The sequence below is a fragment of the Corynebacterium sp. genome, assembly GCF_030538285.1.
Classification (GTDB): domain Bacteria; phylum Actinomycetota; class Actinomycetes; order Mycobacteriales; family Mycobacteriaceae; genus Corynebacterium.
Map to the genome: position 1 here is coordinate 114,358 of NZ_JAUNUG010000001.1, position 55,412 is coordinate 169,769.

The window sequence follows — 55,412 nt, forward strand, 5'->3', positions numbered from 1 at the left end:
TCAGTTGCAGAACTTCAACACTGATCTGCAGCAGCAGGCTGGTATCCATGACCCGGCTACCGCCAACTTCATGAACCAGGTCAATGCCGAGCTCCAGAAGCACGGCGGTGTCGTTGGTAAGGCTGTTGGTGCTGCCGCGCTCATCGCCATCGGCGGTCTGGTGGGCAAGTACCTCTACGACAACTGTGTTCCGCGCCGCTAGAAGGTAGCAGTTCCTGAACCCCAACCCCGGTCATCCAGGGTTGGGGTTTAGTTGTCGGGGCGGGCGGCGTCGATAAGATCTTTGCGGGCGCGGGCGACGCGGGAACGGATTGTGCCGACGCGGACGCCGGCGATCTTCGCGGCCTCTTCGTAGGTGTAGCCGAGGACCTGGGTGAGGATGAGGGCTTCGCGGCGTTCGGTGGGGAGGGCGTCGATAAGCGTGCGCGCGTCGATCCACTCGGACCAGGAGGAGGCGTTGGCGCCGTCAACGGGGGTCGTGGCGGCGGCGTCTTCGTATTCGGTGACGGATTTGCGGGGGCGGGCCATGTCATGGCGGATGTTGTCGACCCATACGCGGCGCGCGAGGGAGAGTAGCCACGTGCGTGCGGAGGAGCGGGCGGCGAAGCGGGGGAGTGCGCTCATGACACGGAGGTAGGTCTCCTGGGTGAGATCATCGGCGATGTCGCGGCCGCCGAGGTGAGCGAGGAGGCGCCACACGTCGTCCTGGGTGGCGCGGATGAACTCCGTCAGCGCTTCGCGGTCGCCACGACCGGCGCGGAGGGCCAGGTCGGTGACGCGGGCGTCGTCTGATGCGGAGTGCTTGCTCACGCTCATCGACGTTACCAGGGCAAACGGCAGTCAAATATTCGGATAGGTAGCGTGGGGGTTGCACGGCTCACAATATGGGCCTAGGCTATTAACTAACGCCCACCGATAGGTGGAACACATTATGAATCCAGAAAGAGGAGCTATGAGCGACCAGAACTCCAAGGCAAACGAGATCGTCGAGCGCGGTCTGCGCCCCAACGTCACCGGCAACACCACCCGCCACAACGGTGCGCCGGTCCCGTCCGAGAACATCTCCGTCACCGCTGGCCCGCAGGGCCCGAACATCCTCAATGACATCCACCTCATTGAGAAGCTCGCCCACTTCAACCGCGAGAACGTTCCCGAGCGCATCCCCCACGCCAAGGGCCACGGCGCCTTCGGTGAGCTCCACATCACCGAGGATGTCTCCCAGTACACCAAGGCCAAGTTGTTCCAGCCCGGGACCGTCACCCCGATGGGTGTCCGCTTCTCCACCGTCGCCGGTGAGAAGGGTTCCCCCGACACCTGGCGCGACGTGCACGGTTTCGCCCTGCGCTTTTACACCGAGGACGGTAACTACGACATTGTCGGTAATAACACCCCGACCTTCTTCGTCCGCGATGGTGTGAAGTTCCCCGACTTCATCCACTCCCAGAAGCGCCTCGGCCGCAACGGCCTGCGCGACGCTGATATGCAGTGGGATTTCTGGACCCGCACCCCCGAGTCCTCCCACCAGGTCACTTACCTCATGGGTGACCGCGGTACCCCGAAGACCACCCGCCACATGAACGGCTACGGCTCCCATACCTTCCAGTGGGTCAACGAAAAGGGCGAGGCCTTCTGGGTGAAGTACCACTTCATCTCCCGCCAGGGTGTGGAGAACTTCACCGACGCCGAGGCCACCGAGATGGCCGGCATCAACGCCGACCACCACCGCCAGGACCTCTACGAGGCTATCGACCGCGGCGACTACCCCATCTGGGACGTCAAGGTGCAGATCATGCCGGTGGCAGAGGCCGAGAACTACCGCTGGAACCCCTTCGACCTCACGAAGGTCTGGTCCAAGAAGGACTACCCGCGCATCGATGTCGGCTACTTTGTGCTCAACCGCAACCCGCGCAACCACTTCGCCCAGATCGAGCAGATCGCCCTCGACCCGGGCAACCTGGTCCCCGGCATCGGCCTGTCCCCGGACCGCATGCTCCAGGCCCGTGCCTTTGCGTACGCCGATCAGCAGCGTTACCGCATCGGACCCAACTACCGCGACCTGCCGGTGAACCGTCCCCTCAACGACGTCAACACCTACAGCAACCGCGGCCCGATGGCGTACTTCTTTGACGATGAGGATCAGCCGACCTACTCCCCGAACCGCTTCGACAAGGGGGCTGGCTACCTGGATAACGGCGAGGATTCCTCCTCCAACCACACCTCCTACGGCCAGGCCGATGACATCTACGTCAACCCGGACCCGCACGGTACTGACCTGGTGCGCGCCGCCTACGTCAAGCACCCGGAGGACGATGACTTCGTGCAGGCTGGCATCCTCTACAACGAGGTCCTCGATGACGCCGCCAAGCAGCGTCTCGCCGAGAGCATCGCCGGCGCGATGGTCGGCGTGACCCCCTCGGTGGAGGAGCGTTGCTACTGGTACTGGACCAGCGTCGACCCGAAGCTCGGCGAGGCTGTCAAGACCGAGTTCGCCAAGAAGAAGTAACTACTGCTTCTCGACGCCCGCGCTCAGCCCGCCCCGCAGTTTTTGCGGTGGCGGGCTTGGCGTCTGCGGGGTGCACGGCCTGCTATTTCCCCTGCAAACGAGTATTTCGGCCATGCATATGCACAGTGAAAATACCCCGTTTGCAGGGGGGCACTGGGGGAAATCGCACTGAGACCCCCGCTGCGCGCCACCCTGCTCAATGACCACGGGTTCACGCCCGAGGAGGTTGAGTGGGCTAAGCCCCCGGCTGGTAGGCGCGGTCCTCGGCGTGTTTCTCATCCACCACGGTCACGCCGTAGATGGAGCGGCCCATGTAGTAGGAACCGACTGAGGCGACGATCCACACACCCGCGATGGCCAGCAGCGCTCGGATAAAGTTATTGAGATCGAAGCCGGTGGTTGACCAGTCGAGGATGAGCTTGGACATCAGCAACAGCGGGAAACCCACACCGATGACGGGGCCGAGCAGGTTGACGCGTGTCAGGGCATCGGGCGCGCGCCACATCGCGACGGAGGTGGTCACCACCATGAGGGTGGCGGTGATGGCAAGGATCGAGACGATGATCTCGGCGACAGACATTAGCGACGCCCCCTCGAGATGATGCGGGCCATAGACAAGGTGGGCAGGACGCCACCGGCGATGGCGGCCAGCAGAGCCACCTCGTAGCCGATCGATGTCGGGTTGGTCAGCGTCCAGGTGAGGAAGATACAGATCATCGTGTAGAAGATGAGGTCCGCCAGCACCGCGCGGGTGAGCACGTCAGAGGTGCGCAAGACGAGCACCAGACCGGACAGCAATGTGGCCGCCATGATGGCGATGCACGCGGCGAGGATCCACTCGAAGGGGCTCACTGGTTCTTCTCCTTCCGGTCGGTCGGGTACTCGTAGAACTTCGGGTCCAGCGTGGTGGTCGGACCCTGGCCCGGGACACCGTGATCGATGGACTTCACGTGCGGGGCCATGCGTGCCTCCATGTCGGCGAGAGACTCGAAGACCTCTACCGGGTTGGAACCGAAGGCGGCCTGCACCAGCAGGATGTGGGGATCTCCCTCGTGCTCCGGGGCGCGCAGACCCAGCGACAGAGTCGAGGGGGTGGTGGTGATGGATGTGGTGAACCAGAAGATCTGCCACTCGCTGGTCACGCGCAGCGGGTAACGCACGACAACCGGGTCATAACCGGCATCGGGGCGGAACCCGGCCCAGGCGACCTGGAAGCCGGCGACGAAAATCTCCTTGATCCACCAGGGGATGTAGAGCAACACGTGCATGTCAGCGGCCTCCCTGGAGGTCGGTCATGTCGGGAACACCGATCGGATCCTCGCCCAAGACGGCGGCCGCGTAGCCGTCGACGTCGAGGAGGCCTTCGGTGGCGGTGAGGGTGGCGTCGATAAGCGGGCCCGCGAAGATGAACATCGCCAGCGATCCTGCCATGAGCACCGCGGAGGGGGCGATGAGCCGGGCGGAGATGCGCAGCTCCTTGGGGTAGCGTTGCATCGGCTTACCCCAGAACACCTCGCGCCAGACGCGCAGCATGGACAGCAGCGCACCGATGGAGGCGACCACGATGACGGCGATGACCAGCCATGCCCACCAGTCGACAGCGCGGGCAATCTCGAAGACCAGCAGGATCTTGCCCCACATGCCCGAGAACGGCGGGAAACCGACGATGGAGAACGCGCCCGCGGCGAACAGCGCTGCCACGATGGGATCGCGCCGGGCCAGACCCGAGAGCTTGGACAACAGCCCGGTGGCGTAGGTCTCCTCGATCGCGCCCGAGGTGAGCAGCAGTGCGCCGACGGTGACCATGTGGTGCAGCGTGTACAGCAGGCCGGCGGCCAACGCGCGTTGCGGATCATCTGAGGTGAACGCCAGCATGACCAGGATGAACGGCATGCCGTTGATCATCTGGTAACCCAGCACGCGGCGGATCGAGTTCTCCGCCAGACCCGCGAAAGCGCCGATGAGCATCGAGACCACCATGATGGCGATGATGAGCCAGTTCCAGCGGTCCTCTAGATCGAAGATGTTCACGTAGATGCGGTAGAGCATGTACACCGCGACCTTCGTGTGCAGGCCGGAGAACAGGCCCATCACGGCTGCGGAGGTTTCCGGGTAGGTGCGCGGCAACCAGGTGTGGACCGGGAAGACACCGGCCTTGGCACCCACGGCGATGACCACCAGGCCCATGGCGACCACCGCCGGGCCGTTACCCGCGGCAACCCCCTGGAGCGCGGCGATGTTCACCGTGCCGGTGACGCCGTAGAGCACGCCGACACCGATGAGCAGCAGCGTCGAGGCCGCCAGGTTGACCAGTACAAACGCACGCCCACCGGCCAGGCGTGCCCAGGTGCCGGACATGGCGATCAGACCGTAGGAGGGCAGCAGCATGACCTCGATGAACACGAAGAAGTTGAACAGATCGGCGGTCAGCAGCGCGCCGTTGACACCCGTGATGAGGATGAGCGTCAACGAGGCGTAGTAGCGGTTGACCGTCTCACCGGAGATGGTGGCGAACCAGTTGGCGGTGGCCGCGACGATCATCGTGGTGATGATCATGATTGCGGCGAAAGTATCCGCCGCAAACGGGATGGCCACACCACCGACATACAGGCCGACGTTGTGGGCGATGGGACCGTTGTCCGCAGTGTGCAGGAACAACCAGATACCGGCGGCGACGCCGAGCAGCGGGATACCGATGTGGAGCACATCGCGGGCCCAGCGCCACGGCAGCAGCACCGCGATAGCCGCGGTGAACAGCGGGATGGCGGCGAAAAGGGGGAGAGTCCAGTCCATTACTTACCTCCGGTGCCGGCCGCACGGCCGAGGGTGGCGACAGGATCGGCGGCGATGTTGTCGTCGGCCGGCTCGGGGACGTCGGTGTCATCGTCCCGGCCCAGGGCGGCGAGGGTGAGCAGGATGGTCGTGGTGGCCATGGCGATGACGATGGCTGTCAGCACAAAGGCCTGCGGCAGCGGGTCCGCCGCCACATCCAGCGGGGTGCGGTCCGGGAAGGGCTCCCCGCGCCACGCGCCGACACCGGCGGCCAGCAGGGTGAGGTTTCCGGAGTGCCCCAGCAGGGACATGCCGAACACGATGCGCACCATGCCGCGCTGCTGGATGAGATACACCGACCCTGTCACCAGGATCGCGATGGTCAGGGCGAGGATCATCGCTCGGCCTCCTTCTCGGTATCGGTCTGGGCATCGGTCTCAGTATCGGTCTCAGCGACGAGTACCGAGCGCGGCGCATCGGCTGGGTTGATCGGCTCGGGGAAGGACTCGGCGTGCCCCTCGCCTTTCTCGATGGTCGGGGTGGCGGGCAGGGGCCCGTCTTCGTCGATACGCGCGTAGTTGAGGTCGTTGACGTCCACGCCCGGGCGCAGGTAGCCGCCGAGAGCGTTGATCGCCATGGTGAGCATGCCGAGCACCGCCAGGTAGATACCCAGGTCGAAGATGAGCGAGGTGGTCATGTGCTCGCCGAGGATGTAGCCGTGGATGGCGTAGAGGAAGGAGCCCTCCAACAGGCCGATGAAGCCCGCGCCGACGGCGGTCATGATGCCGATGCCGGTGAGCCACACCGGGGTGGACTCGCGGAAGACGATGCCGTCCTGGCCCTTCGACAGATACGCCAGGCCGATGGCGGCACCCATGATCAGGGCTGCGACGAAGCCGCCGCCCGGATCTTGGTGGCCGCGCATGAACACGAGCACGCTGAGGATCGCCAGCACCGGGATGACCAGCAGGATGACCTTGCGCATCGGGATCGAGTTGAGCTGCGACTGGCCGAACGGTGCCGGGCGGGTGCCCTCCTTGAAGGGGTGGCGCGGCATGGAGTGGGCGACCGCGGCGATGACGATCGCCGCCATGCCCAGCACGGAGAGCTCGCCGAGGGTATCCAGGGCGCGGAACTCGACAAGGATGACCGCCACGATGTTCTGGCCGCCGGTGATCTCCGGGGCCTGGTCGAGGTACCACATGGCCAGCTCGGAACGCTCGCGGCGACCCAGCAGCGCGAAGACGCCACCGAAGGTGACCACGCCGGCCGCCAGGGCGATGATGAAGGAGCCGATCTGGCGTCGGGAGGAGGTGACCTTGGGGAACAGGTTCGGCTGGTAGCGCAGGACCATCATGATGACGATGACGGTAAGAGCCTCGACCGTCAGCTGCGTGAGTGCCACGTCAGGTGCGCCAAGCAGCATCATCTGCAGGCTCATGCCCACGCCGACGGTGCCGATGAGCACCGCGGCCGACAGGCGCGAGTTGGTGATCGCCAGGCCCACGACCGACACGCCGATGATGATGAGCGGGATGAGGTCCCACGGGTTGTCCAGGCCTTCGGTGCGCGGGGCCGGGGTGATGCCGTCGACGCCCGGCGACAGGTAGGTTGCTCCGCCGAGGACGATGACGCACAGCACCAGCGGCAGCAGGTGGCGCGAGGGGTTGTGGGTGTTGGCCATGGCGCCGACGGCACGGCCGAAGCGCCCGGAGATGCGCACGCCGTGCTCGAGCAGTTCGTTGCCGGAGGAGGGGAACATCTTGCGCCCCTCCAGTACCGGCCAGATCTGCTTGCGGAAGACCACGCCGATGATGCCGACGATGAGCACACCCACCGAGATCAGCAGCGGGGTGTTGATGCCGTGCCACAGCGCCAGATGCGACTCGTGCTCGGCGCCGATGGAGGCGGTGATGGCGTCGAGGGGGGCGTCGAAAAGCCCCGCTAAGAAGGCGAAGGGCAAAGACATCAGGCCCGGCAGGGCGGCCGGCAGCCACAGGGAGACCGGGGCCTCGTGGACCTTGGACATGTCGCGCGGGCCGTCGATGAACGCGCCGAAGACGATCTTCGCGGAGTACGTGAAGGTGAGCACCGCGCCGATCGCGGCGACGAACAGCAGCAGGCCGGAGTAGGGGGCGTCCTGGAAGGCGGTGAGCATGCCCTCCTTGGACAAAAAGCCCAGCAGCGGCGGGACCGCGGCCATCGACGCCGCGCCGATGACCACCGAGGCGAACGTGAACGGCATCTTGTCCCACAGGCGGCCCAGGCGGCGGATGTCGCGGGAACCGGCCTCATGGTCGATGACACCGATGAGCATGAACAGGGAGGACTTGAACAGCGCGTGCGCGGCGGTGTGCACCACGGCCGCGGCGAGGGCGAAGGGGGTGCCCACACCGATCGTCGCGACGATCCAGCCCAGGTGGGAGACCGTCGAGTAGGCGGTGAGCTGCTTGAGGTCAGTCTTCTGCACGGCAAAGGCCGCGGACATGATCGCGGTGGCCATACCGGCGATGATGAGCAGCCCGTTCCACACGGCCACGTCGTGGAACACGGTGGAGAAACGCAGCAGCAGGTAGATACCGGCCTTGACCACGGCGGCGGCGTGCAGGAAGGCGGAGACTGGCGTGGCGGCGGCCATGGCCTCCGGCAGCCAGAAGTGGAAGGGCAGCTGTGCGGACTTGGTGAAAGCGGAGACTGCGACCAGCACCGCCAGGCCAGCGGTGACACCGGGGCTCTCCGCCCAGAAATCGGCCGCCAGGATGTCCGAGAGGCGGGTGGTGCCCGCGGTGGTCGCAGCGACGGCCACGGCCACCAGCAGCGTCAGGCCACCGATGAAGGTGAGGATGAGGGTGCGGATGGACCCGGCCTCGCCGGAGGAGCCCGAGCGCGCAATCAGCATGAACGACGCCAGCGACACCAGCTCCCAGGCGAGGAAGAGGAGCACCACGTCGTCGGCAAGCACGAGCAGGAGGATCGACAACGTAAACGCCGTCATGATCGTGTAGAAACTGGTGTTGCCCTGGCGTTTCGGCAGATACGCCGCAGAATAGATGAACACCACCGCGCCGATGATCAGCGCCAGCATGGCAAAGAACACACCCAGCGCATCACCCCGCAACGCCAGCGAGACATCCATTCCCGGGGCCACGACATCCGTGACCCACACGTAGTCGAAGGTGAGGGGTCGGCCGTCGATAACCGCGGGAAGTTCCCTGCCGAGCGCCACCGCCCCCGCCACGAAGAGGGCGGCCAGCGGCCACCCTGCCTTTCTGTCGAGCACACGCACCGCAGGTGGGGCCGCAACCACCGCCACAGCCGCGAGCGTTATGACAAGGATCAGTGTCACTGGGGAACCACGCTCAATATGTTCGGAAACAGTTAGGAATCTCATCTGACGTTACCAGGAGTGACCTACCGCGCGCCTACCACATCATCCACCCCATCTACCAGTACTTTCGGAGGGTATGAGCGCCTCCATTCGTCATTGGATCACGGCACTGCTGCTGGTCGTCCCCCTGGTTGTGGGGGCGGCGGTCGCCGCTGCCACCCATCTCGATCCCGCCGCCACGTGGAGCAGCGGGGACGAACCGGCGGCCGCCCCCGCGCCCATCGCTTCCCAAGAGCTTATCGACGCCCGCCGCGCCGCCGGTGAAGCCGGTTCCCAGGCGGGTTTCCTCACCACGGGCACCGGAGAGCTGGCCGAGGGTGTCGCCGAGATGCGGACCGGCGCCGAGGGCCTGCCGGAGGAGTTCAACGAGGCAGTTCTCGGCGCGCAGCAGCTGCACCAGGGGCTGGTGGAACTGCAGGCAGGCGTGGGCCAGCTGGGGACCGGCGCCGGCGAGGTCGCCGACGGGGTGGGCGGCGCCGTCGACCAGGTCATCGGTCTCGGCGCCCTGCGTGGCCAGCTGTTAGCGGCCATCGACGACACCACCAGTGGCATGGAAGGCGTGAGCGACCCGGATGTCGTCGAGGCGCGTGAGCAGCTCCTCGGCCTGCGCGGCCAGGTCGAGCTCATCGAGCTGGACGGAGAGGTGGCTCAGCAATTGCAGGCGCTCAAAGACGGTTCGCGTGAGATCGCCAACCAGCTCGGCGTCCCCGGCTACGCCTTCCACGACGGCATCTACTCCGCCACCCAGGGGGCGCAGGAGCTCTCCTACGGTCTCACCGAGGCGCAGGGCGGCATCGGCGAGGCCATCTCCGGTGTCGAGGCCCTCGACGAGGGAGCCCAGCGTATCGACGACATGGCCTCCCGCACCCAGGACCGCATCACCGCAGTCCAGCGCGCCCTGCCCGCCGTGCAGGCCGCCGACGCGGAGTCCGAGCAGGTCAGCCCGGCATTATCCCCGCTATTCGCACTGCTCATCGCAGCACTTGTCATGGTCGGTGGCGCCTTCGCCGGTGCTCCTCGACGCCCCGTTATCGCCCTCGCCGCCATCCTCGGGTTGACGGTGGCCGGCGTTGTGCTGCTGTGGCTGGTCGGAGCGGGACTCGGGGCCGGTGCGCTGGGACTCGGGGCGGTGGTGCTGGCCTCCGGCGCTGCAGCCGCCGCGGTGAGTACCCATGTGCTGATGCGGCTATTCGGTGGCATCGGCGGTTCCATCGCGGCCGGGGTGCTCGGCCTGGTGCAGCTCGGCATCGTCGGCTGGGTGTGGAAAACCCTGACCACCACCGAAGTCTCCGCCGCCTGGCAGGTCGCTGCGAACCTCTTCCCCCTGGGCTGGGGCACCGCGGGGCTGACCGCCGCCGGCAACGACGGCACCCTCGGCGTGCTCTGGCTCTCACTCGGAGTGCTCGGAGCGATGGCCGTGCTGGGCGTAGGTGCGGTGTTGGTAGAGCGGCGTGAGGCTGCACGGCGATCTAGCTGAGACGAGAAAAATCCCCCTCACCGCGCTGGTGAGGGGGATCAACTTCAGTGGTCGGGATAACAGGATTTGAACCTGCGACCTCTTCGTCCCGAACGAAGCGCGCTACCAAGCTGCGCCATATCCCGGTGTCCTGCGGATTACTCCGTGGTACCTGGAATACCTTAGCCCACATCCGGGCGAAGCGGCAAAACGCCAGGTCTTAGGAAGTTTCGGTGATGCGCAGCAGGGTGGCGGAGGGGCGGCAGAACAGGCGGACGGGCACGAACTTGGAGGTGCCCAGCCCGTTGGAGACGTGCATTTTCATCCGGCCGAAATTGTGCAGCCCCTGGACGCGCGCGCGGTCAATGCCACAGTTGGTCACGATCGCCCTCGACCCCGGCAGGCACAGCTGCCCACCGTGGGTGTGCCCCGACAGGGACAGCTGGTAGCCGTCACGCTCGAACTCGGCCAAAACCCGCGGCTCCGGGGAGTGCAGTAACGCGAGGGAGAGGTCGGCGTCGGGGTTGGGGGCGCCGTCGATAAGCGAATAGTCGTCGAGATCATGATGCGGATCATCGACACCGGCGGCGGCGATCCGCACGGAACCGACCTGGAACTCCAGGCGCTGGTGGGTGGCGTCCTGCCAGCCGCGTTCAATGAACGCGGCGCGCATATCGCGCCACGGCAGATCGATGTAGGAGGGGATGCGGCGCGTGCCGAAGAGGTAGCCGAAGGGGTTGGGCAGCTGCGGCGCCCAGTAATCGTTCGTGCCGAACACGAACATGCCCGGGCGGTTGAGCAGCGGGCCGAGGGCGCGGAGGACACCGGGGACGGCGCGCTCGTCGGAAAGGTTGTCGCCGGTGTTGACCACCAGATCCGGGTTGAGGGAGTCCAGCGCGGACACCCATGCCTCCTTCGTCGACTGCCCCGGGATCATGTGTAGGTCGGAGACGTGGAGCAGGCGGAACTCCTCACGCCCGCGCAGCGTGCCCGGCGGCAGGAGGGGGACGGTGATGTCCTTGAGCTCGAAGCGGCGCAGTTCGGAATTGCCCCAGGCGAGCAGTCCGGCGCCAGCGAGGGCGGCCGCGCCGAGGGCACCGACGAGGGGGTAGATGAGCTTGTTCACCCGCACCACCCTACCTGCGGAGTACCGTGGTCCCCATGAGTGAGCTGAAGGACAAGATCCGCGCCGACCTGAAGACCGCGATGCTGGCCAAGGACAAGGGCCGCACCGGCACCATCCGCATGCTGCTGGCCGCTATCCAGGGAGAGGAGACCACCGGCACCAAGCATGAGGCGAGCGACGAGGACATCCTCAAGGTCATCGCCCGGGAGATCAAGAAGCGCCGCGAGTCGGCGCAGATCTACACCGATAACAACCGCCCCGAGCTCGCCGAGACGGAGCTCGCGGAGGTCGCGGTGCTGGAGGAGTACCAGCCGGCGCAGTTGGATGACGCGGGCGTCGAGAAGCTTGTCGACGACGCGGTCGCCACCGTAGCCGCCGAGCAGGGCATCGCACCGGCAGAGGTGTCGATGAAGCAGATGGGGCAGGTCATGAAGTCCGCCACCGCGGCTGGTGCCGGGCAGGTGGACGGCAAGCGCCTGTCGACCGCCGTGCGTGCCAAGCTGGGCTAGAGGCCGAGGGCGTCACGCAGCTGATTCGTGACGTCATCGATGTCCTGCTGCGTGATCTGCGGGGGTGCCGGACGCGTCGTAGGACGCTCCTGGGTAGGCGGTGGGGGCGTGTAACCGCGGGAGATTTCCAAGGTCACGGTGCCGCCCTCCTGCAGGAGGCCATCCGGCACCGCCCGCTCCACATGGCCGCGGGGGCGGGACCCGTCGACCGTGCGCACCTGCACCCGGTAGCCGTCCCCTTCGAGGACGCGCCGGGCATCCGGCTCGCGCATGCCCTCCACCTCGGCGAGCACCGCGTGAGTGGTACCCAGGTCATAGGTTGAGTCGTGGCTGGGCAGGGCGCCGTTCACCGCGACGGGAACCTGGTTCGCGGCCTGGAACCACGAGTTCGCGGCCTCATTGCCGCCGAAGAGGTTGCCGTAGCCACACTGGCGGACCGGGGAACTACACAGCGGGGAGCTGGCGGTACCGTCGTTGTAGATGTACGGCGCGGCGGCGAACCCGGTGTTGAAGCCGAGGAACGCGGAAGAGTAATGCGACTCGGTGGTGCCGGTCTTGGCGGCGGCCTGTCCACCCCACCCGTGGGCGGAGGCAGCCCGGGCGCCGGTGCCGGAGATGAGGTCCTCCGCCATGCCACCGGCCAGGGCATTCGCCACACCTTCGTCGAGGGCCTGCTCGCAGGCGGGGCGTTCGAGGAAGATCTCCTGGCCCTCCCGGTCGGTGACCTTCGCGATGGGGTTCGGCTCGCACCAGCGGCCCCCGGAGGCGAGGGTGGCGCCGACGTTGGACAGCTCCAGGGGATTCACGGCGGTGGGGCCGAGGGTGTAGGAGCCGAGGTTGGCGCCCTTCATGTACTCGGCGATGGACGCCTCACCGTCGAAGGTGCCGGGGACCTCATAAGAACGCAGTCCCAGCTTGACGGAGATGTCGACGACCGCGGGCACCCCCACCTGCTCGATGAGCTGGATGAACGTGGTGTTCGGGGAATGCGCGAGAGCCTCCCGCAGGGTCATCTTGTCCTTGTAGGTGCCGGAGTTCTCCACGCAGTAGGTGTTCGGCGGGCAGTTGGCGGCGCCGCCGGAACCCAAGCCCTGGGCTTCGTAACGGCGCGGCACATCCAGCACCGTCTCCAGGCCCATGCCCTGGTCGATGGCGGCGGCGGCGGTGAAGATCTTGAATACCGAACCCGCGCCGTTGCCCACCAGGGAGCTGGTCTGCGGGAGAACCGTCTCTCCGGCCTCGAGGTTGAGTCCGTAGTTGCGGGAGGAAGCCATGGCGAGGATGTTGCGGGAATCCCGGCCCGGCTCGACGACGTTCATTACCTCGGCCACCCCCTGGGCCATGGGGTCGACGTTGTTGCTCACCGCCGCGCGGGTGGCGTCCTGGACCTGCGGGTCGAGGGTGGTGGTGATGGTGTAGCCGCCCTCCATGAGGCGGTCCCGCTCCACGCCCTTGGCCTCGAGGTAGGTCAGCGCGTAATCGCAGAAGAAACCACGGTCACCGGCGGCGATGCAGCCGTTAGGCAAGGTGGCGGGGGCTTCCAGCACCCCCAGAGGTTCCGCGATGTATGCCTCCGCCTCCTCCGGGGAGAGGTAGCCGTGGGTGGCCATGGCGCGCAGCACGGTGTCGCGGCGCTGCTGGGCACCTTCCGGGTTGGTGTACGGGTTGAGGTACTCGGAGGACTGGACCATGCCGGCCAACAGTGCGGCCTGCGGGACGCTGAGCTCGGCGGCGTTGCTGTCGAAATAGGTGCGGGCGGCGGCTTCCACACCGAAGGAGCGGTTTCCGAAGGGCACGAGATTGAGGTAGCGGGTGAGAATGTCGTCCTTGGACAGATTGCGGTCCAGGTCGGAGGCCATCCGCATCTCGCGGAGCTTGCGGGGGATGGACTGCTCGATGGCGGCGGCTTGCTCGGTCTCGTCCTCGGCGTCGATAAACAGCAGGTAGTTCTTCACGTACTGCTGGTTGATGGTGGACGCACCTTGTTCGACGCCACCGGCCAGCACGTTGGTGGCCATGGCGCGCATGGTGCCCTGGATGTCCACGCCCTCGTGCTCGTAGAAGCGGTGATCCTCGATGGCGACGATCGCGTTCTTCATGTTCTGCGAGATCTCGTCATTGCCCACGGGGTAGCGGCGTTGGTCGTACAGCCAGGCGATAGGCTGGCCGGTCACGTCCGTGATGGTGGTAACCCCGGGGGTGGTGCCATCGGTGAGGTCCGCCAGGTTCGACTGCATCGTTTCGTTGGTACGCGCGACACCCACGCCGGAGATACCGGCGACCGGCGCGAGGGCGAGCGCACCCGCCACACCTGCGACAACGGCGGCGGCGGTGATTTTTCCCAGGGATTTCCACACAGACACGTCCCTTACCCTACGCAGTGGAGGGGGGTAGTGGGAACTATTGATTGCCCCTGGAAGTGTGACGTATTCGACTTAGTGTTAAGACTGTGAATACACTTACATGCAGGAAACCAACGCCACACGGCCTGTCAGATTGGAGAGCATGATGGCAACCCCCCTCGCCGGAGAGTCCTTCCGTACGCCGTTCGATGAGCAGCAACCCACCTGCTACGAGCGTGGGGAGTGGATCACTCAGGCGAAGTGCCGCGCCGGGGACCCGGATGCCCTGTTCGTCCGTGGCGCCGAGCAGCGTAAGGCCGCCGTCATTTGCCGTCACTGCCCCGTGGTCACCGAGTGCCGCGCCGACGCCCTGGATAACAAGGTGGAGTTCGGTGTGTGGGGTGGTCTCACCGAGCGGCAGCGCCGCGCTCTGCTGCGCAAGAACCCGCACATCACCAATTGGGCGGAGTATCTGTCGTCAGGTGGGGAGCTCAACGGCATCTAAGCGGCTAGTGTGGTGCCATGACTAATTGGGAATACGCCACCGTTCCGCTGCTCAGCCACGCCACCAAGCAGATCCTGGATACCTGGGGTGAGGATGGCTGGGAGCTTGTCACCGTCATTCCGGGGCCGAACCCCGAGAATGTGGTCGCCTACATGAAGCGGGAGAAGAACTGATGAGCACTGTCTCCGAGCGCCTCGCTGAATTGCGCATCGAACTGCCTGAGGTCGCTGCCCCGGTCGCTGCTTATGTGCCCGCCATCCGCACCGGCAATCAGGTGTGGACGTCCGGCCAGCTCCCGTTTGTCGATGGGCAGCTCGCTGCCACCGGCAAGGTCGGCGAGGATGTCACCGAGGAGGAGGCCGCACGGCTGGCCCGCACCGCGGCGCTCAACGGCTTGGCGGCCATTGATGCCCTGGTGGGCATCGACAAGGTCACCCGCATCCTCAAGCTCGTGGGCTTTGTCGCTTCGGCGCCGGGTTTCACGTCCCAGCCGGCGGTGGTCAACGGTGCGTCGAACCTCATGGGTGAGGTATTCGGCGACGCGGGAGAGCACGCTCGTTCCGCGGTCGGTGTCGCCGAGCTGCCGCTGGGTGCCCCGGTGGAGATCGAGCTCATCGTCGAGGTAGCTGACTAGACCCAATTTATGGGTATCTGTTCGGCTGGCCGCGCAAAGGGGGCTAAGCTGGTGCCCATGGAGCATCCTGCCTACAGCCAGCTGCGACCGGTCACTGAGTCCGCGTCAGTCGTCCTGTGCCCGAATCCGGGTTATGCCTCTTTGGAGGGCACGAATTCGTGGGTCATCCGTGCGGAGGGGGACACCCACAGCATTGTCATTGACCCCGGCCCGGAGGATGAGGGCCACCTCAATGTTCTCGGCGCGAAGGCCGAGAAGGTGGGTCTGATCCTGCTCACTCACCACCATCCCGATCATGCTGATGGGGCGCATCGTTTCCGTCAGCTGACGGGCGCCCCGATCCGGGCGTTTGATCCCACCGCGTGCGCCGGTGACGGCACCCCGCTTATCGACGGCGACGTGGTCTCCGTCGACGGCGTCACACCGCAGGTTGAGGTTGTGCACACCCCGGGGCACACCGCGGATTCCGCGTGCTTTTTCATCTGGTCGGGCAAGCCGGGGGAGTCGACCCTGGAGGGCATCATCACCGGCGACACCATTGCCGGCCGTCACACGACGATGATCTCGGAGACGGACGGGGATCTGGGCCAGTACCTGGACACCCTGCGTCTTCTGGAGGAGCGTGGCCAGGGTGTCACGCTGCTGCCGGGCCATGGTCCGGAGGGGGAGGATGTCTCCGCCTTTGCCCGTAAGTACATCGACCGGCGTGAGCATCGCCTCAACCAGATCCGGGAGGTGCATTCCCGCCTTGGTGAGGATGTTGACCTCAAAACCCTCATCGACGAGATGTACGACGATGTTGACCCGGTTCTGCGGCACGCCGCGGAGCAGTCGACCCGCGTGGCCCTGCGGTACCTGTCCAAGCAGTAGAACGTGAAGAAACCGCCGCCCCCCAGCGAGGGGGCGGCGGTTTTTCTCTGCTGGTTTAGCGGGCGCGCTTGGCCAGCGACTCGGTATCGACGATGAGGACGCTCTTGCCCTCCAGGCGGATCCAGCCGCGGTGGGCGAAGGTGGCCAGGGCCTTGTTGACGGTCTCGCGGGAGGCGCCGACGAGCTGGGCGATCTCTTCCTGGGTGAGATCGTGGTTGACGCGCAGGGCGCCCCCCTCCTGGGAGCCGAAGCGGTTGGCTAGCTGCAGGAGGGTCTTGGCCACGCGGCCGGGGACGTCGGTGAAGATGAGGTCCGCGAGGGAGGCGTTGGTGCGGCGCAGGCGGCGGGCGAGGACGCGCAGCAGCTGCTGGGCGATCTCCGGGTGGTCGGAGACCCACTGCTTGAGCATCTCGGAGTTCATCGTCGCGGCCTGGACCTCGGTGACGCAGACAGCCGAGGAGGTGCGCGGGCCCGGGTCGAAGATGGACAGCTCGCCGAACATGTCGGAGGGGCCCATGACGGTGAGGAGGTTTTCGCGGCCGTCAGAGGCGTGGCGGGCGAGCTTCACCTTGCCGGTGGTGATGATGTAGAGACGGTCGCCCGGTTCGCCTTCCTCGAAGATGGTTGTTCCTCGGGGGAATCGGACGGTTTCCATGTCTTTGATCAGGTTGTTGACGGCAACCGGATCAACCCCCTGGAAGATTCCGGCGCGGGACAGGATTTCCTGTACACCTTCCACGTGACGCTCCTCGGTCTACATTGATGGTGCGCCGGAGGGACCTCTATGTGGGGTCGCTTGTGACTCACGGCGCAGTGTGTTCCTCACCACCCTACCGTGGAATTGGTCACGTGCGAGCCAGGTAAGGGAAATTTGTCACATTTATTCGGGCGCGGAGGGCAGGATCCAGGACTCCAGCTTCTCCATCTGCATCGCGAACAACGCGAGAACGACCGGGGCGACGACGACGAGGACGGCACTCATGTAGCTAGATCGTAGTGGCTAAGCTGTCCCGTATGGCAACTAGTGATCTGGGGCTGACGCGGCGGGCGCGGCGTATCAACCGCCAGCTGGCGGTTGAGTACCCTGACGCTCACTGCGAGCTGGACTTCGACAATGCTTTTCAACTCACCGTGGCCACCGTGTTGTCGGCACAGACCACGGATGTGCGGGTCAATCAGGTCACTCCGGAGCTGTTCCGCCGCTTTCCGACGCCCGCGTCACTCGCCGCCGCCTCTCCCACAGAACTGGAGGAGATCCTCCGGCCCCTCGGCTTCTTCCGAGCGAAGGCTAAGAGCCTGCTGGGCCTGGGGGAGGCGCTGATGGCGCGTTTCGATGGGCAGGTGCCCCGCGACCTCGATGACCTTGTCTCCCTGCCGGGTGTGGGGCGCAAGACGGCGCTGGTGGTGCGGGGTAATGCCTTCGGGCTGCCAGGGATAGCCGTCGATACGCACGTCACCCGCCTGGCGCACCGCCTGGGGCTGTCGGAGGCGAGCACGCCGCTACAGATCGAAAAGGACCTCACGGCCCGCATCGAGAAGAAGGAATGGACCATGTTCTCCCACCGGCTCATCTTCCACGGGCGGCGGGTGTGCCACGCGCGCCGCCCCGAGTGCGTCGTGTGTGTCATCGCCAAGGACTGCCCCTCACGGGAGGTGTCGGCATGATCCGTCAGCTGCTGGCCATGGTGGTCATTGGCGTGGTGCTGACCATCGCGGTCATCGCCGGGGCCGTGATCATGTTGCAGACCGTCAACTCACCGGATGATGGCGGGGAGACGCTGGCGGTGCCGGAGGGGGCGTCGATAAGCGAGGTCGGGCAGCGACCCGACTGCCCCGCCACCGGAGCCGGGGGCGTCGCTCTGGACTGCCTCGGCGGCGATAACGCTGCGGTGGGCCCGGAGGGGATCACCGTGGTCAACGTGTGGGCCTGGTGGTGCGGACCGTGTCGCGATGAGCTGCCGTACTTCGATGAGTTCGCCGCCGCGAACCCGCAGTACACCACCGTGGGTGTCCACGCCGATAAAAATCCCGCCAACGGGGCCGCGATGCTCGATGAACTCGGCATCCGCCTGCCCAGCTACCAGGACCTGGACAATTCGTTTGCCGGCACGTTGGGGCTGCCCGGTGTTATCCCGCTGACGGTCGTCTTCGACGGGGAGCAGCAGATCGCCCTGTTCCCCCGCACCTTCGCCTCGGCGGACGAGATCCAGCAGGCCGTCGACGAGGCGGTGGCTACCCGGTGAGGCAGGAATTCGGGCCCGATGCCCCCGGAGAGAACACCCGGCTGGCCCCCGAGAAGGCACCCCGCTGGATGCGTGGCCTGGTGCATCGGATGGATAACGCCCGGGCGCACCGGGATGTGCGCAGCGTCGATGCGCGGGGAAGAAGCACGCGCCGGGGCGACCGCTCAGCCGCTGTCCTCATGCTGTTCTCCGGCGCTGACCACCTGCAGGCCGACCCACCATCAGATGCCGCGGTGCTGCTCACGCACCGCTCCCCGTCGATGCGCTCGCACTCCGGGCAGATCGCCTTCCCCGGCGGGCGCATCGATCCCACCGACCTCAACCCCGTCGATGCTGCCCTGCGCGAAGCCTGGGAGGAAACCGGCCTGGACCGGGGCAGCGTGACCCCCATCGCCGAGATGGACCCCGTGCACATCCGGGCCTCCGGCTACCCTGTGCATCCCGTGCTCGGGCACTGGCACACGCCGGGTGAGGTGGGTGTCGCCAGCCCCGTCGAGGCCGATGATGTTTTCCCCGCCTATCTGCATGATCTGGTTGACCCCCGGAACCGGCTCATGGTCGGCTGGTCCGGATGGACAGGGCCCGCGTTCACCATCAACGACTACCTCGTGTGGGGTTTCACCGCCGGATTGTTGTCCGCGCTGCTCCACCACGGTGGGTGGGAACAGGAGTGGGACCGGGAGACCACCCTCGACCTGCAGGCGACGCTGGCTAAATCGCGCAACAACGAGCCTGCCTATTCCGAGCCGGGCAACCGGGTAAGATTCCTGCGATAACCCCGGATTACACCGATAGGAACCACCACCTGTGACACCCGCGCTCATTGTTGACGGCCTCATTTTCCTGGGGCTTGTCATCGCGATCGTTGTGGGATGGCGGCAAGGGGCCTTCGCGTCGGTGCTCTCGACGATCGGGGTGGTTGCCGGCCTCATCATCGGTGCGGCGTTGGCCCCGCCGGTGATGCAGCTGACCGATTCCGTGGCCCTGCGTTTCCTCCTCGGGCTGGGCACGATCATCCTGCTCGTCGGCTTAGGCAACCTCATCGGCGGGGTGCTGGGTTCCTCGCTGCGTGAGCGGATGCGGATGCGTTCCTCCCAGACCATCGACTCCGCCATCGGCGCCGCCTTCACCGGAGCCGCCACCCTCATCGTCATGTGGTTGATCTCGATCCCGCTGGCCACGGGCCTGGCGGGTTCCTTTAGCCAGGGGATCCGCAACTCGAGCATCCTCAGCTTCGTCGACTCCAATACCCCGCGCGGACTCAATCAGCTGCCTGCCCGGATCACGGCGCTTCTCGACGAATCCGGACTGCCCCCCATCTTCGCCCCCTTCGAAGAACCACCCGCCCGCGAGGTGGAGGCCCCGGCCATCCAGGTGGAGAACACCGAACTCGTGGAGGCGCTGCGCCCCGGCGTGGTGCACATCCAGGGTGACTCCGATGTCTGCTCCCGCCGCCTCATGGGCTCCGGTTTCGTGGCGGAGGAAGATTACGTGATTACCAACGCCCACGTCGTGGCCGGTACCCAGGAGGTCCGCCTGGATACCGTGCTCGGCGTCAAGGAAGCGCAGGTGGTCTACTACAACCCCGGCGTGGACGTCGCCGTGTTGTACTCCCCGGGGCTGAACCTCCCGGTGCTGCCGTGGGCGCCGGTGCCGGCGAAATCGGGCGATGACGCCATTGTCATGGGCTTCCCCGAATCCGGCCCCTTCGAGGCCGCCCCCGCCCGCATCCGCGAACAACTGCTCATCGCCGGCCCCGACATCTACGCCACCGGCCGCGTCGAACGCGACGCCTACACCGTCCGCGGCACCATTCGCCAGGGCAACTCCGGCGGCCCCATGACCAACTCGCAGGGTGAAGTCCTCGGCGTGGTCTTCGGCGCCAGCGTCGACCAGACCGATACCGGCTACGTGCTCACCGCGGAGGAAGTCCAATCTCAGATCGGCGACATCACCGCATGGACCACACCGGTCAACACCCAGGAGTGCGTCAGCCGCTAAAGGAACTCGGCCAACGTCTTAACAAACCCCTGCGGGTTCTCCAGATGCGGCAGGTCCCGGCTGCGCGCGATGTGCCGCACCGTGACATCCCCGGCCACCCGCTTCACCGAGCGCCTCGTGAGGTGCCGCCACCGCGGCAACGGCGGCTGCAACAACAGCGTGGGCGCCTGCACTTGGGGATGCAGCCAGCGCGCCGACACCGCCGCCGTCAGCAGCCGATTCGTCCGAGCGATCGCCGGACGGGCATTGCTTATCGACGCCGCCTTCCGACGCAACCCCAATTCCTCGCCAAAACCCGGGGAATCCCGGAACTCGGGGGTGGTGGAGGCGGCGAGGTGGCGTCGATAAGCAGCAAGCCCGAACCACGGCAACCCGGGCCGGGCCATCGTGCGCACGTGGTGCCACGGGCGCGCCGCAATAGCGCGGCGGATATCCACCGGATGGGCGGCACTCACTGACACCAACGCCGACACCATATCCGGGTAATGCGCAGCCAACGCCCATGCAACCGTCCCGCCCGTATCCGCACCGACCACCACCGCGCTGTCATATCCGGAAGCCCGGATGAAACCCGCGATATCGCCAGCTGCGGTACGCAACCCATCACCCGGCGTCGCCGGCGGACGATCACTCATCCCGAAACCACGCGCATCCACTGCCGCCACCCGAAAGCCCCGTGCCGCCAACGGGGCGATCACCTCACGGAACTCAAACCACCCCGAAAAAGACCCGTGCAGCAACACCACCAACGGATCCCCCGCATCCCCCGCCACCGCCGCATGCAAACGAATCCCCCGCGTATGCACCCACACATGCTCAAAAGGCCCCGCCAACTCCACCACCGACGGCGACAACACCACGCGACGAGAGAACACTCAGGGCCTCCAAAAAAGAACAATCCGCCCGCGCGATAAACAAACGCGGGCGGCAGGTAGGGGATGGGTTAGCTGTACAGACCGCGGTTGCGGCCCTCAAGCTTCTTGGTAGCCTGCCCCGGCACCAGATTCTTCAGCTCCGACACCGACTCGATGGTCTTCTTCGGTGCACCCACCTTCTTGACCTTCTTCCAACCGAACAGAGCCAGCAACGCAGCCAGCAGCAGCATAAAGAGGAAGACGATGAGGAACGACGCCCAACGGTGCAGCCAGGTGCTCAGCAACTCCGCGGCGAAGAAGAAAAAGAAGAACGAGGAGTACAGGGCGATAACACCGGCGACGCCGAACAGGCCACCACCGATGGCACCCTTCTTCGCCTCACCAGCCAGCTCAGTCTTGGCCAGTTCCAACTCCGCACGGAACAGAGAAGACATCTGCGAGGTGGCGTTGGACACCAGGTCACCGATGGAACCCTCGCCCGCGCGCGTCGTGTCAACGTCAGTCAGCGGAATTGAGTTGACGCGCGGGGTGAAATCCTTCGGTCCGTCTGTATAAAGTCCGTTGTTGCTCACGATGTGCCTTCCTGCAGCTTCTGTCATGCGTTGTTAACCATTCCTGACCATGGTGCCACGGATTCGCGATGAATGCGCAACCCTTGCGCCGCTATCGTAGTGGATATGTCCGCGGCTGACCCTCTGCAACCCCTCCTGGCTCTCGGCGACGTCGCCTCCCTGGCGGACTCGGCGCGCCGGGCCGTCGCCGCCGTCCACCGGCGACCCGTCTCACTACGTCGCGCGGAGGTCACCGGCTCCGAATCCGTGCTGCGCGGTGCCCGCACATCCGCGCTTATCGACGATCCCACCATCCGCCTCACCGACCCCGCCGAAGGGGCACTCGGGGCGTCTATTTCAGTCTCCAGCATGCTGGCCCCCGACTCACTGCAGTCTTCCGCGCGGGTCTTCGGGCGCGCACCGCTGCAGATACTGGCCCGCATGTCCGTCTCCGCCGGGGGTGGCGGCCGACCCGAAGGCTCACCCGAACGGCTACAGCGACTGGCTGCCCTCGTGTCCGGAGGTGTCGCCCACGATGTCCTGTTGCCACAGGTCGTCCACGCCGAGATCCTCGGCCACCGGCTGTTCGGGGAACGCTCCGGACTCATCTCGCGTGCGGCGGGGCGGCTGGCGGCTGTCAGCTCAGGCTTTGATCCGCGCGGACTCGCCGTTCCCGAGCCCTACCTCCTGCGCCACCGTGCGGCGTACGTCGCGGCTGCGGAAGCCTGGGCGGAGGGCAGTGCCGTGGAGTTCCTGGAGCTGTCGCTGCGGTCCTGGATCGCGGGCGCAGAGGAAGCCGAGGCCATCGCCCGCGCGCTGTAGCGGGTGCGGGGTGTTCGGGCGGGCTGCGGGGCGGTTCTGCGGGGCGTTTCTACGTAACGTCAGACGGGCAGGTGGTCTTAGGTGTGGTGGGTTGGGCGTAGTGGGGTGGGGGTGTCTGACGTTTGGTAGACCCGTCGGTGCCCTAAGTGGAGTGCCTTAAGCGGAGCCGCGACGTCCGCGCTGTGCCCACCAGATGCCGCCGGCCGCTGCGGCGGAGATGACGGCGACGATGGAGGCGCCGATGCTGATCTCGCGTGGGGAGGGCATCTGGAAGAGGGGGACGGGGTCGCGGAAGGTGCGGATGTCCCACCCGTTCTCCAACGCGGCCTTCTTCATTGCGCGGTCGGGGTTGACGGCGACCGGGTTGCCGACTGCCTGCAGCATGGGGATGTCGGTGGCGGAGTCGGAGTAGGCGTAGCTGTGGGCGAGGTCGTAGTCGTTGTCGTGCGCGAGGTCGGTGATGGCCTGTGCCTTGGCCTCGCCCTTGCAGAAGAAGAGAACTTCGCCGGTGAAGCGGCCGTCGCGAACCTCGAGTTCGGTGGCGACGACCTGGGTGATGCCGAGTTCCTCGGCGATGAGGTCGACGAGGTGGGAGGCGGAGGCGGAGATGATGATGACATCGTGGCCCGCGTTGCGGTGGAAGGCGATGAGTTCGCGGGCTTCTGCGTAGATGGCCGGGGTGACCACGTTGTGCATGGTCTCGGATGCGATCTGGCGGACTTTATCTACGGACCAGCCTGCCACGAGGGAGGCGAGTTGGTCGCGGGTGGTGTCCATCTGGTCGCTGGACTGTCCGGCGATCATGTAGCTGGCTTTGGCGAGCGACATTTGCAGGGCCTCGGAGGTGGTGATGAGGCCGTTGTGCATGAATTCACGTCCGAAGGCGAAGGCGGAGGACGTGGCGATGATGGTCTTATCCAGGTCGAAGAAGGCCGCCACGCGCGGGGAATCCGCCGTGGTGGCCGACTGCTGCGCAGGGGACCCAGAGTTCATGAGGTCTCAGTGTAGCCCTCCATCCTGAGAAAAGTAAGATGCCAGTGTTTCTGGTGGGGCAACTGTGACTAGTGTGACAGTCGGAAGCTGGCATTTTGGGCGCCTAGCAAGCACTTTCGAGAAATCTGCTTCTCGGTGTTGTCATGCGCGTGTTGATGTGCCATAATTTCTTGTGCAAGGCCCCGATATACAGTGTGGCCTGCCCCGGCAATCCCCCCCGATGCCGGGTTACAGACGGCCCGCGCACACCCCCCCCGAGGCGCGGGCCGTCCCTTATTTTCCGGATACTTCTCCACAGGCTAGGCGCTGATATGTCAACAATGTCGGGGGTTATCCACAGGCTGGCGGGCTGGCCCTTGTCGTCGGTCTTGGACGCGGTCATCCTGAGGTCATGACCAGCACGTTCATCCTCGTCGCCGTCGGAGACCCCGTCATCCATCCGGAAGCCATGCACGTTGCCGCAGCCACCGGCCACGGCATCGTCGACACCATGGATCCCCGCGAGATCACTCGCCTTCTTCCCCGCGCTCATTCGGTGCTTATCGACGCCGACACCGCCGGCCATGTCGCCACCCTCGACCGGCGGCCCGGCATTCATTTCCTCGCCCCCGACCCTGGTCCCGTCGATTGGCAATCTGCCCTGCGCGGACACGCAGAGAACGCTTATGTGCTTCCCGCCCAGGCCCCCGAACTGTTAGCCACTCTCGGGCATGCGAGCGCTGCCGGTGAGGATCGACAAGCGGTGGACATGGGGCCCGGCACCGTGATCGCTGTGTGCGGATCCTCGGGAGGGGCCGGGGCCTCAACCCTGGCGGTAGCCGTCGCGCGGGTTGCCGCCCGTTCGCACCCGGTGACCATTGTTGATGCTGACGCACTCTCGGGTGGTCTCGATCTGCTTCTGGGGTTGGAGGATGATTCCGGGGTGCGCTGGCCGGAACTGCAGCTGGGGGAGGGGGCGGTGGCGGGGTCGGATATCCGCGCGGTGCTGCCGACCACGGGTGACGGGATCGCGTGCCTGTCGGCGGCGCGGAGCACCATCGCCGACCCTTATCGGCTCACCCCGCAGTTACTGGCTCCGGTGCTGCAGGCGCTGTCCCGGGAATCGGGTGTGACCATCGTCGACTTCCATCCCGCCGGTCCGCTTGCCGATGTCGTCGTCGAGGCCAGCGACCGAGTGGTCATCCTCATCCCCTGCGAGGTTCGTCCCGCAGCCGCGGCAACCCGACTGTGTGCCGACTTCATCTCCCGGCGCGCGGCTGTCACCACGATCGCCCGCCAGCGTTACTGGGCGGGTTTGTCTGCCAGCGATGTTACCCGGATCACCGGCCGCGAAGTCATCACCTCGCTCAGCACACTGCAGGGGATCCCCAAGCTTTCGGAGCTCGGTGGCCTGCCGGAACGGCTGCCCGGCCCTCTGGTCACCACCGCCCGCCTCGTGCTGGAAGACGCGGGGGTGACACGATGAATGACCTGTTGGAGAAGGTGCAACGCCGTCTCGTCGAATCATCCCGCACCGCGTGCGACGCCACGGAGCTAGTCCGCCTCATCCGGGAGGAGGCCGGGGTTATCTCCGACGTCGATGTTCTGGATGTGCTGCGCCGCTTACGCCATGACTCCACCGGCATCGGGGCCCTGGAGGAACTGCTTGCGGTCGAGGGGTTGACGGATATCGTCGTCAACGCTCCTGATCAGGTCTGGTTCGATCGGGGGCAGGGCATGGAACGCTCCCGGCTGGCCTTCCGCGATGACGCGGAGGTCCGGCAGCTCGCCACCCGGCTGGCCACTGCCTGCGGCCGTCGATTAGATGATGCCCGACCTTTCGCCGACGGGCGCCTGACCCGCGAGGACGGCACCATCATCCGGCTGCACGCCCTGTTATCCCCGCCCGCCGCCGAACACCCCTGTCTCAGTCTGCGGATCCTCCGTCCCGCGACGACGACGCTGGAGGAACTGACCGACCGGGGGACCGTCGATAAGCATATTGCACATCTGCTGCGCGGAATAGTGCGCCACCGGCGTTCCCTGCTGGTCGTCGGCGGAACCGGGACCGGTAAGACGACGCTGCTGGCGGCGTTGCTCGCCGAGGTCGCACCCCACGAGCGGATCGTGTGCATCGAGGACACCGCCGAACTGGCGCCACCCCACCCTCATGTGGTCACGCTCGTCTCCCGCGGCGCGAACATCGAGGGCACCGGGGATATCACCATGTCCGACCTGCTGCGCCAGGCGCTGCGGATGCGGCCCGACCGGATCGTCGTCGGAGAGATCCGCGGGGCGGAGGTCGTTGACCTGCTCGCCGCGCTCAACACCGGCCACGATGGTGGGGCCGGCACTATCCACGCCAACACCCTCGCCGAAGTACCCGCCCGCCTCGAAGCTCTCGCCGCCCTCGGTGGGCTCGACCGCGCAGCGCTGCACCCGCAGTTCGCGGCGGCAGTCGACGTCATCATCGTCATGCGGCGCCTGCCGGACGGTCGGCGCATAGTCGAGCAGATCGGTCGCGTCGACAACACCGCCCAACCGGAGCTGATATGGGATGCCACCCGCGGAGAACTGCCCGGCTTCGCTGAGCTCGCGCGGGAGGTGGGGGTGACATCGTGACTGCTCTGCTTCTCATCGCCACCCACCTGGTACTGCCGACACCCGCCCCCGCGACACGTATTCAGCCAGGTAGCCGACCCCGCCTCACCGCGCTCCCACTGCTCGGGATCGGCCTGCTCTTGCTCGTGCTGGGCAACCTCACCGCCACCGTGGCCGGTCTCCTCGCCGCGGCGGCTGCCACCTGGGTCATCCGGGATGCCCGCAGCCGCGCTCTCACCCGCCGCCGTGAAAAGTGCACTGCTGCGTTCCTCGGTCACCTCGTCGGCGAACTGCGCACCGGACACTCCATGACCGTCGCCGTCGACCACGCCGCCGAGCACCTGCCCGCCGAGACACCTCGTGACCTGGCAGACACTCTCCTCGTGGTGCGTTCCCACGTCCACCGCGGCATCTCCGGCGCGGCCGCCCTCGACGATGCCCCACCAGAACTGGCTCCCCTCGCCGCGCTCTGGCGCCTCGCCGACCGGCACGGACTACCCCTTACGGCCCTGGTCGCCCAAGCTCAGACGCGTCTCGACGCCCGCCTCCGACACCGCGACACCACCACCGCCACACTCCAGGGGCCCCAAGCCACCGCCGTCATTCTCACCCTGCTCCCGTTGGCCGGCATCGCGATGGGCACCGCGATGGGAGCCGACCCGGTCGGATTCCTCACCGGGGGAGGCCTCGGCGGTGTGCTGCTCGTCCTCGGCACCGCTCTGGCGGCCGGTGGTTTCGTGTGGGCCCGCCACATTATCGGGAAGGCGGCGGCATGAGCCTTATCTTCCTCGCACTCATCCTGCTCATCCCGCCCCCACAGCCCTTGTCCCGCCTGCCAGCCCGCGGTCCGAAGACGCCCCGGGATGGGCCCGCCCCCCGGTGGCGTCGACAAGCACCACCCGACCACCTCGCCATCGCCGCCGACCTCGACCTCTACGCCGCGTGCCTGCACGCCGGGCTCAGCCCGGCCGCGGCCAGCGCCGCACTCGTCGACGTCGGCACCGAACCCACCACCCACCACGCGTGGCGCACCGTCGCCGCCTTGCTGGCCATCGGGGTTCCCGCCCAGCGGGCCTGGGCGGAGGTGGCCGAGGTGCCTGGGTTACAGGACCTGGCCGCCCTGGCGACCATGTCCGAACGCTCCGGTGCAGCCATGTCGCAGGCGTGCGAACGCATCGCGACCGGGCTGCGCGACTCCGCCACCGCCCAGGCCACAGCCCGGGCAGAACGCGCCGGAGTCCTCATCGCCCTACCTCTCACCCTCTGTTTCCTGCCCGCCTTCCTCGTCCTGGGCCTGGCCCCCGTGGTCATCAGCCTGGGCACCCAACTACTCGTCACTCACTAGGAGAAACACATGACCATCTACCGCCACCTTCGCACCACCCTCGCCGACGACACGGGCATGAGCACCGTGGAATACGCCATGGGGTCCATCGCGGCCGCCGCGCTCGCCGCCGTCCTCTACGCCGTGATCAACGCCAACGCCGTGGTCTCCGCCATCGAGGACATCATCACCACCGCCCTGAACTCCACGCCATGACCACCATCGAGGCGGCGCTCGGCATCGGCAGCCTCATCACCGTGTGCGGGCTCATCATCGCCGGCCTCGCCACCATGACCGCGCACCTCTCGGCGGTCGACATCGCCGGGGCGGCGGCCCGGTCCCACGCCATCGGCGTTGACTACCGGCCCACCCGGGGCGCGGTACATGTCACCGAACATGCCGGTCTGGCAACCGCCACCGCCAGTGTGCCCTCCCCATTAGGAACACGCCGCCATGAGGCTGTTTTCCCCGTGGAGGTGCCCTGATGCCCACGCTGGTCTCCGCCGGGGCGGCGGCCGCGCTCCTCAGCCTGGCCGTCGTCATCGTGAACCTATCCGGGCAGGTCAGCGCCCATCATCAGGCGCAGGTCGCTGCCGACCTCGCGGCGATAGCTGCCGCCACCGCGGTGTATCACGGAAAGGATGCCTGCCCCGCGGCGGAGGAGACGGCGGGGAGGAACGGGGCGTCGATAAGCGGATGCCGGATAGTGGGCGCCGACGCCACCATCACCGCCACCATCAGGGGACAGGAGGTGACGTCGACGGCGGGCCCGGTGTAGCACCCGTCATGGTCACCAGCGTGCCCAGCAACTTGAGGGCCCCGGCCTTGTCCAGCGGATTGTTGCCGTTGCCGCACTTCGGCGACTGCACGCACGACGGGCAGCCGGACTCGCAGGCACAAGAACGCACGGCGTTAAACGTCGCTTCGATCCACTCCGGGAAGCGGGCGAAACCCTCATCGGCGAAACCCGCGCCCCCGGGGTGACCGTCGTAGACGAACACCGTCGGCAGCATTGTGTCCTGGTGCAACGCGGTGGATACCCCGCCGATATCCCAACGATCGCACGTGGCGATCAACGGCAGCAGGCCGATCGCCGCGTGCTCCGCAGCATGCAACGTGCCCGGGATATCTCCCGCGCTGACCCCCATCGCCTCCAACGCCAGGGGATCAATGGTGTACGCCACCGCCCGGGTGAGCAACGTCTGCTCTGGCATGTCCAGCGGAACATGATCGGCGGTGGTGCCGTCGGCCAGCTTAACTATGTATCCGGTCACCCGATCCGTCACCTCCACCTCGACGCTGGCCACCCACAGGCCGGGGGAGTAGTTGAGCAGCTCAACTGGGTCCCCGAGGATGCGGATCGACGTCTCGGAACGGGCGATCGTCGAATACTCCGGTACCTCGGGACGCGCGAGAGCGATGTGCTCATCGAAGTCGAGCTCCTCAATGACGAAACTCTCCCCCTGATGCAGATACACCGCGCCGGGATGGACCTGCGCGGCCGCCCGGGCCGCATCGATCGTGCCCAGAAGGCGCCCGTCGGAGACATCGACAATGAGCATCTCTTCGCCGCTACCACCCCGCAATTGGACATGGGCGTGGGCGGTTTCGGGGGTGAGGGGGGCGTCGAGAAGCGGGGTGGGAAACCACCCACGCGGACGTTTGCGCAGGTAGCCGGACTCGGTGAGTTCGGCGACGACGCTGTGCGCACCGAGAGCGTCGACATCCGCCACGGACAGGGGTTTCTCCACGGCCGCGCAGTACACATGCCCCCGCAGCACATAAGGGTTATGCGGGTTGAACACCGTGCGCTCCACCGGGCGGCCCAGCAATGCATCGGGGTGATGGACGAGGTAGGTGTCCATCGGTTCATCGCGGGCCACGAGCACCACAATCGACCCCTGCCCGCGACGGCCCGCCCGGCCCGCCTGCTGCCAGAAACTGGCGACCGTGCCGGGGAACCCAGCGGTGACCACGGCGTCGAGGCCACCGACATCAATCCCCAGCTCCAGGGCATTGGTGGTGGCCACCCCGAGGAGTGTGCCGTCGTCGAGCTGGCGCTCCAGGAGCCGCCGGTCCTCCGCCAGATAACCCGCCCGGTAGGCGGCGATGCGGCGGGCGAAATCCGGTCTGCCCAGCGAGGACAGCTCCTCCATCGTGCGCAAGGCCACCTGCTCCGCCGAACGCCGAGAACGCACGAACGTCAGCGTGCGGGCCCCCTCCGCCACGAACGTGGCCATGATGCCGGCGGCCTCCGTGGTGGCGGCACGGCGCACCGGGGCACCGTTTTCACCCTCGATCCCCTCCAGGAACCCCGGCTCCCACAACACCACCGTCCGCGCGCCGGTGGGGGCACCGTCCTCCGTGACGGCTGTGACGGGGCGGCCGATGAGGGTGGAGGCATGCGCGGCCGGGTCATTGGCGGTGGCGGAGGCCAGAATCACCGTCGGCCGCGCACCGTAGTGCTCCGCCAGGCGCAGCAGCCGACGCAACACCAGGCCGACGTGCGCGCCGAAGACGCCGCGGTAGGTGTGGCACTCGTCGATGACGATGAAGCGCAGGTGCCGCAGCAGGCGCGCCCAGCGCTGATGGTGTGCCAGGACGGAAACATGCAGCATGTCGGGGTTGGTAAAGACAAAACGGGAGGCGTCACGGATGCCGCTGCGGGCCTCGGTGGGGGTGTCTCCGTCATAGGGGGCGGGGTGGATCGTGCGCAGGCCATCGATCGCCCGCGTCAGCGCCGACACCGCCTGCAACTGATCCGAACCGAGGGCCTTCGTCGGCGTCAGGTACAGGGCGCAGGCGTTGGGGGTAGCGGCCAGAGCGGAGAGGATCGGCACGAGATACCCCAGCGACTTGCCGGAGGAGGTGCCGGTGGCCACCACCACGTCTTCGCCCCGCCAGGCATGCTCCGCGGTGGCGGACTGGTGGCGAAACAGGCGGGAGATACCTTCTTCAGAAAGATGCTCGCGCAGGCCGGGGTGCACCCACGTCGGCCACGGGCCGTACTGGGCGGTGCGCGGTTCCTGCACGGTGGAATATGTGCAGGTGGAGGTGGGGAAGCGGTGGGTAATGGCGGCGGCGAGTTCGGCGCCGAGGAGGTTTCCGGAGGGCCCAGGCATCGTCAATGTGATCACCCCTGTATGTGGGAGAAGTCAGGGTGATTTCCCGCCCTGAAACGTCGTTAGACTATCGCGGCGGACTAATTCGTGACACACTGGGTGCCGGTCGCTGTTTCTGTGCGTTACGTTTACGTGCTCGCAAGGGATTTATACGCGAGCACCCGAATCACCGCTCCACACCTGGGGATGGTGGTCCATCGGGGGTTCGATACGACCCGGCTGTCGGCATATGTCGGCGCCGTACCACCTCCACATCAAGAAATAGGTTTTTAACATGGCACAGGGAACTGTGAAGTGGTTCAACGCTGAGAAGGGCTTCGGCTTCATCGCTCCGGCCGATGGCTCCGCTGACGTCTTCGTCCACTACTCCGAGATCCAGGGCTCCGGCTTCCGTACCCTCGAGGAGAACCAGCAGGTCGAGTTCGAGATCGGTGAGGGCGCCAAGGGCCCGCAGGCGCAGGCTGTTCGCCCGCTCTAAGCCTCACACCGAGCACTTCAAGGAAGCTTCTTGGCCCTCGGGCCAAGTGACAAGTTTTCTCGCAGGACCGTCCACCCGTGTCACGGGAGGGCGGTCATTGTTGTTTTTGTGGTGCTTATCGACGCCCCGTCCACCGCCGCTGTCCCCATTGGATGAGGGTGCCCACCAGCCCGCCGAAGCTGATGCCCACCACCACGCCGAGCAGTGGGTATTCGGAGAAGTACCACCCGCCGGCGTAGCCGATGAGGGTGGCCAGCAGGGCCCACAGCACCACGCCGATGGTGTCGTAGAGGAAGAACCACCGCCAGGGGTAACGGACGGAGCCGAGCATGATGGTCATGAACCAGCGCGCCCAGGGAATGAAGCGGGCGATGATGATGGTGGTGGCGGCGTTGCGGCGGATGTTCTCCCGCACCCAGGTAATAGCCCGGCCGCGGGAGGTGTCGGCGGGAGTACGCTCCACGATCCCGATGAGGCGGGTGCCCAGCAGGTAGCAGATGTTATCGCCGATGATGGCTGCTGTGATGGCCACCCCGATGATGCCGCCCAAGGCGGGGACACCGCGTGCGCCGGACCAGGTGCCGGCCAGGGTGAGGACGGCTTCGCTGGGGATGAGGGGGACCAGGGAATCTGTCACCACCAGTGCGGCGAGCACCGGGTAGAACGCCGGCAGGGTGAGTAGTGTTTCCACCCAGGTGATGAGCAGCTCGGTCATTCCCGCCACGTTAATGGCATATCCGGTCATGGAATACGGGGTCCGGCTGTGAGAAAGCTGCGAATGGGGTGGGCACAGGAGGGCCATTAAATACTGTGTAACGTGTTGTCCAGACCCCGGGTTCGGCTAAAGTCTCCCGGAAGGACGGTTTTGTCCGGAAAAAGTGGCACCAGCTAGATGAGAGGGAAGATCCCCCAGTGGCAGAAGCTAAGGGATCAGGGAAAAAGACCCTGGTCATTGTGGAGTCGTCGACCAAGGCGAAGAAAATCCAGCCGTACTTGGGAGGCGACTACATCGTCGAGGCCTCGGTCGGACACATCCGCGACCTGCCCCGCGGTGCCGCGGACGTGCCTGCCAAGTATAAGAAGGAACCCTGGGCACGCCTGGGCGTGGACACGGAGAACGGTTTCGCACCGCTGTACGTCGTCAGCCCGGACAAGAAGAAGAAGGTCGCTGACCTCAAGTCGAAGCTGAAGCAGTGCGATGAGTTGCTGCTGGCCACAGACCCCGACCGTGAGGGTGAGGCCATCGCCTGGCACCTGCTCGAGGTGCTGAAGCCCTCCGTGCCGGTGCGGCGCATGGTGTTCAACGAGATCACCAAGCCCGCCATCCTCGCCGCCGCGGAGAACACCCGTGAGCTGGACGCGGATCTCGTCGATGCCCAGGAGACCCGTCGTATCCTCGACCGTCTCTACGGCTACGAGGTCTCCCCGGTGCTGTGGAAGAAGGTCATGCCGCGTTTGTCGGCGGGTCGCGTGCAGTCGGTGGCCACCCGCGTCATCGTGGAGCGGGAGCGCGAGCGCATGGCGTTCATTTCCGCCGAGTACTGGGACCTGTCTGCCGAACTGGATACGGGCAAGGATGGCAACGACCCGGAGAACCCACGAACCTTCCAGGCGAAGCTGTCGACGATTGACGGCCAGCGCGTCGCCCAGGGGCGTGACTTCGATGATCGGGGACGTCTCAAGGGTGAGGCGGTGGTCGTCGATAAGCAGCAGGCTGAGGCCCTGGCGGAAGCTCTGCAGGGCGCGGACATGCAGGTCACGGGTGTGGAGGAGAAGCCCTACACCCGCCGTCCCTACGCGCCGTTCATGACCTCGACCCTCCAGCAGGAGGCCGGGCGCAAGTTGCACTACACCTCGGATCGCACGATGCGTATCGCGCAGCGCCTGTACGAAAACGGTCACATCACCTATATGCGTACCGATTCGACCTCGCTGTCCGAGCAAGGTCTGTCCGCCGCGCGGCAGCAGGCGAAGGAGCTCTACGGCGATGCTTTCGTCGCGGATTCGCCGCGCCGTTATGACCGTAAGTCGAAGAACTCCCAGGAGGCGCACGAGGCGATCCGCCCCGCCGGCGAACGTTTCGCCACCCCGGGTGAGCTGCATGGACAGCTCGACGCGGAGGAGTTCAAGCTCTATGAGCTCATCTGGCAGCGCACGGTCGCGTCCCAGATGTCGGATGCGAAGGGCACCTCGCTGAAGGTGACCATCGCAGGTACCGCCCAGACGGGTGAGGTGGCAGAGTTCTCGGCAACCGGCCGTACCATTACGTTCCCTGGTTTCCTGCGTGCCTATGTCGAGACCACCCGCCAGGCTGATGGCCGCGACGTCGCCGACAACGCCGAGAAGCGCCTGCCGAACCTCTCCGAAGGTGACGCGCTGACCGCCACGGAGATCACCGCCGACGGCCACTCCACGAACCCACCGGCCCGCTACACCGAGGCCAGCCTGGTGAAGAAGATGGAGGACCTGGGTATCGGTCGTCCGTCGACGTATGCGTCGATCATCAAGACCATCCAGGACCGCGGTTATGTCCTGCCCCGCGGCAACGCGCTCGTGCCCAGCTGGGTGGCTTTCGCCGTGGTCGGCCTGCTGGAAAACAACTTCACCCCGCTCGTGGACTACGATTTCACCTCCTCCATGGAGGATGAGCTGGACAACATCGCCGCCGGTGAGGAGGACGGCACACAGTGGCTGACCGGCTTCTACTTCGGCGACGCCGAGGCTGATGACAACACCGCCGAGTCCATCGCCCGTCACGGTGGCCTCAAGGCCCTGGTCGGTGAGAACCTTGAGCACATCGACGCCCGCGCCGTGAACTCCCTCCACCTCTTCGACGATGAGGAAGGTCGTGCTGTCTTCGTCCGCGTCGGTCGCTATGGCCCCTACATCGAGCGCAAGGTCGGGGAGAAGGACGGCGAGCCGGAGTACCAGCGCGCCAACCTGCCGGAGTCGACGACCCCGGATGAGCTCAACCTGGAGCTCGCCGAGAAGCTTTTCGCCACCCCGCAGGGCGGCCGTGAGCTGGGCGAGAACCCCGCCAACGGGCGCATGATCGTGGCGAAGGAGGGCCGCTACGGCCCCTATGTCACCGAGGTTGTGCGTGACGATGAGCGGGCCACCGCCGAGGCCGCCGCCGAGAAGGTCGTCGCGCAGGAACGTGCCGAGGAGGACGCGCAGCGTGCCGCCGATGGCATGCGCGCCAAGAACTGGGAGACCAAGACCGCGGCCGCCCAGAAGGAAAAGCGCATCAACGCGCTCGTCGAGGAGAACCTCAAACCTGGTACGGCTTCCCTGTTTTCCACGATGGAGCCCGCGACGGTCACCCTCGAGGAGGCCCTGCAGCTGCTCAGCCTGCCGCGCGAGGTGGGTGTTGATCCGGCGGACAACGAGATCATCACCGCCCAGAATGGCCGCTACGGCCCGTACCTGAAAAAGGGCAGCGATTCCCGATCCCTGGCCAGCGAGGACCAGATCTTCAGCATCAGCCTCGACGAGGCGCGTCGCATCTACGCGGAGCCGAAGCGCCGGGGTCGCGCCGCCGCGCAGCCGCCGCTGAAGATGCTCGGCGACAACGATGTCTCCGGCAAGCCGATGTCCGTCAAGGACGGTCGCTTCGGCCCGTATGTCACCGACGGCACCACCAATGCCTCCCTGCGTAAGGGCGATTCCCCGGAGACCATCACCGACGCCCGCGCCAACGAGCTGCTGTCGGAGCGCCGCGCCAAGGAGGCCGCCGACGGCGGTGCCCCGAAGAAGGCGTCCAAGAAGGCAGCTAAGAAGTCGACCAAGAAAACGACCAAGAAGAGCACCCGCAAGGCTCCCTCCCCGGGCACCAAGCGCGTGATCAAGGCCGGCCGCAAGAAGTAGATGCGGTGGCTCTACTGGCTGGCGGGCGGCGCCTACGCCGCCTCCCGGCTGCTGGGTTCGCGCCGTCTACAGGCGGTGTCGAAGCCGGCGGTGGTTCCATTGCTTATCGACGCCCCCCTCACCGCCCCCACCCCCGAGCGTGAGATTGGCCTGGTGGGACTGGCTGGTGGGTGGGCTGGCGATCTGCTGCTCATGCGGCCCGGGGGCCTCCGAGCCGGGGCGAGCGCTTTCGCGGTGAACCAGGCGGCCTACCAGTGGTTATTGTGGCGCCGCGGCGCGCGTTTCCGGATGGCGCCGGTGGTGTTGCGGGCGGTGCCTTTTGCGGCAGCTACCTGGTTCGGGCGCGGTCACCTTAGCCTGGTGGCGATTTATGGCGGGATGGTTACTGCCACCTCGGCGCTGGCCGCCGATCCTGCGATGCGCGGGAGGGGACTGGCCCTGGGCGGGAATCTGTTTTTGCTGTCGGACTCGCTCATTCTTCTCCGTCTGCTCCTTCGCTCCGAGGGCTCCCGCTCTATCGCGCGTGGGCTGGATCTGGCGGTGGCGCTGACCTATGTTCTGGCGCAGCGCATGCTGGTGGATGGCCTGGTAGGCGGCGTTGAACAGCGGAAACACTGAACTATCAAGAAGTATCGGGCCGTATCGAGTTTTTCAGATACGGCCCGATACTTCCCGATACTTCTTGATGGAACAGGTCTGCGGCGGCTGCGAGAGCTGCCAACTACCCTGGGGCCCATGACGACTTCCGCCGCTTCTCCTGCCACTGAACTGCTCACCCGCACCCGCGAGGGGGTGGAGGCCCTGCGAGCGTCGTTGGGTGCCTCCTTCCAAGAGCCGGAACGCATCGCCTACCTGGCGTCCGGTGAGCTGAGCGTGTGGTCGCGCCTGTTTGGATGGGAGAAGGCCGCGGCCGTGGCGATCGCGACCACCATGCCCCCGCTGGCCGGCACCGTGGTGCGCCACGATGCCTCACCGGTGCTGCTCGCCGGGCTGGCCGGGGGCTGGATCGGGGATTTTGCCAAGCTGCGCAAACCGGACCACACCCCGGTGATGGGCATGTTCGGCATTGCCTCCCAGCACGCCGCCTACTCAGCGAAGCTCTACGACCGGGGCGCCCGCCCTTCTCCGGTGCGCGTGGGGTTGCGCGCCGCCGCCTGGGCCACGGGCCTGGGGTTGGCGACCTGGCGGAAGAAGTCGCTCATCGCTCCGTCTGCATTGGCCGGCGTGTTCGTGGCCGCCACGTCCACCCTGGCCGATGATCGCACCCTGCAGGACGGGACGATCGTCCGTCAGGGTCTGGGACACGGCGGTAATCTGCTGCTCGTCGCCGAGGGTATCGCCCTGCTGCGGGAGACGGTGCTCACCGGCGATAGCTTCGGCCACCGCGCGTTGGATGCCGGGATGCGTGCCTCGCACGTCATCGGCAACATGCTGCTCGTGGACGGACTCACCCGGGAGTAGCTCAGGCTGCGTGGGCCGTGGCGGGAGGGCCGAAAAAGACATAGTGGCTGATGAGATCCTGCCTGAGTTCCGGCGGCACGATCAAGTGCTTGAGCCGATACTCAGAGGCGGATAAGTCGACCGCGAGCGAGGCCTCGGCGACGGGAATCTCAATCGGCCAGAAGGCGTACAGGGAGCCACCGCGTTCCTGTACGCGGGCCGCGCCGTCATCATGCCAGTCATCGGTGGCCTGGTCCACGAACTCGGCGAAATGGTGGCGGCAGAGGGATCCACCGATGCCTACCTGGCTTAAGGTTCCTTCGCGCAATCGGACGAGGCCGCTGAGGTAGCGGCGGCCGTCGGCCCCCGATGCGCAACTGATGACGTCGCCGGAGACAAGTCCGAGATCAAGAGCGTCGTCGAGCAAAGCGAAGGAGTCCCCGCTACGCTGCGCGCGCAGCCTGCGGTGACGCGGGGGATTGGTGACATCGTCCGGGGAAGTGGGGCGGACAGTAACGGTGGTGGTCGGGGAGCCGGGGGCCTTGCGTTTCTTTGCCATGGCCCCACCTTCGCAGTACTGGCCAGTCCCGTCGATACCTCGCCGCCGGACCTGTGGACAACTACCTTAACCGCGCACTTGTCAACAAAAATCTGTGGATAAACCCCCTAGAAGCGCGCACGTGCGCGCTGGAAGGGGGGCGTCGATAAGCGACAATCAGCCACGGAAACGCTGCAACGGCGGGCCCAACCACGGTTGCAAACGGGACACGGTCATGCCGATGAACAGTGCTGCGGCGACCGTCCCCTCCCGCACGCCGACGATCTCGCCCGCGAAAGACAGTGCCAGCACGACCGCCGACAGCACCAGAACCACGTCGAAGGCGATCTTGACGTAGCCGAAGACGAAAAACCGACGCTGACCGAAAACGCGCGCCAACTCCGAGGCGATGGCCAGAACCGCCGCCTCGCCAGCGAGCATGATCGACTGCGCCGCGATCTGGAACACAATCCCCACGCCTAGCAGCACAATGCCACCCGCCACCAACACCCACTGCTGCCAGTAGGCGGCGTACCCCACCCAGGTCGTCGCCCACAAAGCGACATCGTTGAACACGCCGAACACCAGCAGCACTGGGATCTGCAGCAGCTGGACCGGCTGGAAACGGCGCCGCAGAATGAGTAGCTGCAACACCACCAAACCTGCATTGACCAGGATGGATGCCATGCCCAGGCTCAGCGGGGAAATCAAACTCAACACGTAGGGGAGCGAGGAAATGGTGGTCGTGCCCAGATCTGAACGCACCGACAAGGCGATGCCGAAAGACATGATGATCAAACCGACGAGCAGCAGAAAAAGCCGCCGAGGAGCCAGCGCAGTCATCTCAGGAGCGGTCGGCCATGGTGGGGCGGATGGGGCGCGCCAGCTGGGTCATCTCGCGGCGCCCGCGCAACTCGACGGACTTCATCACGGTCCAGCGGGCCTGCTCGGCCTCGTTGGCGCTACGCAGGGTCGCAGCGTTGGTGAGCACGCGACCGTCAGTGTCCTTTGCCAGCTCGGTCAAGCGGGCGGCGGAGTTCACGGCATCACCGATGACGGTGTATTCGAAACGATCCGAACCACCGATGTGCCCGGCGACCACGTGCCCCGCAGCCACACCGATACCCGCCTGTAGCGCCATCCCCTTGAGCTCCTGGCGCAGTTCACGCGCCGCCGTCAGCGCGTGGGAGGTGGAGTCCGCGAGAGAAATCGGGGCGCCGAACACGGCCAATGCGGCGTCACCCTGGAACTTGTTGATGATGCCCTTGTTGCGGTGCACCACCTCGACGACGTGCTCGAAGAACTGGTTGAGCGCCTCCACGACCTCCTCCGGGGTGTGGTTCACCGCGAAAGTGGTCGACCCGATGACGTCGACGAACAGCACCGCGACCTTGCGGTCCTCACCACCCAGGGTCGGACGCTCCTCCAAAGCGCGCTTGGCTACCTCCGCGCCGACATAACGGCCGAAAATGTCGCGCACCCGCTGGCGCTCCTTGAGCCCACGCATCATCTCGTTGAAGCCGGCCTGCAGGACACCCATCTCGGAGCCGTCATAAATATCGACCTCCACGTTGGTGTCACCGCGACGCACCCGGTTGATAGCCTCCTGCAGTTCGTGCACAGGGTCGACGACACTCATGATCGCAAACGTCGTGCCCACGAAACCGGTCACCAACACCGTCAGCGACAGCGCGACGATACCCGGGATCAGCTCACCTGCGTTGCCCATGAAAAAGCCCGCCCGCTGGGCCAGGGCCAGCAGCAGAATGCCGAGGACAGGCAACGCTGTCGTCATGATCCACGTCAGGCGCAGGCGCTGCGTGATCGGCGGCTCCAGAGTGGCATCCTCGAATCGACGCGCCAGCGCAGCGGCCGCCACCGGGCGCACCAGGCGCTCCGCCAGCAGGTAGGTAATCAGCACGACCACCATGCCCGCGAGCAGTGTCGCCAAGCCGATGACCAGGGCCAAACGCCCGCTTGCCGACGCCCCCGTCACCACCGCAATCGCAATACCAATCAGCCACACCGCCGCGCACACCACCGCCTGATACACCGGCAGGCGCATGACCAGGTTGCGCACCATATTCGGATCGTGATCATCGGGATGTCTCTGCCACTCCAGCACCGGCCGGAACAACAGCAGCGTGGCCGACACGCCGACGATCACCGCGAACGCCAAATACGTCAGACCGATGATCTCCAGGTGCGGGACCTCGGACGTGAAACTGCGCACCTCCGGCATCGGGATGAGGAAGCGGATGAACGCCATGATGGCCAAAGCGCCGATGAGGTTGGCCGCAAGCACCAACGCGGCATACAGGGGCCACGAGGTGCCCCACAGCCACTTGAACGCCCGCAACAATCGACTCATGGTTCACTACTCTAACCCCCCGGCCCCTCCCGCGTGGGCACCACATGTTCAGGGTGAATAGGGTGGGTGAGGTGAACAGCGTTGCCGAGCGACTCTCCGACACCCCCGCCGTCCGTGACACGGTCCTAGGCGCCGCCCGCGCGGCCCGCGGCTTCGCACGTGGGGAATCGGAACTGGGCAGCGCCATGGCCCATGCGTGGATTTTCACCGGCCCGCCCGGCTCGGGCCGTTCCGTCGCCGCGCTTGCCTTCGCTGCCGCCCTGCAGTGCTCGGATCCGGATGAGATAGGTTGCGGCCGCTGTCAGCACTGCCGGGATGTTTTCCACGACGCACACACCGATGTCCTCCACATCATCCCCGCCGGCCTGTCCATCGGCATCGAGGAAATGCGCGACATGCGCAGCGAAGCCTCCAAACTGCCGACGGTCGCCGACTGGCGCATCATCCTCATCGAGGACGCCGACCGCCTCACCGGTCCCGCCGCCGACGCCATCCTCAAAGTCGTCGAAGAACCACCCGCGCACACCGTCATCCTCATGTGCGCTCCCTCCATCGATCCGGAGGATTTCTCCCCGACGCTGCGTTCACGGTGCCGTCATTTGTACGTGCCGTATCCATCCGTGGACAAGATCGTTTCTTTGCTTATCGACGACACCGGCGCCTCCCCGGAAGATGCCCGCCTCGCGGCCATCGCCTCCGGGCGCCACATCGGACGTGCCCGCCGCCTGGTCAGTGACCCGGAGGCGCAGAAACGCCGCTCCGCTGCGCTCAACCTTGCGGAAATGGTCTTCCACGGCGACGAGGCCTTCAAATCCGCCACCGCCTTCCTTAAGAACGTCGACAAGCAGGTTAAGGACATGAGCGACGAGGAGGACGCCGCCGAGCTCGCAGAACTGGAACGCTCCCTGGGCAAAGGCGGGCGCGGCAAAGGCACCCAGAAAGCCATGGATGGATCCGCGGGAGCGCTGTCCGAGCTGGAGAAATCCCAGAAAACCCGCCGCAACCGCCGCAAACGCGACTTCATTGATCTCGCCCTGGTGGACCTCACCGGCCTCTACCGTGACGCCCTCATGCTCTCCACCGGTGCAAACGTCGGACTGACGCACCCCGACTTCGAGGGCCTGGCCCGCGAACTCGCCGACAAAGTCAGCGAACCAGGCCTCGTCGAATGCCTCGACGCCGTCACCACCGCCCGCCAACACATCAGCGTCAACGTCACCCCCACCAACGCCCTCGACGGCATGCTCGGCCGCATCCGCCTCGCCAGCCAGGTCTCCTGACCTGTGATTTCTCCGCATGATCGCCGTGCGCTAGAATGACGCATCGGTGCTGTTTGCGCAGCCCACGCCGCCTTAGCTCAGTCGGTAGAGCATCTCACTCGTAATGAGAAGGTCGCGAGTTCGATTCTCGCAGGCGGCTCAATGAAACCCCAGGTAGAACATGGTTCTGTCTGGGGTTCAGTGTTTCTGTCCGCCGTCTGCCAAACGTCAGACACCCCCCTGCCTCTTAGGTCTGGGTGTTGATTTTTGTCTATCTGTGGTGGACTTTCGGCACCAATTTCTGATTGCTTCGCCTACTGTTCGTGTCATGGAACACACCAACCGCCGTCCCTGTGAGCCCTTGCCCGTCCCGGCTGCGGAGCTCGTTGCGCGCGCCAATGCCCGCGTCCGCACGCTCGGTCTCGATGAGGCAAGAGAGCTTATCGACGATCCGAGCTATCTCTTCGTCGATATCCGCGACCCTCGTGAGTGGGAGGCGCACGGTATCATCCCCGGGGCTTACCGCGCGCCGCGAGGCATGCTGGAGTTCTGGGTAGACCCCGAGAGTCCGTACTTCAAGCCCGCGCTTGACGACGGCCGCACCCTCATTCTTTACTGCGGTTCCGCCTGGCGTTCCGCCCTTGCTGCCGCTGCCCTGCACGACATGGGTCGCACCGATGTCACCCACCTGGAGGGTGGGTTCAGCGCTTGGACAGCGGCCGGCTTGCCGTCGGAGAGCTACCCGGCCGGCTGACTATCCACCCAATCCCGGGAGGAAGCGCGGCATGACCTTGCCCGTGGGGTTGCGGGGCAGTTCCTCCATGAAGTGGACGTCGCGGGGGATGGAGTGGTCTGCCAGGTTGTCGCGGACGAAGTCGCGGACGTCGTCCTCGGTGAGCGCTGCCCCGGCTGCGGAGTCGTCGCGGACGATCCAGGAGGCGACGCGGCGGAAGGTGTCCGGGTCTTCGACGCCGTGGGAGTAGACCTCACTGATGCCGGGCATGCCGTCGAGGACTTCGTCGACGGAGGCAGGGTGGACGTTTTCGCCGCCGACGATGATCATGTCGTCGATACGTCCGAGGACGCGGAGATGGCCGTCTTCGTCGAGGTAGCCGAGGTCGCCGATGCGCACCAGGCCTCCGCGCTGGTCGAGGGGGATGTCGGGGTTGGTGTAGCCCGTCAGCGTGGTGGAGTTGCGCAGGTGGATCTGGCCGACGGTGCCGGTGGGGACCTCGTCGCCGTTCTCGTCGAGGATCTTGAGGTTCGTGCCCAGTGCAACCTTGCCGGAGGTGGTGGGGTCGGCGGCGAGTTCCTCGGCGGAGGCGACGGAGGCGAGGGTGAGCTCGGTGGAGCCGTAGACGTTGCACAGGATCGGGCCGAAACGCTCGATGGTGTGCTCGACGAGGGTCGGGGTCAGGGCGTGGCCGGAGGAGACGATGAACTCCAGCTGGGAGGTGTCGTATTTTTCGTTGTCCTTGACCTCGAGGATCTGCTTGAGGAAGATCGGGGAGGTGATCATGGCCTCTAGCTGGTGGTTGTCGATGTCGCGGAGGACCTGCTCGGCGTCGAAAATGCGGTGGCAGACGACGGTGGCGCGGGCCGCCAGCGCGATGTTGATCGCGCTCCAGCCCCAGGTGTGGAAGATGGAGGCGTGCATCTGGACGCGGATGTTCGCCCGCCATGGCACCTTCTTGAGCATGCCGGCCAGGACGAGCGGCAGTTTCGGCTCGGGGCGCATGACGCCTTTGGGGATGCCGGTGGTGCCGGAGGACATGAGGACAATCGGGCCGTGCTTGGGCAGTGCGGGCAGGGAGATGTTCTCGGTCACCCAGGGGCGTTCGACGATGTCGCGGAGGGTGATGTGGTTGTCGTGCTCGCGGGTCTGGTGGCCGATGATCACGTGGACACCGAGCTTCTCGACGACGCCTTTGTCCAGGCGGTCGAGGAATTCATCGTCGATAACGAGGACGTTGATGTCGTTTTCCTCGAGGCAGCCGGTGAGCTGCTCGGGGGAGGAGCCGACGTTGAGCAGGTAGATGCCGGCTCCGACGTAGCCTTTCGCGGCGAGGGGGTAGATGATGCCGCGGCCGTTGCGGGCCATGACGCCGAGGCGAATGTCGTCGAGGTCGAGGCCTGCGATGTGGCGGGCGAGGGTCTGGGAGTTCTCGCGGAGCTGGCGGTAGGTGATCTCGCCTTCGTCGTCGATGATGGCGACGCGGTGCGGGGTGGCCAGGTTGCCCTGCTCGACTTCGCGGGCGGTGGTGAACCAGTAGCGGCCCAGTGCGGCTCCCTGGCCGGCGCCGCCGCGGGTGCTGAGGATGCCGGTGCGCAGCACGGCGGGGACAAATTCCCCGAGGGCGCGGGCGGTGATCGCGGTGTCGCGGAATCGGGATTCGAGGGACACGGTGGGGGCTCCTTCAACTGGGGTCTGTTCCACCATAGTTTCACACGGCAAAATAATTCGGGCTTTGGCGTGACGTTTTCCGTTTGGACGGCTAAGGTGTTCCGTGATCGTTCCGTGATCTACCAGAGTGGCTAGAGTGATTATTGTGACAAAAGTGGTCACCTGAGACAACTTGAGTCAAACTGGTGGAAGTTGTAGACACGAACCCGGCACCACAGGACCTCGAAGGACCCCCATGCTCAACATTTCCGTGACCGCCCGCCGCCTCTGGGTGGCCCTGGCCTCCCTGGTCATGCTCGCCGGCGTCATCTCCGTCGCCGCCCCGAGCGCCGAGGCACAGCAGCGCAATCTGGTCGTCTTCGGTGACTCCATCATCGCCGACACCCCGACGCCGGAGTACCTGGTCAACCGCATCGGTTCCGGGTCCTCGCTCAGCTCCCTCGGTGGCAGCAGCTTCGAGCAGTGCCCGACCTCCCAGAACAACTACGGTGTCCGTGCCGGCCACAAGCTCGGCCTGCCGGTCTGGGACTATTCCTGCGCGGGTACCACCGCTATTTCCCCCGGCCCGCAGTTCTCCACCCAGGTCGACCGCGCGCTGGCCACCGGTGCGCTGACCCCGGCCACGGCGCGGGTCATCGTCACCACCGGGTTCAACGACACCTACAACAACGGCAACCTCGCCGAGCACGACGTCCGTGCGCGTTTCGTCAACGCGATGCGCCCGCAGATTGACCGCATTCGCCACGCCGCGCCTAACGCGCGTATCCAGATCGTCGGGTACGCCACGATCACTGAGAACGACCACGTCTGCCTGGTCCACGTCGGCGGCAACATCAAGGACCGCACCTTCGCCCCGCAGGTCGGCTACTGGGAGCGGCTGTCCCAGGGCATGCTCAGCGATCTGGCCCACGCCACCGGCACTCAGTTCGTCGACATGAAGCCCTCCACCCGTGACCGCGGCATGTGCGCCCCGGATCACCTGCGCAGCTGGTCCGGTCTCATTGATTTCCATGCTGGCCCCGGCAATATGCCGATCCACATGACCGACCGTGGTCATGAGCACGTCGCCAACGTGATCGCCGCGTCCTAGGCGTTACAGTGTCGGTATGCACACTCTTATCACCGGCGGTGCCGGCTTCATCGGCTCGCACCTGGTAGATCTGCTTATCGACGAAGGCCACGACGTCGTCGTCGTGGACAACCTCTCCCACGGCCGCCTCGAGAACCTCGCTCACGCGCAGGACTCGGGGCGATTGACGTTCCTGGAGAAAGATGTGCTGGAGGTGGACTTCGACGCGCTCGTCGAAAAGCATCGTCCGGAAGTGATCTTCCACCTGGCCGCGCAGATCGACGTCCGCGAATCAGTTGCGGACCCGCTGCACGACGCGGAGACGAACATTCTCGCCACCATCCGGCTGGCGGACGCCGCCCGGAAGCATGGTGTGCGCAAGATCATCCACACCTCTTCGGGCGGCTCCATCTACGGCACCCCCGAGCAGTTCCCTGTCGGGGAAGACGTGCCTGTTGACCCGCATTCGCCCTACGCGGCCAGCAAGTTCGCCGGTGAGGTGTACCTGAATACTTTCCGCCACCTCTACGGCCTGGACTGCTCGCATATCGCCCCCGCCAACGTCTACGGCCCACGGCAGGACCCGCACGGGGAGGCCGGCGTGGTGGCCATCTTCGCCCAGCGCCTACTGGCCGGTGAACCGACCCGCGTGTTCGGCGACGGCGGCAACACCCGCGACTACGTCTTCGTCGGCGATGTCGTGCGTGCTTTCTACCTGGCGTCGGGCGAGCAGGGCTCGGGGATGCGTTTCAACATCGGTACCTCCGTGGAGACGTCTGACCGGGAGCTGCATACGCTGGTGGCCCAGGCCGCCGGCGCCCCCGACGAACCCGAATACGCCCCCGCCCGCCTGGGCGATGTGCCGCGTTCCGCGCTGTCCTATGAACGCGCCCGCGAGGTCCTCGGCTGGGAGCCGCTCACCCCGATCACTGAGGGCGTCGCGCAGACCGTCGAGTACTTCCGCGCAGCAGCCAGCCGCTGATCACGGCCCCGGCGAGAGACATCCAGAACCAGAAGGCCACGTCGCTGACCTGCCCGGCCATGCGCTGGGTCCAGGCCTGGACCTCATATTGGGCATCGATGCTCAGCAGCGTCGGCAGGTTCGCCGTGCCGTGGGAGGCGATGAACAGCCAGCCGATGGCGATGAACAGCGCGCCCGAGACCAAGGCCCACACGGTGGTGCGGAGCGGGCCGAGCTGGACCTCGCGCGGCCGCAGCCACGCCTTGCGGCCCAGGTCGAAGCGGTCCCACAGCAGCGCCAGGAAGAACAGGGGCAGGGCCATACCCAGGGCGTACATTCCGAGGATGAGCCCGCCGTAGAGCGAGGAGCCGGTCACCGCGGCCGTCGTCAGTACCGCGCCGAGTAGCGGACCCGCGCAGAAACCGGCGAAACCGTATACCGCACCGAGGAAGAACACCTGCGCCAGGCCGGTGCCGCGCGCCCCGCCGCGCAGGCCGGGGATCTTGAAGCCGCCACCCAGCGCCGTGTACACGCCGAGCGCGATGATGATCCAGCCGCCGACGAGGATGAGCGTCTCGCGGTGCCCCACCAGCAGCGCGCCGATGGTGCCCACCCCGGCGCCCACCGGCACCAGCACCACGGCCAGCCCGATGAAAAACACCACGGTGCGGCTCAGTAGCGCACGCAGTGAAGAAAACGCATAAGCGAAAAATGCCGGCAACAGCAGCGCCGAGCACGGGCTGACAAGCGAGAGAACACCGGCGAGGAGGGCGCCGAATAAACCGATCGTCGCCACGCTAGATCGCCTGCCCCAGAAGGTAGCCGCCGAGGCCGGCGGTGAGCGTCGCAAAGCAGGCGAACACCCAGAACAACAGGGGCGGCCAGTCCTCGCCCGACATTAAACCTCCGGGACGTTGACGTCGCCGCGGGCGACCTTGGCCAGTTCCTCGGTGATGATCTGCTCAAAAACCTCCGTCGGCTGCGCACCGGAGATGTAGCTTTCACCGATGAAGAAGCTCGGGGTGCCGTTCACGCCGATGGAGGCGCCGTACACCTTGGCCTCCTCGACGGCCGCGTCGAAGGTGCCGTCGGTGGCGTCGGCGCGGAAACGCTCCAGGTCCGGGACACCGGCCTCCCCGGCGTAGCGGACGAAGTCCTCGATGGTGTGATTCGGATGGCCCTGCGTCTGCGCAGTCGCGGTGAACAGGACCTTCTTGTACTCCTGGAACTTGCCCTGCGCGGCGGCGGCACGGCCGGCCTTCGCGGCGTCCTCGGCCATGGGGCCGTTGACAGGCATGTCGTTCCACTCGAAGCGGACCAGGCCGGCGTCGACATACGCGTCCATGAGCGCTGGCTCGGTGGTGTTGGCGAAGCGGGAGCAGAAGGGGCACTCGAAGTCGGAGAACTCGGAGATGACCACCGGGGCGTCGAGAGCGCCGACCGCGAAAGGATCATCCGCGTCGCGGCGGTGCACCTTGAGCACATCCTCGGCGGAGGTGATCTCCTCGCCGGGGCCGGTGATGGTGGCGTCGAAACGGCCGGCCGCATCCGCCTGCGGGCCCTTGTCTCGGGTCCCCGGGGTGACCTCGGCAGCGAGTCGGGCCAGCTCAGCCGGATCTTCCTGCGCTTCCGTCGTGGCCGGGGCCTCCTGGGTGACGGGCGCGGCGGCCGGAGTCGGCGCGGTCTGGCGGCCGACCAGGAAGCCGATGATCAGCGCCATCACGACGATGACGGCGACAAGCACCCACGCCAGGGCGGGGATCTTGGCCTGGGGGGCCGCGACAGAACTAGACACTATTTCTCCTCTGCAGGCAGCACCGGCGACTGTAGTGCCACGGCGCGTGCCAGTCGAGCGTAACGCAGTTCTTGTTCGCGGAAACGAATCCAGGTGGACATGGTGGTGAAGAGGAACGCGATGACCAGCAGATACAGCAGCAGGTCGGTGCCGCGGTCGACGCCGATCCAATTAGCCAGGACGGTGAGGTCATCCGGGCGCAGCACCGCCCACACAGCGGCGATGATGAACACCACAAAGCCGAGCTTCACGCCGGCCTTGGCGCGGGCCTTGCGGCGGTTGGTCAAAAAGTAGAATGCCAGCACCAGGGTGGCGGCCAGCAGCAGGAACTGAACGATGGTCCCGATCATTTAGAGCCTCCTGGCCAGCAGTCCGTCGGCGAGGATGTTCACGCCGTTGATGAGCGACTGGCCCTTGCTCATCGAATATTCCGTGTAGAGGATGTCCACCGGTTCCTCCGCGACGCGCCACCCGCGGTCGGCGATCATAGTGACCAGTTCGGAGGCGTGTGACATGCCGTTCATGCGGATGTTCATCTCGTCCGCGACCTTCTTGTTGAACACGCGCAACCCATTGTGAGCATCGGATAGACCCAGTTGGCGGGTGGTGGGGGAGAGGAACACCACGGTCTTGAGCACGAGCCGTTTAATCCACGGCACCTGGTCGTCCTCGGCGCGGGGGCGGCCGAAGCGGGTGCCCACGATGATGTCCACCGGCTCCTCCCGCAGCCGTGACACCATGCGTACGACGTCTTTGACCTGGTGCTGCCCGTCGGCGTCGAAGGTGACGAAGTACTGCGCACCGGGCTGCGCACGCGCGTATTCGACACCGGTCTGGATGCCGGCACCCTGGCCCAGGTTGACGGGGTGGTTGACCAGGTGGGCGCCGCCGGCGTGGATGCGGGCGGCAGAATCATCGGCGGAGCCGTCGTTGACGGCGACGATGTTGGGGAAGGTCTGCCGGGCGTTTTCGATGACCTCCTGGATGACCGGTCCCTCGTTGTAGCAGGGGATGATCAGCCAGGTGTCCGAAAAGTCGGGCTGGTCGAGGCGGATGGGTTCCATAATGCCCATCATGCTAACCCCTGGGGGCGGTTATCGGTGGAACAACCTCGCATAGGCCGCGGTGAGCAGGCCCGTTGGGAGAAGTCGGTAGGCGGTGCGTACCACCAGATTGAGCACCGCCCGGGGCCTGGAGACCAGACCATAGGCGACGAGGTTGCGCTGCATCTGCTTCTCCGCGGCGAACATGCCACGCCCGGTGCGTCGTTGGAACTGCTCCGGCGAGGTGCGGAAGTAGGTCAGCGGCTCGGGGAGGTTGTGGAAGCGGGCGCCGCTGGCCAGTAGGCGGGCATAAAGGTCGTAGTCCTCCATGTGGTGCACGGCCCGGTATCCGCCGGCGCGTTCCACTGCTTCTCGACGCACCATCACCGAAGGATTGTTCACCGGCGAATTGATCTTGGCGTAGCGCGCGATCGCATCATGCGTTTCCGGCAGAGTCCGCACGGCGAGGACCTCGGTCGGGTTCTCCTGGAATTCCGCCAGCGCGGTGCCCAGGACGTCGGTGTCGGGGTGGGCCTCGAAAAACGCCAGCTGCCGGGCGAAACGTTCGGGGGCGGCGATGTCGTCGGCGTCGAGACGCGCGACCAGCTCCGCATCAATCGTCGCCATGCCCGCCGCCGACGCCGGACCTGAGCCCTGGTTGCGTGCGAGCGTCACCGTCCGCGCCTTGTCATGCTTATCGACGAACCCGTCAATCACCGCCCGCAATTGCGGCCCCACCGGTCCGTCCTCAACGATGACGATCTCATCCGCCGGGTGGGTCTGCGCCGCCAGGGAATCCAGGGCGGCACTGAGCTCTTCCGGCACAATCCGGTGGTAGACGGTGATCAGGGCGGCAAGTGTCGGCATGACGTCAGATCCTAGCCGTCCTGCGCGACGGCCAGCAGGTACTCGCCGTAGCCGGACTTGAGCAGCGGCTGGGCCAGCCTCTCCAGGGCGGCGGCGTCGATGAAACCCTCCCGGTAGGCGGCGACCTCCGGCGAGCCGATCACCTGGCCGGTGCGTTTCTGGATCACCTCGACGTAGGAGGAGGCTTCGCTCATCGAGTCGAAGGTGCCGGTGTCAAGCCACACGTCGCCGCGCTGCAGACGCTGTACGTGCAGGTCACCGGCCTGCAGGTAGGCGTCGTTGACGGCGGTGATCTCCAACTCCCCGCGCTCACTGGGCCGGATGCCCTTCGCGATGTCCACCACCCGCCGGTCGTAGAAGTACAGGCCGACGACCGCGTAGTTCGACTTCGGGGTGTCCGGTTTCTCCTCGATGCTCAAGGCCCGTCCGTCCGCGGAGAACTCCACGACGCCGTAGCGCTCGGGGTCGGAGACCTCATAGGCGAAGACCGTGCCGCCTTCCGGGTGCCGGCAATCGGCTAGCGTGGTGGAGAAGTGGTAGCCGTCGAAAATGTTGTCACCCAGCGCCAGCGCCACGTCATCGTCGCCGATGAAGTCCTCGCCGATGAGAAAGGCCTGCGCCAGCCCATCGGGGGAGGGCTGGTGGGCGTAGTCGATCATCAGCCCCCACTGGGAACCGTCGCCGAGGAGGCGTCGAAAAGCGGGCGAATCCTCCGGTGTCGTGATCACCAGAATCTCCCGGATCCCTGCCTGGATGAGCGTGGACAGCGGGTAGTAGATCATCGGCTTGTCGTAGATCGGCATGAGCTGCTTCGAGATGCCCTGCGTGATCGGATATAACCGGGTCCCGGAACCGCCAGCGAGGATGATGCCCTTCATAGCAGATACAGTGCCAGACTGGTGCGCCAATTCTGTGGCACGAAACCGCTTGCCTCGATCTTCGCCGTGCTCAGTGTGCTTATCGACGGCCGCGCCGCATGCGCCTTCCCTGCAAAGTACTGCTCGCTTGTCACCGGCTGCACCATGTTCGGATCGCGGTTCATTCCGGCGTAGACAGCCATCGCGAGCTCATCGAAACCGACCTCGTCTCCACCGCCCGTCAGGTGGTAGATCCCGTACTCCGGCTGCGCGGTGAGCAGATGGATGATGCCCTTAGCCAGCTCGGAAGCGAAGGTGGGGCGGCCCTTCTGGTCATGCACCACCTGCGGTCGGATGTCGCGTTCCGCTAGGCCACGCATGGTGTCGACGAAGTTCTTCCCCTCGCCCACCACCCAGCTGGTGCGCAGAATGTAGTGGCGCGGGGTAGTGCTCACGGCCGCCTCACCTGCTGCTTTCGATGCCCCGTAGACGTTCAGCGGGGCTACCGGTTCGTCCTCTGTATACGGGCGATCTGTGATGCCGTCGAAAACATAGTCAGTAGACAGGTGGACGAGAGTGAGATTGTTCTCCGCCGCGATCCGCGCCAGCCGCGCCGGGCCCTGGGCGTTGACGGCCCAGGCCTTATCCGGCTCCTGCTCCGCCTGATCGACGGCGGTATACGCCGCACAGTTGATGATCGCCGAGTACTGCCGCCAGTTTCGGGCCGGCGGATCAGTGATGTCGAACTCCTCATGGGTGAGGAACTCGGCGTCGATAAGCACCTTCCGCAAGGCACGACCAACCTGGCCACTCGCGCCGGTGACCAGCACCTTCCGTGGCTTGACGGACTCCAGCTCGCGCGTGAGCTCCCGGTCCTTCGCCGACAGATTGCGGGGCGTCAGCGGCCAGTCGATGAGCTCATGCGAGACGTTGACGTAGGCGGCGTCCGGGGACCAGTGGTCGTTAACCAGGTAGAGATACGTGGTGGCATCCTCGAGCACCTGGTAGCCGTTGGCCACCCCGCGAGGCACGAACACCGCGGTGCCCGGGCCGATCTCCACAGTCTGCGTCTGGCCATAAGTAGGGGAGCCTTTCCGCAGGTCACACCACCCGCCCTGCACCCGACCGGTGCCCACGGTGACGAGCTTGTCCCACGGTTCCGCGTGCAACCCGCGGGTCGTGCCCTGCTCGGCGTTGAACGCGACATTCGACTGGACCGGGCGGAAGTCCGGCAGTCCCTCCTGCGTCATCCGGGCACGATTCCAGGCCTCCTTGAACCAACCACGCTCATCCTCGTGGACCCGCAGGTCCAGTACCAGTAGTCCCTCGATCATTACTGACCCCTCTCCGCGTAAGCTGCCTCCACCTGCTGTTTCACCGGACGCCACCAATCCTCGTGCGCCCGGTACCAGGCGATGGTCTGCTCCAGGCCTGCGCGCATCCCGGTATCCGTATCCGTGAACTGCGGGGCCCAACCGAGCTCGTTGCGCAGCTTCGTCGAATCCATGGCGTAGCGCTGGTCGTGGCCCGGGCGGTCGGCGACATGTTCGTAGCCGGGCGCGCCCATGAGCTCGCAGATGAGCTCGATGACCTGCTTGTTGTTCACGTGGTCATTATCGGCACCGATGTTGTAGGTCTCGCCGCGGCGGCCCCGCTCGAGGATGAGATGCACGGCGGCGTTGTGGTCATCTACGTGGATCCAGTCGCGCACCTGCTGGCCCGTGCCATAGAGTTTCGGCGTCTGACCGGCGATGATGTTGGTGATCTGCCGCGGAATGAACTTCTCGATGTGCTGATAAGGCCCATAGTTATTCGAACAATTCGAGATCGTCGCGTTAATACCGAAGGAACGGATCCACGCGCGCACCAGATGATCCGACCCGGCCTTCGTCGCCGAGTACGGGGAACTCGGCTCATAGGGAGTCGTCTCCGTGAAACGTGCCGGATCATTAAGACCTAAATCGCCGAACACCTCATCCGTCGAGATGTGGTGCAGCCGGTTGCCGTGCCTGCGGACCGCCTCCAGGATGGTGAACGTCCCCACCACATTCGTATCGACGAAAGGCCGCGGGTCCCGCAGCGAATTATCATTATGACTCTCCGCGGCGAAGTGGACGACGATGTCGGCGCGGGCGACGGCGGCGTCGATAAGCTCCGCATCACAGATATCCCCCTCAATGAACTCCACATCCGCGCCATCGAGATTCGCGCGGTTACCGGCATACGTCAGCTTGTCCACCACCACGATGTGATCCTCCGGATACCGTTCCCGCGTCATATGCACGAAATTCGCCCCAATGAACCCGGCGCCCCCGGTGACCAGCAATGTCCTCATGCCAGCCAACTATACGTGCGGGCGTGGGAACCTTTCGGCCCGCGGCTGAGTCTAAGTGGAGTATGACGACCCTGTTTTCATTGCCCGACGATCCCGCCGAACAAGTTGCGCACCTGCTGAGCCACATCGCCGTCTCCGACACCTTCAGCATCCCGCTTAACGACGCCCGCCCCCAGGGCCTCGTGCACTACGGCGCGCGTTTCCACCCGCGCGGATTGGCTTACTCGGCTCCGGCCACCGCCCGCGCAGTTGCCCATCACCTGGAGAGGCCGGGGTCGATCATCGCCGAATGGTCTGCGCTCGACATCCTGGGTGTACCTGATTTTTCCGATGCCGCCGACACTACCCTGCTGTGTTCGTCTGATCGGCGCTTGACCAGGTCTCCTCTTCAGCCGACTGTGCGTCGTCGAACGAAAAAGCACCGGACGCTGGAGCGTCACGTCGGGTCCCGGAAAGTAATGGTCACCGACCATCTCGACACCCTCGCCGGGTGCCTTCGATCGCTGGAAAATGGCGAACATGCCTGGGACACCCTCGCCACCCTGGACATCGATCCGATAACCATCATGTCCGTCCAGGTCATCGACCGTTTCCGGAGGGTCTTTGGCGCCAGCACTGACCAGTTGAGGACTGGTTTGAAAGGAAAAATCCGGGCCCGACGACTCGAAGCTCTCTTGCTGCTTAGCTGTGCGCTGACGGACTCAAAACCCGAAACGGTACTGCGACTGTTGGCCAGGGAGGCAGTGGCTGACCTGCCGGAAGTGCAATTTCAATCTCAGATTCCCGTCTACGCCGATGGGGAAATCGGTCGAACCGGTGAGAAAAGCCCGGACAAGACCCTGCTGACCATTCTTGATCAAGCCGCCGCCGCCCTGAAGGTCGGGCTGCAGCAGGACGGGGAACATCATCTGGAGAGAAAGCAGCGCGACAAAGACGCCGAGATCACAGCCGACCTCTTGAGCACAGGCTGGCAGCTGGTACGTACTTCGACCGGAATGCTGCGGAAAACCAGCGAAACCAAGCGTCGTATCCGTGCCGCGGCGCTCCGGGCGTTGCACGCGAGGGGGGAGATGGCTTCGTAATTACGATTCCCGCATTTACGACCATAAGGAACGATGCATGTCAGGGTTGAACTGGCACTATGCGTTTAGATTGATCGATCGGATTAACGCATTTGCGACCTTCGTAATTACGAGCCACCGGGGGGCGTCATTTCTTCCCCCGCGCCGCCTGCAGCGCCGGCCCCACGCAGCGCCACCGCGTGCACCAGCCCGCCGGCCACCGGCCCGGCTACCAGCGCCACGCATACACCGGCCTCCAGCGACAGAGGCGCCAACCAGAGCACACCGAAAGCCACCACTGACGCCGCGACCCAGCCAACCACGTAGGCCTTGTGCAGCTCGGAGGCCAACGCGGCCGCGCCGGTAACCATGAGTGAGCCGGTGCAGGCCGAGGCGAACGTCAATACGGCCAGCAATGCACCGGGCACGTACAGGTCGGCGGGGAAGAAGTTCGCCAGGATCCACGGCCCGAGCAGCCACGCCAGGCCGGCCCCGATGACGCCGATGCCAAGCACCGCCAGCACCGGCATCACGAGTGCCCGGTACAACGCCCCGCGTTGCTCGACGAAGCGGACGATGAGAGCCGACTGGAAGCGCTGCAGCGGCACCAGGATGGGGGCGCGGGTCAGCGTCACGGCGTTGATGATGCCGGCGACGGTCACCACTGTCCCGGAGCCGGGCGGGTAGGTGGACTGGACGAAGACGGGAAAGCCGGTGATCAGTGCGGCGGAGGCGCCGGTAGCGACCATGGCGGACAAAACCCGGCGGGTGAAGGTGGGGTGGGTGACGTCGATAAGCACGGAACGCGGCACTCCCCGCAACACAATCAGCCAACTCAACGCGCCGACCACCGTGATGAACAGGAAGGCCTCGATGCCCCAGCCCAGCCGCCATGCCGTCAGCGCCAGCAGGAGTCGCACGCCGGAATCCAGTGCGACGAGCCCGGCGTAGCGGCGCCACAGCCCGAGGCCGGAGAGCACTCCGGACAGTACGGTCTGGAAAGCGTAGGTCAGCAGGCCGAACGCCAGGAAGGCGACAGCCATGCCGACGGGGGCTTCGCCGCGCAGCAGGCGTGGCAGCCAGAGCAATCCGACGACGAGCGCCACCAGTAGCACCACGCCGCCGACCCATGCCCCGAGTCGCCACGGGCGGCCGGAGCCGACGCGACCGGTCTCGCGGGCGGCGGAAACGCCGCGGGTGGTCTCCTGCATGATGCCGTCGAGGAAGCCGGTGGCCGCGAAGAACAGCCCCCAGTAGGCCTGGAAGGCGGCGAAACTGGTGGTGGGCAGCGTCCAGGAGGCCAGGTAGATGACGACGAAGCCGGCGAGCGCCGCGAAGACCGTCGCCAGACTTAAGGCGCGCAAGGAAACTCCGGCAGGATGCGCTCGTAGAGCCAGGCGTGCCACAGCGACTCGACCTCGGCTTCGGGCACGCCGACGGCGCGGGCCTCGGCGAGGACCTCGCGCTTGAGGTCGACGGGTTCGACGACGGCGTGGCGGCCGGAGGCGACGTAGCGACGGAGCATGCGGAAAAAGGCTTCGTCGCCCAGGAGGACGCGCAGGGCGTGGACGGTCAGGGCGCCGCGCTTGTAGACGCGGTCGTCGAACATGTCCTTGGGGCCGGGATCGGAAAGCAGCAGGTCCTGGGGTTTGCGCGCCAATTCCTCGTAGTGGAGGCGCGCGGACACCGCAGCAGGCTGATCGGCGGAGTGCTCGAACCACAGCCACTCGGCGTAGCAGGCGAAACCTTCGTTGAGCCAGATGTCATTCCACTGCGCGAGACCGAGGGAGTTGCCGAACCACTGGTGGGAGAGCTCGTGGGCGATCAGCCGCTCCCAGGCATGGTCGCCGCGGACGTGGTTGGCGCCGAAGATGGACAGGCCCTGGGCCTCCAGGGGGATTTCGAGGGTGTCCTCGGTGACCACCACGGAGTAGGAGTTGAAGGGGTAGGGGCCGAATAGCTGCGTGTACAGTGTCAACATCCGGGCCTGGTCGGCGAATTCCTCGCGGGCGCTGTCACGCAGGGCAGGTGGGACCCAGGCGCGGACGGGCACCGTGGCGCCTTCCTCCGACAGTGTCAGGGGGAGGTACTCGCCGATCTGGACAGTGGCCAGGTAGGTGGCCATGGGGTTGCCGACGCGGTAATGCCAGGTGGTGCGGGATCCGGCGGATTTCTTCGACACCAAGGTGCCGTTGACGGCGACGACATAGGGGTTGTCGGTGGTGACGGTGATCTCGTAGGTCGCCTTCTCGTCGGGGGTGTCGTCGCAGGGGAACCAGCTGGGCGCGCCGTTGGGCTGCGAGGCGACGAGCGCACCGTTTTCCAGCTCCTCCCAGCCGAGCGTGCCCCAGGGGGTGCGGATGGGTCGCGGGGTACCGCCGTAGCGGATGACCAGGGTGAACTCGGAGTCGACGGGGATCTCCTGCGCGAAGGTGAGGCGCAGCTTGCCAC

58 protein-coding genes and 2 tRNA genes (2 of these 60 only partly in view) are annotated in these 55,412 nt (G+C 65.9%); 30 read left to right on the forward strand and 30 right to left on the reverse strand.

Going from position 1 to position 55,412, the window contains the following annotated elements; all coding sequences use genetic code 11:
• Positions 1-202, forward strand: the final stretch of a protein-coding gene (locus Q4G50_RS00545) for a Rib/alpha-like domain-containing protein (protein ID WP_303375682.1). The gene continues 4,028 nt to the left of window position 1, outside the view; the window shows 202 of its 4,230 coding nt (coding positions 4,029-4,230); its start codon lies beyond the left edge, outside the window; it ends in the stop codon at positions 200-202.
• 47 nt (positions 203-249) lie between these two features.
• On the opposite strand, the gene Q4G50_RS00550 is transcribed toward Q4G50_RS00545, so the two are convergent.
• Positions 250-816: an RNA polymerase sigma factor gene (locus Q4G50_RS00550; protein WP_303375683.1), complete on the reverse strand. Its 567-nt coding sequence runs from the start codon at positions 814-816 to the stop codon at positions 250-252.
• Between the two features lie 136 nt (positions 817-952).
• Here Q4G50_RS00550 and Q4G50_RS00555 point away from each other — a divergent pair, with 136 nt between their 5' ends.
• Positions 953-2,503, forward strand: a complete 1,551-nt coding sequence (locus tag Q4G50_RS00555; protein WP_303375684.1) for a catalase — start codon at positions 953-955, stop codon at positions 2,501-2,503.
• Between the two features lie 235 nt (positions 2,504-2,738).
• On the opposite strand, the gene Q4G50_RS00560 is transcribed toward Q4G50_RS00555, so the two are convergent.
• The 6 genes from Q4G50_RS00560 to Q4G50_RS00585 are packed head-to-tail and all read right to left on the reverse strand — an operon-like array spanning position 2,739 to position 8,621.
• Positions 2,739-3,083 (reverse strand): Na+/H+ antiporter subunit G, encoded by a 345-nt coding sequence (locus Q4G50_RS00560; protein ID WP_303375685.1) that lies wholly within the window; start codon positions 3,081-3,083, stop codon positions 2,739-2,741.
• Positions 3,083-3,313 carry a cation:proton antiporter gene (locus Q4G50_RS00565; protein ID WP_303375742.1) on the reverse strand — a complete coding sequence of 77 codons (231 nt, stop codon included), beginning with the start codon at positions 3,311-3,313 and terminating at the stop codon, positions 3,083-3,085. Before Q4G50_RS00565 ends, Q4G50_RS00560 begins: the two co-directional genes overlap by 1 nt.
• Positions 3,314-3,351: 38 nt before the next feature.
• Positions 3,352-3,771 (reverse strand): monovalent cation/H+ antiporter subunit E, encoded by a 420-nt coding sequence (locus tag Q4G50_RS00570; protein WP_303375686.1) that lies wholly within the window; start codon positions 3,769-3,771, stop codon positions 3,352-3,354.
• A gap of 1 nt (position 3,772) precedes the next feature.
• Complete coding sequence (locus Q4G50_RS00575) at positions 3,773-5,296, reverse strand: monovalent cation/H+ antiporter subunit D family protein (RefSeq protein ID WP_303375687.1); 1,524 nt, start codon at positions 5,294-5,296, stop codon at positions 3,773-3,775.
• Positions 5,296-5,673, reverse strand: a complete 378-nt coding sequence (locus Q4G50_RS00580; protein ID WP_303375688.1) for a cation:proton antiporter subunit C — start codon at positions 5,671-5,673, stop codon at positions 5,296-5,298. Before Q4G50_RS00580 ends, Q4G50_RS00575 begins: the two co-directional genes overlap by 1 nt.
• Positions 5,670-8,621 carry a DUF4040 family protein gene (locus tag Q4G50_RS00585; protein WP_303375689.1) on the reverse strand — a complete coding sequence of 984 codons (2,952 nt, stop codon included), beginning with the start codon at positions 8,619-8,621 and terminating at the stop codon, positions 5,670-5,672. Before Q4G50_RS00585 ends, Q4G50_RS00580 begins: the two co-directional genes overlap by 4 nt.
• A gap of 118 nt (positions 8,622-8,739) precedes the next feature.
• Between Q4G50_RS00585 and Q4G50_RS00590 the strand changes: the two genes are divergently transcribed.
• A complete protein-coding gene (locus tag Q4G50_RS00590) occupies positions 8,740-10,140 on the forward strand; it encodes a hypothetical protein (protein WP_303375690.1) in 1,401 nt (466 codons plus the stop codon).
• Positions 10,141-10,188: 48 nt separating this feature from the next.
• On the opposite strand, the gene Q4G50_RS00595 is transcribed toward Q4G50_RS00590, so the two are convergent.
• Positions 10,189-10,265, reverse strand: a tRNA-Pro gene (locus Q4G50_RS00595).
• 74 nt (positions 10,266-10,339) lie between these two features.
• Positions 10,340-11,233 carry a metallophosphoesterase gene (locus Q4G50_RS00600; RefSeq protein WP_303375743.1) on the reverse strand — a complete coding sequence of 298 codons (894 nt, stop codon included), beginning with the start codon at positions 11,231-11,233 and terminating at the stop codon, positions 10,340-10,342.
• 47 nt (positions 11,234-11,280) lie between these two features.
• Between Q4G50_RS00600 and Q4G50_RS00605 the strand changes: the two genes are divergently transcribed.
• Entirely contained in the window at positions 11,281-11,754 is a 474-nt protein-coding gene (locus Q4G50_RS00605) for a GatB/YqeY domain-containing protein (RefSeq protein ID WP_303375691.1), read from the forward strand.
• Here Q4G50_RS00605 and Q4G50_RS00610 read toward each other — a convergent pair.
• Entirely contained in the window at positions 11,751-14,117 is a 2,367-nt protein-coding gene (locus Q4G50_RS00610; protein WP_303375692.1) for a transglycosylase domain-containing protein, read from the reverse strand. The two genes, Q4G50_RS00605 and Q4G50_RS00610, sit on opposite strands and share 4 nt — an antisense overlap.
• Positions 14,118-14,259: 142 nt before the next feature.
• On the opposite strand from Q4G50_RS00610, the gene Q4G50_RS00615 reads away from it, so the two are divergent.
• From Q4G50_RS00615 to Q4G50_RS00630, 4 genes are read left to right on the forward strand one after another with little or no spacing between them, the layout of a single operon-like run.
• Positions 14,260-14,601, forward strand: a complete 342-nt coding sequence (locus Q4G50_RS00615; protein ID WP_303375693.1) for a WhiB family transcriptional regulator — start codon at positions 14,260-14,262, stop codon at positions 14,599-14,601.
• A gap of 17 nt (positions 14,602-14,618) precedes the next feature.
• On the forward strand, positions 14,619-14,774 hold the full coding sequence (locus Q4G50_RS00620; RefSeq protein ID WP_143337501.1) for a DUF4177 domain-containing protein: 156 nt from the start codon (positions 14,619-14,621) through the stop codon (positions 14,772-14,774).
• Complete coding sequence (locus Q4G50_RS00625; RefSeq protein WP_303375694.1) at positions 14,774-15,235, forward strand: RidA family protein; 462 nt, start codon at positions 14,774-14,776, stop codon at positions 15,233-15,235. The genes Q4G50_RS00620 and Q4G50_RS00625 overlap by 1 nt, the downstream gene beginning before the upstream one ends.
• Positions 15,236-15,292: 57 nt before the next feature.
• Positions 15,293-16,105 (forward strand): MBL fold metallo-hydrolase, encoded by an 813-nt coding sequence (locus Q4G50_RS00630; RefSeq protein ID WP_303375695.1) that lies wholly within the window; start codon positions 15,293-15,295, stop codon positions 16,103-16,105.
• A gap of 55 nt (positions 16,106-16,160) precedes the next feature.
• On the opposite strand, the gene glxR is transcribed toward Q4G50_RS00630, so the two are convergent.
• Entirely contained in the window at positions 16,161-16,844 is a 684-nt protein-coding gene (gene glxR / locus Q4G50_RS00635; RefSeq protein ID WP_303375696.1) for a CRP-like cAMP-activated global transcriptional regulator GlxR, read from the reverse strand.
• A 275-nt stretch (positions 16,845-17,119) separates the two neighbouring features.
• On the opposite strand from glxR, the gene nth reads away from it, so the two are divergent.
• The 4 genes from nth to Q4G50_RS00655 all read left to right on the forward strand — a co-directional run bounded on the left by nth (position 17,120) and on the right by Q4G50_RS00655 (position 20,349).
• A complete protein-coding gene (nth, locus tag Q4G50_RS00640) occupies positions 17,120-17,770 on the forward strand; it encodes an endonuclease III (protein WP_303375697.1) in 651 nt (216 codons plus the stop codon).
• Positions 17,767-18,348 (forward strand): TlpA disulfide reductase family protein, encoded by a 582-nt coding sequence (locus Q4G50_RS00645; protein ID WP_303375698.1) that lies wholly within the window; start codon positions 17,767-17,769, stop codon positions 18,346-18,348. The genes nth and Q4G50_RS00645 overlap by 4 nt, the downstream gene beginning before the upstream one ends.
• A gap of 68 nt (positions 18,349-18,416) precedes the next feature.
• Positions 18,417-19,124 carry a CoA pyrophosphatase gene (locus tag Q4G50_RS00650; RefSeq protein ID WP_303375744.1) on the forward strand — a complete coding sequence of 236 codons (708 nt, stop codon included), beginning with the start codon at positions 18,417-18,419 and terminating at the stop codon, positions 19,122-19,124.
• 31 nt (positions 19,125-19,155) lie between these two features.
• On the forward strand, positions 19,156-20,349 hold the full coding sequence (locus Q4G50_RS00655) for a MarP family serine protease (RefSeq protein ID WP_303375699.1): 1,194 nt from the start codon (positions 19,156-19,158) through the stop codon (positions 20,347-20,349).
• On the opposite strand, the gene Q4G50_RS00660 is transcribed toward Q4G50_RS00655, so the two are convergent.
• Positions 20,346-21,224: an alpha/beta fold hydrolase gene (locus Q4G50_RS00660; protein WP_303375700.1), complete on the reverse strand. Its 879-nt coding sequence runs from the start codon at positions 21,222-21,224 to the stop codon at positions 20,346-20,348. The two genes, Q4G50_RS00655 and Q4G50_RS00660, sit on opposite strands and share 4 nt — an antisense overlap.
• Before the next feature lie 68 nt (positions 21,225-21,292).
• A complete protein-coding gene (locus Q4G50_RS00665; RefSeq protein ID WP_303375745.1) occupies positions 21,293-21,799 on the reverse strand; it encodes a phage holin family protein in 507 nt (168 codons plus the stop codon).
• A gap of 102 nt (positions 21,800-21,901) precedes the next feature.
• Here Q4G50_RS00665 and Q4G50_RS00670 point away from each other — a divergent pair, with 102 nt between their 5' ends.
• The gene (locus tag Q4G50_RS00670) at positions 21,902-22,597 is read left to right on the forward strand and encodes a hypothetical protein (protein ID WP_303375701.1); all 696 of its coding nucleotides are present in this window, start codon (positions 21,902-21,904) and stop codon (positions 22,595-22,597) included.
• A gap of 156 nt (positions 22,598-22,753) precedes the next feature.
• Here Q4G50_RS00670 and Q4G50_RS00675 read toward each other — a convergent pair whose 3' ends face one another.
• A complete protein-coding gene (locus Q4G50_RS00675; protein ID WP_303375702.1) occupies positions 22,754-23,590 on the reverse strand; it encodes an HAD family phosphatase in 837 nt (278 codons plus the stop codon).
• Between the two features lie 391 nt (positions 23,591-23,981).
• Here Q4G50_RS00675 and ssd point away from each other — a divergent pair, with 391 nt between their 5' ends.
• From ssd to Q4G50_RS00710, 7 genes are read left to right on the forward strand one after another with little or no spacing between them, the layout of a single operon-like run.
• Entirely contained in the window at positions 23,982-25,055 is a 1,074-nt protein-coding gene (gene ssd / locus Q4G50_RS00680; protein ID WP_303375703.1) for a septum site-determining protein Ssd, read from the forward strand.
• Positions 25,052-26,191, forward strand: a complete 1,140-nt coding sequence (locus tag Q4G50_RS00685) for a TadA family conjugal transfer-associated ATPase (RefSeq protein WP_303375704.1) — start codon at positions 25,052-25,054, stop codon at positions 26,189-26,191. Before ssd ends, Q4G50_RS00685 begins: the two co-directional genes overlap by 4 nt.
• Positions 26,188-26,946: a type II secretion system F family protein gene (locus tag Q4G50_RS00690; protein ID WP_303375705.1), complete on the forward strand. Its 759-nt coding sequence runs from the start codon at positions 26,188-26,190 to the stop codon at positions 26,944-26,946. The genes Q4G50_RS00685 and Q4G50_RS00690 overlap by 4 nt, the downstream gene beginning before the upstream one ends.
• Positions 26,943-27,515, forward strand: a complete 573-nt coding sequence (locus Q4G50_RS00695) for a type II secretion system F family protein (protein ID WP_303375706.1) — start codon at positions 26,943-26,945, stop codon at positions 27,513-27,515. The genes Q4G50_RS00690 and Q4G50_RS00695 overlap by 4 nt, the downstream gene beginning before the upstream one ends.
• Before the next feature lie 9 nt (positions 27,516-27,524).
• Positions 27,525-27,710 (forward strand): DUF4244 domain-containing protein, encoded by a 186-nt coding sequence (locus Q4G50_RS00700; protein ID WP_303375707.1) that lies wholly within the window; start codon positions 27,525-27,527, stop codon positions 27,708-27,710.
• On the forward strand, positions 27,707-27,979 hold the full coding sequence (locus tag Q4G50_RS00705) for a hypothetical protein (protein WP_303375708.1): 273 nt from the start codon (positions 27,707-27,709) through the stop codon (positions 27,977-27,979). The genes Q4G50_RS00700 and Q4G50_RS00705 overlap by 4 nt, the downstream gene beginning before the upstream one ends.
• The gene (locus Q4G50_RS00710) at positions 27,979-28,272 is read left to right on the forward strand and encodes an Rv3654c family TadE-like protein (RefSeq protein ID WP_303375709.1); all 294 of its coding nucleotides are present in this window, start codon (positions 27,979-27,981) and stop codon (positions 28,270-28,272) included. The genes Q4G50_RS00705 and Q4G50_RS00710 overlap by 1 nt, the downstream gene beginning before the upstream one ends.
• Here Q4G50_RS00710 and Q4G50_RS00715 read toward each other — a convergent pair.
• Positions 28,232-30,616: a DEAD/DEAH box helicase gene (locus tag Q4G50_RS00715; RefSeq protein ID WP_303375710.1), complete on the reverse strand. Its 2,385-nt coding sequence runs from the start codon at positions 30,614-30,616 to the stop codon at positions 28,232-28,234. The genes Q4G50_RS00710 and Q4G50_RS00715 overlap by 41 nt on opposite strands.
• Before the next feature lie 274 nt (positions 30,617-30,890).
• Here Q4G50_RS00715 and Q4G50_RS00720 point away from each other — a divergent pair, with 274 nt between their 5' ends.
• Positions 30,891-31,094: a cold-shock protein gene (locus Q4G50_RS00720; protein WP_040084711.1), complete on the forward strand. Its 204-nt coding sequence runs from the start codon at positions 30,891-30,893 to the stop codon at positions 31,092-31,094.
• Between the two features lie 115 nt (positions 31,095-31,209).
• On the opposite strand, the gene Q4G50_RS00725 is transcribed toward Q4G50_RS00720, so the two are convergent.
• Entirely contained in the window at positions 31,210-31,809 is a 600-nt protein-coding gene (locus Q4G50_RS00725; protein WP_303375711.1) for a DedA family protein, read from the reverse strand.
• A 197-nt stretch (positions 31,810-32,006) separates the two neighbouring features.
• Between Q4G50_RS00725 and topA the strand changes: the two genes are divergently transcribed.
• The 3 genes from topA to Q4G50_RS00740 all read left to right on the forward strand — a co-directional run bounded on the left by topA (position 32,007) and on the right by Q4G50_RS00740 (position 36,422).
• Entirely contained in the window at positions 32,007-34,961 is a 2,955-nt protein-coding gene (topA, locus tag Q4G50_RS00730) for a type I DNA topoisomerase (protein ID WP_303375712.1), read from the forward strand.
• Positions 34,962-35,579: a lysoplasmalogenase family protein gene (locus Q4G50_RS00735; protein WP_303375713.1), complete on the forward strand. Its 618-nt coding sequence runs from the start codon at positions 34,962-34,964 to the stop codon at positions 35,577-35,579.
• Positions 35,580-35,696: 117 nt separating this feature from the next.
• Positions 35,697-36,422 carry a lysoplasmalogenase family protein gene (locus Q4G50_RS00740; protein ID WP_303375714.1) on the forward strand — a complete coding sequence of 242 codons (726 nt, stop codon included), beginning with the start codon at positions 35,697-35,699 and terminating at the stop codon, positions 36,420-36,422.
• Between the two features lies 1 nt (position 36,423).
• Here Q4G50_RS00740 and Q4G50_RS00745 read toward each other — a convergent pair whose 3' ends face one another.
• The 3 genes from Q4G50_RS00745 to Q4G50_RS00755 form a co-directional block, all read right to left on the reverse strand.
• A complete protein-coding gene (locus tag Q4G50_RS00745; protein ID WP_303375715.1) occupies positions 36,424-36,960 on the reverse strand; it encodes a hypothetical protein in 537 nt (178 codons plus the stop codon).
• 156 nt (positions 36,961-37,116) lie between these two features.
• Positions 37,117-37,782 carry a YitT family protein gene (locus Q4G50_RS00750; RefSeq protein WP_303375716.1) on the reverse strand — a complete coding sequence of 222 codons (666 nt, stop codon included), beginning with the start codon at positions 37,780-37,782 and terminating at the stop codon, positions 37,117-37,119.
• A 1-nt stretch (position 37,783) separates the two neighbouring features.
• Complete coding sequence (locus tag Q4G50_RS00755; RefSeq protein WP_303375717.1) at positions 37,784-39,310, reverse strand: adenylate/guanylate cyclase domain-containing protein; 1,527 nt, start codon at positions 39,308-39,310, stop codon at positions 37,784-37,786.
• 71 nt (positions 39,311-39,381) lie between these two features.
• On the opposite strand from Q4G50_RS00755, the gene Q4G50_RS00760 reads away from it, so the two are divergent.
• The 3 genes from Q4G50_RS00760 (at position 39,382) to Q4G50_RS00770 (ending at position 41,323) form a co-directional block, all read left to right on the forward strand.
• Complete coding sequence (locus tag Q4G50_RS00760; RefSeq protein ID WP_303375718.1) at positions 39,382-40,590, forward strand: DNA polymerase III subunit delta'; 1,209 nt, start codon at positions 39,382-39,384, stop codon at positions 40,588-40,590.
• A 66-nt stretch (positions 40,591-40,656) separates the two neighbouring features.
• A tRNA-Thr gene (locus tag Q4G50_RS00765) sits at positions 40,657-40,729 on the forward strand.
• Between the two features lie 168 nt (positions 40,730-40,897).
• Positions 40,898-41,323 (forward strand): rhodanese-like domain-containing protein, encoded by a 426-nt coding sequence (locus tag Q4G50_RS00770; RefSeq protein ID WP_303375719.1) that lies wholly within the window; start codon positions 40,898-40,900, stop codon positions 41,321-41,323.
• Here the strand turns inward: Q4G50_RS00770 and Q4G50_RS00775 are convergent, their stop codons facing one another.
• Positions 41,324-42,973: an AMP-binding protein gene (locus Q4G50_RS00775; RefSeq protein ID WP_303375720.1), complete on the reverse strand. Its 1,650-nt coding sequence runs from the start codon at positions 42,971-42,973 to the stop codon at positions 41,324-41,326.
• A 235-nt stretch (positions 42,974-43,208) separates the two neighbouring features.
• On the opposite strand from Q4G50_RS00775, the gene Q4G50_RS00780 reads away from it, so the two are divergent.
• Positions 43,209-44,063 carry a GDSL-type esterase/lipase family protein gene (locus Q4G50_RS00780; RefSeq protein WP_303375721.1) on the forward strand — a complete coding sequence of 285 codons (855 nt, stop codon included), beginning with the start codon at positions 43,209-43,211 and terminating at the stop codon, positions 44,061-44,063.
• A gap of 16 nt (positions 44,064-44,079) precedes the next feature.
• Complete coding sequence (locus Q4G50_RS00785; RefSeq protein ID WP_303375722.1) at positions 44,080-45,024, forward strand: NAD-dependent epimerase/dehydratase family protein; 945 nt, start codon at positions 44,080-44,082, stop codon at positions 45,022-45,024.
• Here the strand turns inward: Q4G50_RS00785 and Q4G50_RS00790 are convergent.
• The 8 genes from Q4G50_RS00790 to rfbB form a co-directional block, all read right to left on the reverse strand.
• Complete coding sequence (locus tag Q4G50_RS00790; protein WP_303375723.1) at positions 44,969-45,799, reverse strand: cytochrome c biogenesis CcdA family protein; 831 nt, start codon at positions 45,797-45,799, stop codon at positions 44,969-44,971. The genes Q4G50_RS00785 and Q4G50_RS00790 overlap by 56 nt on opposite strands.
• Positions 45,800-45,901: 102 nt before the next feature.
• Positions 45,902-46,723 (reverse strand): thioredoxin domain-containing protein, encoded by an 822-nt coding sequence (locus Q4G50_RS00795; RefSeq protein WP_303375746.1) that lies wholly within the window; start codon positions 46,721-46,723, stop codon positions 45,902-45,904.
• A gap of 74 nt (positions 46,724-46,797) precedes the next feature.
• Positions 46,798-47,148, reverse strand: coding sequence for a DUF2304 domain-containing protein (locus tag Q4G50_RS00800; RefSeq protein ID WP_303375724.1), 351 nt, complete (start codon positions 47,146-47,148; stop codon positions 46,798-46,800).
• Positions 47,149-47,862 carry a glycosyltransferase family 2 protein gene (locus Q4G50_RS00805; protein ID WP_303375725.1) on the reverse strand — a complete coding sequence of 238 codons (714 nt, stop codon included), beginning with the start codon at positions 47,860-47,862 and terminating at the stop codon, positions 47,149-47,151.
• A 30-nt stretch (positions 47,863-47,892) separates the two neighbouring features.
• On the reverse strand, positions 47,893-48,708 hold the full coding sequence (locus Q4G50_RS00810; RefSeq protein ID WP_303375726.1) for a glycosyltransferase: 816 nt from the start codon (positions 48,706-48,708) through the stop codon (positions 47,893-47,895).
• A gap of 11 nt (positions 48,709-48,719) precedes the next feature.
• A complete protein-coding gene (gene rfbA / locus Q4G50_RS00815) occupies positions 48,720-49,586 on the reverse strand; it encodes a glucose-1-phosphate thymidylyltransferase RfbA (RefSeq protein WP_303375727.1) in 867 nt (288 codons plus the stop codon).
• On the reverse strand, positions 49,583-50,899 hold the full coding sequence (gene rfbD / locus Q4G50_RS00820; RefSeq protein WP_303375728.1) for a dTDP-4-dehydrorhamnose reductase: 1,317 nt from the start codon (positions 50,897-50,899) through the stop codon (positions 49,583-49,585). The genes rfbA and rfbD overlap by 4 nt, the downstream gene beginning before the upstream one ends.
• Positions 50,899-51,900, reverse strand: coding sequence for a dTDP-glucose 4,6-dehydratase (gene rfbB, locus Q4G50_RS00825; protein ID WP_303375729.1), 1,002 nt, complete (start codon positions 51,898-51,900; stop codon positions 50,899-50,901). Before rfbB ends, rfbD begins: the two co-directional genes overlap by 1 nt.
• A 62-nt stretch (positions 51,901-51,962) precedes the next feature.
• On the opposite strand from rfbB, the gene Q4G50_RS00830 reads away from it, so the two are divergent.
• Positions 51,963-52,982, forward strand: coding sequence for a hypothetical protein (locus tag Q4G50_RS00830; protein WP_303375730.1), 1,020 nt, complete (start codon positions 51,963-51,965; stop codon positions 52,980-52,982).
• A 107-nt stretch (positions 52,983-53,089) separates the two neighbouring features.
• Here Q4G50_RS00830 and Q4G50_RS00835 read toward each other — a convergent pair whose 3' ends face one another.
• Positions 53,090-54,325: a hypothetical protein gene (locus Q4G50_RS00835; protein ID WP_303375731.1), complete on the reverse strand. Its 1,236-nt coding sequence runs from the start codon at positions 54,323-54,325 to the stop codon at positions 53,090-53,092.
• On the reverse strand, positions 54,313-55,412 hold the 3' portion of the coding sequence (locus Q4G50_RS00840) for a M1 family metallopeptidase (RefSeq protein WP_303375732.1). It continues 280 nt past the right edge of the window; 1,100 of the gene's 1,380 nt are visible here — the last part of the coding sequence; the start codon falls outside the window, past its right edge; its stop codon occupies positions 54,313-54,315. Before Q4G50_RS00840 ends, Q4G50_RS00835 begins: the two co-directional genes overlap by 13 nt.

Coding starts and splice junctions, on each gene's coding strand:
- Q4G50_RS00550 (WP_303375683.1), bottom strand. CDS start 816: ATGAGCGTGAGCAAGCACTCCGCATCAGACGACGCCCGCGTCACCGAC.
- Q4G50_RS00555 (WP_303375684.1), top strand. CDS start 953: ATGAGCGACCAGAACTCCAAGGCAAACGAGATCGTCGAGCGCGGTCTG.
- Q4G50_RS00560 (WP_303375685.1), bottom strand. CDS start 3,083: ATGTCTGTCGCCGAGATCATCGTCTCGATCCTTGCCATCACCGCCACC.
- Q4G50_RS00565 (WP_303375742.1), bottom strand. CDS start 3,313: ATGGCGGCCACATTGCTGTCCGGTCTGGTGCTCGTCTTGCGCACCTCT.
- Q4G50_RS00570 (WP_303375686.1), bottom strand. CDS start 3,771: ATGCACGTGTTGCTCTACATCCCCTGGTGGATCAAGGAGATTTTCGTC.
- Q4G50_RS00575 (WP_303375687.1), bottom strand. CDS start 5,296: ATGGACTGGACTCTCCCCCTTTTCGCCGCCATCCCGCTGTTCACCGCG.
- Q4G50_RS00580 (WP_303375688.1), bottom strand. CDS start 5,673: ATGATCCTCGCCCTGACCATCGCGATCCTGGTGACAGGGTCGGTGTAT.
- Q4G50_RS00590 (WP_303375690.1), top strand. CDS start 8,740: ATGAGCGCCTCCATTCGTCATTGGATCACGGCACTGCTGCTGGTCGTC.
- Q4G50_RS00605 (WP_303375691.1), top strand. CDS start 11,281: ATGAGTGAGCTGAAGGACAAGATCCGCGCCGACCTGAAGACCGCGATG.
- Q4G50_RS00615 (WP_303375693.1), top strand. CDS start 14,260: ATGATGGCAACCCCCCTCGCCGGAGAGTCCTTCCGTACGCCGTTCGAT.
- Q4G50_RS00620 (WP_143337501.1), top strand. CDS start 14,619: ATGACTAATTGGGAATACGCCACCGTTCCGCTGCTCAGCCACGCCACC.
- Q4G50_RS00625 (WP_303375694.1), top strand. CDS start 14,774: ATGAGCACTGTCTCCGAGCGCCTCGCTGAATTGCGCATCGAACTGCCT.
- Q4G50_RS00630 (WP_303375695.1), top strand. CDS start 15,293: ATGGAGCATCCTGCCTACAGCCAGCTGCGACCGGTCACTGAGTCCGCG.
- nth (WP_303375697.1), top strand. CDS start 17,120: ATGGCAACTAGTGATCTGGGGCTGACGCGGCGGGCGCGGCGTATCAAC.
- Q4G50_RS00645 (WP_303375698.1), top strand. CDS start 17,767: ATGATCCGTCAGCTGCTGGCCATGGTGGTCATTGGCGTGGTGCTGACC.
- Q4G50_RS00650 (WP_303375744.1), top strand. CDS start 18,417: ATGCGTGGCCTGGTGCATCGGATGGATAACGCCCGGGCGCACCGGGAT.
- Q4G50_RS00670 (WP_303375701.1), top strand. CDS start 21,902: ATGTCCGCGGCTGACCCTCTGCAACCCCTCCTGGCTCTCGGCGACGTC.
- Q4G50_RS00675 (WP_303375702.1), bottom strand. CDS start 23,590: ATGAACTCTGGGTCCCCTGCGCAGCAGTCGGCCACCACGGCGGATTCC.
- ssd (WP_303375703.1), top strand. CDS start 23,982: ATGACCAGCACGTTCATCCTCGTCGCCGTCGGAGACCCCGTCATCCAT.
- Q4G50_RS00685 (WP_303375704.1), top strand. CDS start 25,052: ATGAATGACCTGTTGGAGAAGGTGCAACGCCGTCTCGTCGAATCATCC.
- Q4G50_RS00695 (WP_303375706.1), top strand. CDS start 26,943: ATGAGCCTTATCTTCCTCGCACTCATCCTGCTCATCCCGCCCCCACAG.
- Q4G50_RS00700 (WP_303375707.1), top strand. CDS start 27,525: ATGACCATCTACCGCCACCTTCGCACCACCCTCGCCGACGACACGGGC.
- Q4G50_RS00705 (WP_303375708.1), top strand. CDS start 27,707: ATGACCACCATCGAGGCGGCGCTCGGCATCGGCAGCCTCATCACCGTG.
- Q4G50_RS00710 (WP_303375709.1), top strand. CDS start 27,979: ATGCCCACGCTGGTCTCCGCCGGGGCGGCGGCCGCGCTCCTCAGCCTG.
- Q4G50_RS00715 (WP_303375710.1), bottom strand. CDS start 30,616: ATGCCTGGGCCCTCCGGAAACCTCCTCGGCGCCGAACTCGCCGCCGCC.
- Q4G50_RS00720 (WP_040084711.1), top strand. CDS start 30,891: ATGGCACAGGGAACTGTGAAGTGGTTCAACGCTGAGAAGGGCTTCGGC.
- Q4G50_RS00725 (WP_303375711.1), bottom strand. CDS start 31,809: ATGACCGAGCTGCTCATCACCTGGGTGGAAACACTACTCACCCTGCCG.
- Q4G50_RS00735 (WP_303375713.1), top strand. CDS start 34,962: ATGCGGTGGCTCTACTGGCTGGCGGGCGGCGCCTACGCCGCCTCCCGG.
- Q4G50_RS00740 (WP_303375714.1), top strand. CDS start 35,697: ATGACGACTTCCGCCGCTTCTCCTGCCACTGAACTGCTCACCCGCACC.
- Q4G50_RS00745 (WP_303375715.1), bottom strand. CDS start 36,960: ATGGCAAAGAAACGCAAGGCCCCCGGCTCCCCGACCACCACCGTTACT.
- Q4G50_RS00750 (WP_303375716.1), bottom strand. CDS start 37,782: ATGACTGCGCTGGCTCCTCGGCGGCTTTTTCTGCTGCTCGTCGGTTTG.
- Q4G50_RS00755 (WP_303375717.1), bottom strand. CDS start 39,310: ATGAGTCGATTGTTGCGGGCGTTCAAGTGGCTGTGGGGCACCTCGTGG.
- Q4G50_RS00770 (WP_303375719.1), top strand. CDS start 40,898: ATGGAACACACCAACCGCCGTCCCTGTGAGCCCTTGCCCGTCCCGGCT.
- Q4G50_RS00780 (WP_303375721.1), top strand. CDS start 43,209: ATGCTCAACATTTCCGTGACCGCCCGCCGCCTCTGGGTGGCCCTGGCC.
- Q4G50_RS00785 (WP_303375722.1), top strand. CDS start 44,080: ATGCACACTCTTATCACCGGCGGTGCCGGCTTCATCGGCTCGCACCTG.
- Q4G50_RS00795 (WP_303375746.1), bottom strand. CDS start 46,723: ATGGCGCTGATCATCGGCTTCCTGGTCGGCCGCCAGACCGCGCCGACT.
- Q4G50_RS00800 (WP_303375724.1), bottom strand. CDS start 47,148: ATGATCGGGACCATCGTTCAGTTCCTGCTGCTGGCCGCCACCCTGGTG.
- Q4G50_RS00805 (WP_303375725.1), bottom strand. CDS start 47,862: ATGGAACCCATCCGCCTCGACCAGCCCGACTTTTCGGACACCTGGCTG.
- Q4G50_RS00810 (WP_303375726.1), bottom strand. CDS start 48,708: ATGCCGACACTTGCCGCCCTGATCACCGTCTACCACCGGATTGTGCCG.
- rfbA (WP_303375727.1), bottom strand. CDS start 49,586: ATGAAGGGCATCATCCTCGCTGGCGGTTCCGGGACCCGGTTATATCCG.
- rfbD (WP_303375728.1), bottom strand. CDS start 50,899: ATGATCGAGGGACTACTGGTACTGGACCTGCGGGTCCACGAGGATGAG.
- rfbB (WP_303375729.1), bottom strand. CDS start 51,900: ATGAGGACATTGCTGGTCACCGGGGGCGCCGGGTTCATTGGGGCGAAT.
- Q4G50_RS00830 (WP_303375730.1), top strand. CDS start 51,963: ATGACGACCCTGTTTTCATTGCCCGACGATCCCGCCGAACAAGTTGCG.